Raw genomic sequence first — 57,042 nt, forward strand, 5'->3', positions numbered from 1 at the left:
GGGGTGGGGGTGCCTCAGAGGGTCGTGGTGCCGGTCGGGGCCCCGGCGCCCACCAGGGAAGGGGAAGCCGTGGGCGTCTGGGTGAGTTCGGCTCGCCCGAACAACAGGGCGTAGCCGGGCGGGAGTTGGTCGAGGATGCGGTCGAGGAGGTCGTCGCCCGCGAGTTGCGCGACGATCCGCAGGACGGTCCCGGTGTCCCAGCGGGTCGTGGCCGCCGTACCGCCGGTGCGGGACGCCAGGTCCTTGACGAAGCCCCAGCCGGTGACGGGTTCGTTGTCGGGGATCTCCGCCGTGAAGCAGAGAGCGGCCTCGTGGGGGAGCCTGGCGGCGAGTTCGACGCGCTCGTCACCGGTGAGCCGGCGACCGAAAGCGGCCAGCACGGCGCGTACGGCCTCCTCGGCCCGTGCGCGGGTGGGGTAGGCGCCTTCGTAGCGCACTCTTTCCAGCATCTGCTCGAACGTCATGCCCACGGTGTGCCGGCACGGCTCTTGCAGGGAGAACATCGTGAAGCGGTTGCCTTTCTCGTCCGAGGGGGGTCGCGAGCGAGGCGGCGGCCCGGGGGCCCCAGAGGGCTCGCCCGGCCACCGACGGGACGGGCGGAGGACGGTCGCGGAGCCGTCCTCCGTCCCGGCGCGGCCGACAGGGGGGTTCAGCCGCTGATCTCCCGGTGCGCGGTGCCGCCGCCGATGGCGACCTTGCGGGGCTTGGCGCGCTCGGCGATCGGGATCCGCAGGGTCAGCACACCCGCGTCGTAGTCCGCCTTGATGTGCTCGGTGTCCAGGGTGTCGGCCAGCACGACCTGGCGGGAGAAGACACCCAGGGGCCGCTCGGAGAGCTCCATCTGCACGTCGTCCGCCTTGGCGACCGGGCGCCGCTCGGCCTTGACCGTCAGCATGTTCCGCTCGACGTCGACATCGATCGCGTCCGGGGACACACCGGGCAGGTCGAGGGCGATCACGTACTCCTCGCCCTCCCGGTAGGCGTCCATCGGCATCGCGGACGGGCGCGACCAGGTGCCGGTCGTGTTCAGGAGCTGCTGGGTGAGGCGGTCCAGCTCACGGAACGGATCGGTGCGCATCAACATCGTCAAACACCTCCAGTGTTCGGGTCAGGCACGTTCCTGCCAATGCGTTTCACCTGCCTTCGTTGTAACATGTCATCCAAGTGATGACAAGTGGAAAGTCATCCAGATGATGACACCGAGTTGGAGGGCCCATGACCACCGCCCATCAGTCCGCCTCCGACCCCGGCGGTCTCACCCCTACGTCCTTCCTCGCGGCCGCCGCGGCGCTGGACACGATCCACGAGGCCCTGCACACCGCCCGGACCCCCCGGGACACGGAGCTTCCCGAGCCCGACGCGGCAACCAGCTCGCAGCAGGCGCTCGCCGCGCTCCTGATGCTCCGCGAAGCGCGTGACCAGCTAGCGGAGTGGGAAGCGGGGCTGATCGAAACGGCCCGGGAGGCGGGCGCCAGCTGGGCCGACCTCGCCCACCCCCTGGGCGTCTCCAGCCGCCAGGCCGCCGAGCGCCGCTATCTGCGGGTCCGCCCCGGGCGTCCCGGATCCACCGGCGAACAGCGCGTCCAGGCCACCCGTGACCGCCGTGCCGCCGACCGCACCGTCACCACCTGGGCCCGCGCCAACGCCGCGGACCTGCGCGGTCTCGCCGGTCGGATCACCGCGCTCACCGATCTGCCCGCCGCCGCCCGCGCCCCCGTCGTCGAACTCACCGCCGCCCTCGCGGACGACGACGCCGCCGCCCTCATCGCCCCCCTGGCGGACACGCACACCTACCTGACGCCCGGCCACCCCGAGATCGCGGCCCGCGTCGACGACATCACCCGCCACACCGACCGACTCCGCCGCGCCAGCAGCGACCAGCGCCAGAACAGGGCGTGACCGGGGGTGCGGGCGTAGAGGGGGCGTGAGGGGGCGCGGGGACCGACTGCCGCGAAGGCCGGTGCCGGCGGGAAGACGTCGCGGGACGGCAGGGCCGCTTCGGTTGGGCAGGCGTCGCGTGGCGGCAGGGTGTCGCGTGGCGGCAGGGTGTCGCGTGGCGGCAGGGTGTCGCGTGGCGGCAGGGTGTTGGGGGCTCGGCCGGTCCGCAGCTCGGCGGGCCGGTGATCGGCGGGCCGCAGCTCACCCGGCCCCCGGCCGGTGCCGGTGTCGTCCGTGCGCCCGGCGCGCCTCGCCGTCAGGGGCGCTCGGCGCGGACGACCACCAGTTCCTCCCGATTGTCGTCCTCGCCGATCAGGCCCTGTCGGATGAGCCAGGGGCGGCGGGCGCGCAGCACCGGACCGTACGGCACCTCGGCCCGGTCGACGACCGAGGCACGCAGTCCGTGCTCCTCGAAGCCCCGCAGCGTGGCGTCGGTGCCGCACAGGTCCGAATGGACGACCAGCAACGTCCCGCCCGGGCGGAGCATCGCGGGTGCCGCCGCGCAGAGGCGGTCCACGAACACCCGGCCGTCCCGGCCGCCCTCCCATGCCCGGGCCCGGCCTCCGCGCGGCGGCCGGTCGGCAGGTGAGGGCACATAGGGCGGATTGCTGATCACGAGGTCGTAGGTGCGCCCCGTGACCGCCGTGGTGAGGTCACCGTGCCGGACACGGACCCGCCGGCGGGCGAGCAGCGCGTTGACGCGCGCCGTGAACACGGAGAGCCAGGAGATGTCCACGGCGGTCACCCGGGCACCCAGACGCGCCGCCTGTACGGCGACGGCGCCGCTGCCGGTCCCCAGGTCGAGCACGTCGGTCGAGGAGTCGATGTCCTCTCGACGCAGGGCGCGCATCAGCAGCTCGGTGTCCCCCTGCGGGGCGTACACACCCGGCGGGGTGAGCAACAGCGTCGACGTCGACGTCGACACCAGCGTGAGCGCCGCCATCCGTCACCTCCGTTCCCTCGGGTACAGCGGCGACGCCGCCGCCGCCAGCCCTCCGGTGCCGGATCCAGACACCCGACACACCCGTATCGCGTGCCACTCGAGTGCCCAGGGATCCGGCGACCACACGGCGACCACGAACCACAAACTACGAACTACTGGCTACGCCACTACGGGTGTTCTGGCTGCTGGGCCGGCGGCACTCCTCCTCCCTTGCCTCCGCCCTTGTCGCCCTTGTCCGTGCCGTGGGCGCGGCCGCGCTTCGTCTCCGACTGCCGCGCCTTCAGTTCGGCGCTGTCCTGCGGTGTGGCACCGCCCTTGTCGCTGCGCCGCTGTTCGGGCTGCTGCGGATTGGACATCTGTGACACCTCGCTCACTTCAGGGATGGTGGAGATCGTCGGGTTCCCCCGGGGGTGGCATCCGATGCAACCGCGGTGGGTTTTGTCGCTTATGGGTACTCGGAAGGCCGAGCGGCGGTGAAGGCGCCGTCCCACTCCACGGAGGGATGGGTTTCCATGACTCAGCATGTCAGCGACCTGATGACAAGCGCCCCGGTGACCGTCGAGCCGCAGACGTCGGTGGCGACCGTGGCCCGGATGATGCGTGACGAGGACATCGGCGCCGTTCTGGTCACCGAGGGCGAGCGGCTGCGGGGGCTGGTCAGCGACCGCGACCTGGTGGTCCGCACGGTGGCCGAGGGCGGCGACCCGAACGAGACGACCGTGGCGGACGCGTGCAGCGACGACCTCGTCACGGTCGGCCCCGACGACGACGTCCGCCGCGCGGTGGAACTGATGCGTGAGCACTCGGTCCGCCGTATGCCGGTCGTCGACGAGGAGCAGCACCCGGTGGGCATCGTCTCCCTCGGGGACCTGGCCATCGAGCGCGACCCCGAGTCGGCCCTCGGTGACATCAGCTCGACGAAGCCCAACAAGTAGCGCGTCCTCGAAAGGAGCGTGCGCCATGACGACTCCTGGTCCCGGCCCCCGGCGAACGCCGGGAGTCGACGCACCCGGTGGTGTGCCACCCGGCGAGACACCACCCGGCGAAGGGGGCACCTCCGGGATCTCCCATCCGGAACCGCCCGCACCGCGCCGGGGATGGTGGTCCCTGTCCCTCGTCCTGATCATCGTGATCGTGGCGCTGATGGTGATCGGGCTCATCGGTATGGCCGTGGTCCTCTGAGCGCGCGGTGACGGGCCGCGGGCAGGGCTCAGCGCTCTGCCCGCGCGTCGCCGTGGCCCGGCGGACGCCGAGACTTTGCCGAGGACCTCCCCGGCACGGTCGTGGCATGCACCAGCGGAACATCGGAGTCCGAAACCCGACCTACGCGATCCTCACCCACGCCATGGCGGGTCAGGGCCTCCCGGCAGAGCGCCCCGTACGAACGACGCCCCGCTCGTGGCGGCCGTGATCGCAGAGCTGGCTCGCCGGCCATGACGCCGACCACCTTGACCGAGTGCGTGGGCAAGGCGGCCACCGTCATCCCTCCTGATTCACAGTGCCACGACGGCGAGTCCGATCTTCGCGTCCCTGGCCGCCCGGCCCGGCAGCATCCGTCGGCCACGGGGCGGGATCGGCCGTCGCCGGCCGGGCGCGGGTGGAGCATCAGTCCGACCGTAGGTCTGCTCGACCGCCCAGCGTTCCGTGATCACGGTGAGGCCTCTGGCCCCTGTGGGGAATCCGGACCGGCCGCAGAGCTGCGCGGCTCAGGTGGTGGGAGACCCGGGCTCAGGGGGCAGAACTCCCCCAGCGGGCCAGGGCCGCGCGCGTGGCAACAGTGTCGGGGTGGTCCGGGCCGAGGACCCGTACCCGATCAGGCAAAAGCCGTCCGAGGTCGGTCGCGGCCCCCGCCACGTCCCCTGCCTCCGCTCGCCACAGGGCGAGGCTGTGGCGAGTGATGAGGGTGTGAGGGTGGTCCGGGCCGAGGACCCGAAGCCGGTCAGTGAGGAGCTCCGCAAAGGCGGTGACGGCTCCGGCTCGGTCCCCGACCCTTCCCCGCCAGTGGGCAAGGTTGCCGCGGGTGATGAAGGTGTGGGGGTGGTCCGGGCCGAGGACCCGCATTCGGTCGGGCAGCAGCTGTTCGAGGGCTGTCGCGGCACCTGTCGCATCCCCTGCTTCTCCTCGCCAGGAGGCAAGGTCGTGGCGGGTCATGAGAGTGTGAGGGTGGTCCGGACCCAGGACTCGCACTTGGTCGGCCAACAGATCCCCGAAGGCGGAGGCCGCGCGGGCTGGATCTCCTGCTTTGCCGAGCCACCGAGCGAGATTGTGGCGGGTAGTGAGGGTGTGGGGGTGGTCCGGGCCGAGGACCCGCAGCTGGTCGGTCAACAGGTGGGAAGCCGCCGCAGCCGCGCCGGCCGGATCCCCTGCTTTGCCGAGCCACCGAGCCAGATTGTGGCGGGTAGTGAGGGTGTGGGGGTGGTCCGGGCCGAGGACCCGCAGCTGGTCGGTCAACAGGTGGGAAGCCGCCGCAGCCGCGCCGGCCGGATCCCCCGCCTCACCGAGCCACCGAGCCAGATTGTGGCGGGTGGTCAGGGTGTGGGGATGGTCTGGGCCGACAACCCGCAGCTGGTCGGTCAACAGGTCCTCCAACGCAGAGGCAGCACCTGCTGCATCCCCCGACTCCCCCCGCCATCGGGCGAGGTCCTGGCGGGTGGTGAGAGTGTGGGGGTGGTCCGGGCCGAGGACCCGCACGCGGTCTGCCAACAACTCTTGGAAGGCAACAGCAGCACCTGCTGTGTCCCCTGCCTCCCCCCGCCAAAAAGCAAGGTGGAGGCGCGCAGCCAGGGTCTTTCGGTGATCTGGGCCCAACACTCGCAACATGTCAGCAAGCAGTTGCTCGCAATCCGCCACAGCTCCCGCCGGATTTCCCGCCTCCCCTCCCCAATGGGCGACGTTGAGACGGGCGGTCAGTGTCTGGAGATGGTCGGGACCGAGCACCCGCAGCACGTCCTTCAGCACAGCTTCGGAAGTGGTGGCAGCTTCGGCCGGACTTCCCGCATGCCCCTGCCAGGTACCCAGGTCTCCGTGGGTGGCCAACGTGTCGGGGTGGTCCGGACCGAGCAGCCGCAAGCGATCGACCATCAGGTGGGCGATGGCGTCCCTGGCACCGGCGGGGTCGCCCGCTTCTCCCCGCCAATGGGCAAGGTAGTGGCGGACAGCGAAGGAATCGGGATGGTCTGCGCCGAGGTGATGGTGTGCGGCGGTGCAGACGTCCTGGAAGTGGGTGACAGCGGCGGCGATGAGGCCGGCCTCTCCGAGGCTGGTCCCGGCGCGGATGAGGACCGGGTGGCAACGTGCCCGCCACAGCGCAGCCTGGGCATGCGAAGCAAGGGAGGCAGCGTTGGCGCGCAGAGCCTGTTCGAGGGTGGTGTCGTGATCGGCCTCGGGCCACGCATCGAGAAGGGCGTCCGCGCAAGCGACGGCAAGAGCGTCGTAAGCGGCAGAGGACAGGGTCTCGCGGGCTGTGCGTTGAATGAGGTTATGGACACGGACGGCCTGATGGGGGGTATCGGCGACGTGGTCAGCCAGGCTGAGCCGGTGCAGGGAGCGCAGCGCGTCAGCCGCGTCCCTCACCCCGACCTGACACGCGCGGGCATCAGAGCCTGTACCGACTGTTCGATGCTCGGCGAGGTACGCCAGGGCACTCGGACTGGTGAGTACGGTGACGGGGATGCCGTTGGGGTCGAGCATGCTGGCGAGGTGAAGCATCGGACGGGCCAGCCCTTTCGGCCGGAGCCGATCGGCATGCTCGATCGACAGAGACCAGGTGGCGGCGACAGTGGTGCGATGAGCATCGGGCAGACCGCTGGTTTCGGGGACCAGGTCGGGCAGTGCGTTGCTGCGGTCGGCCAGCCTGGACCGGTAAGCGGCGCAGTCCAGATGAAGGTCGATGAGATAAGTGGCGGCCTGAGCCAGCGCCAGCGGCAAGTACCCCAGTTCACGGACGAGTGCTGCGATGTCTTCGGGACTGTCCCGCCGTCCTGCGGCGGCCAGTTTGGCGGTCAGATAGGCAGAGGCCTCGTCCGGGGAGAACAGACCGACATCGATGCGCTGGCCAGGCAGCGCGGCGTCTCGGCGGCGGGTAGTGACAAGTGTGCGGCCGTTCGGGCGCAGTGTCGGCCACAAATCCCTCTGGCCGTTCAGGCCGCCCAGGTCTGCGGGGTCGCTCACGTCGTCCAGGACGATCAGCCATCGTCGGCCAGTGGATTGCGTCCATGTCAGGAAGAGGGCAGCGGCCTGTTCGGGGTTAGCGAGGTCAGCCGTCTCCGGCGCGTCAGGGCCGCTCACCGTGACCGCAGCTTCAGCGTAGGCACTCAGGACCGCCTCCCTGCTGGTCGCGGTGACCCAGACAAGCAGGTCCACCGCCTCCGCTTCCCAAGCAGTTCGGGCATGGTGGGCGGCAAGTTGCGTTTTACCGACCCCACCGGTCCCGGACAAGACCTGACAGAGCACCGCAGTCCCACCCCTGGCGACCGCATGGTCCAGGGCGTCGACGGCCTCGCGGTGCTGGAAACAGTCCGCCTGCCGGGGAATCACTCCTACGCACTGTGGCCAGGAGAGCGGCTGCCGCGGCGCGGTCTGGTACGTCACCGAACCCGCGCGGCCGACCACCACAGCGCCGGAGTGGGCGTAGAGCGACGTCTGTGCGGTGATATGGAGGGCCTGGTCAGGGCCGGGAGCGGTCAGCCCTGAACCGGGCCCGGCTGCGAAGGGTTTTCCATGCGAATGCCCCCATGGATGACGCCGCCGGCCACGGATCCGCCCTCTGCCCGGATGTCGACGTCCCCGCCGGCGGTCAGCCCGCCATCCCTGGCGGAGGCCCCACCGACAGCGCCCGAGCGCAGTGTCACCAGTTCCTGCAACTGCCCCGCCACGACCACACGGTCAGCCTCGTTCAGGGACTCCAACAAGTCCTCGAACCGGGCCTGCCACGAGGCATCCAGACGGGCGCGCAACTGGTCCGCTTGCTCCGGCTCGGCCGCATCCAGCGCGGCTGCTGTTCGGTCCAACCGCACCAGGGCCACTTGAGCAGCTGATGCGTCACCACGGCCGAAAATGCGGGCAACGCGTTCCCTCACCCCTACCCAGGCATCCGTACCGGCGGCCTGCGCGACCGCCGCTCCGGCCGCCGAAGCCAGCACAATCAGGGCTTCTGCCAACATGCCGTCCCCCTCGACACATCCGACGACCCGACGAATCCACGCCGGATACGAACACAGCGTACCGACCCGGGCACACTACGAAGCCCCGTTGTAGCCGACGATTTCTTCCTCGGCATCATCACACTGCGTCGTCAGAAAGCGTGTGGCTGAAGCGAAGTACGCAGAGGTCGTCTTCAGTTACCGGTGCATGGCGACGTACGTTGGGTCGTCATACGGCAGCCCCGCGCGCTACCGACCCCTGCCCGGCGGGTCGGCCAGCGCGATACGTGCCGTGATGCGCTTGCCCACCGGTTCCCGTTCGACGAAGAGATCCTCGGTGACGGCCTTGACGATCTCCAGCCCGTGCTGTCCGATCCGGTCGGGGTCGGCGGCGCGGGCCGCGGGCACCGTGGGGTCGCTGTCCCACACGACGATGTCCACGCTGTCGGCGGTGACCCGCAGTTCCAGGAGGACGGGACCGGGGGCGTACTTGCGGGCGTTGGTGACCAGTTCGCTGACCACCAGTTGCGTGAGGTCCCGTACTCGCGCGGAGACGGGCAGGTGGTGATCGGCGTGGGCGCGGTCGAGGAAGGCCAGGGCGTGGTGGCGGGCATCGGCGATGCAGCCGTCCTCGCCCCCCAGGGCGTATCCGGCGCGCATCAGATAGGTGTCCGGCCCGCTACAGCCGTCGCCATCGGCATTCGATCCCACGTGTCCCGCCCTCATTCCCCCCTCACATACGCGCCCGTACCCGCGATCGTCCCATGCATGCCACCCGACGACCGTCGGAAGTCCGGCCCCGTCCGGATCGGACGAGCGGCGACATGGCCCGAAGTCGCCTCTCCCGCCGAGTTCGCGTCCGGACGCTCGGGGCATCCGGACGGTGCAGGCGTGCTTGTGCTCACGGAGCCTCAGGGAGGAGCGGTGTGATGTATCTGTCCCGGGCGGCGAGCGGGGACGGCGTGGGGTTGCTCTGGGCACTGGGCGCCCTGGTGCTGTACCTGCTGATCAGTTACGGCTTGCAGTACCGGGCCCGGGCCCGGCGCGGCTCCGGGCGGCCCGCCCGTGAGGCCCTGCGCGACCTGAAGGACCGGGAGGACCCCCAGCCGCAGCAGCGCTTCGTCAGCCACATGATCATACTGTGCGGCGCGGCGGCCACCGGTCTGGCCGCCTTCGCGACCAGCGGCATCGTCCGCGTCGTGGCCGTGGGGCTCACCCTCGTGGTGGGCGTGGCGGTATGGGCGTACTACGACCATCGCGTGGAGACACGCACCCCCGCGGAACGATGAGGCGCACCCCCGCGGAACGACGAGACGTTCGCCCCGGCCCGGTTCACCGGTTCACGGTCCCGGCCCCGGATCCGGCCGCACCGCCTCGGTGATTCCGGCGCGCGCCGCTTCGAGTTGGGCGGCGAACGCGATCCCCAGGAACAGCGCCACCCCCGTCAGGTTGGCCCACAGCAGCAGGGCGACGAACGCCGTCAGCGGTCCGTACACGGCACCGAACGATCCGCTCTTCGCGACGTAGAGCGCCAGCAGCCATGTGGCCGTGACCCACAGGACCAGGTGGACCGCCGAGCCGAACGCGAGCCAGGTGTAGCCCGGTTGGTCCCTGCGCGGGGCCCAGCGGAAGATCACCGCCGACGCGACCCAGGCGAGCAGGACGCCCAGCGGTACGTCGAGGGGACCCCACAGGTCGAGCCACTCCCGCGACCAGCCGAGGGCCTCCACCACCGCGTTCCCCACGGCGTCCCCGGCGACGAGCACGAGGAACCCCAGGACCATCGGCATGCCCGCCGCGAGGGCGAGGAGCAGGGCCCGCCCGTACTTGGCCGAGAAGGGCCGGTCGCGTTCGACGCCGTAGATGCGGTTGGCGCCCCGCTCCACCTGCCCCATCGCCGAGGCGAGGTTGAGCAGGGCGAAGGCCAGTCCCAGCCACATGGCGACGGCGTTCCAGACACCGGAACCGGCACTGCGCTCGGTGGCGTCCAGCGCGTCCTCGACCAGAGTCGCGCTGGCGCCCGGCACGATCCGGCCCACGGTGAGTTCGATGATCCGCCCCACGCTCTCCGTGTGCACGGTGGTCGCCACGCCGACCAGCGCGATGGTGAACGGCACCAGGCCCAGGACCACCTGGAACGCGAGCGAACGGGAGTGGCTGAAGCCGTCCGCGTAGCGGAACCGGGCGAACGCGTCGAGGAGCAGCCGGCGGCCCCCGTAGCGCCTCAGCGCGGTCAGCGCCTCGTCACCGGAGAGTTCCTCCCCGATCATGTCCCGCGTCTGCGGGACGTGGACGACGGTCCCCATCCGGGCGTCTCAGCCGCTCGCCGCGGCCGTCACCGTGTCGGGGTCCATCCCCGTCAGCTCGACGATGCGGTGCGGTGGCACGCCGGCGGCCAGCGCGCGTCCGATCAGGCCGTCCCGGCCGTCCGCGCAGTCGCGGTAGGCGAGCAGCTCCTCCTCGATCAGGGCGAGCGGTTCCGGCGCCAACCGGTGGCGGACCCGGCTCAGTTCCTCGTCGCTCAGCGGGACGGGCAGCCGCTCCGCCTCCTCGGGAATGGCTCCCGTCTCCTCCGGCGGCAGCAGGCGCAGTCGCGCGGAGGTCGGCGTGGTCCCATGAGCGTCCAGCCACGCGCGAACCGCGGGGGTCTCCATGCACGCGAGATCCTCGACGGCGGCGGGGGCCACGCCGAGCGGCACGGACTCGTCGTCGAGCAGGAACAGATAGGCGTCGTCGGTCATCCTCGATCCTTTCCCCACGGCTGCTGACCGACACCGCATACCCCCGCACGGGCGATTCACCGTCCGCCGACCGGCCCGGCCCCGCCCCGGGGCCGGGCCCGGCTCGGCGCCCGGTGTCAGGCGGTTCCGCCGCGCCGGCTCCGCAGCCACCACACTCCGCCGCCGACCGCGACGAGGACTGCCGCGCCGATGCCCAGCGGCACGGCCGGGGAGAGACCGTCGTCGCCGTCCGTGCTGTCCGCCGCGGGCTGGGCCGACGGCGTCCGCGCGTCCGACTCCGGCGTGGTCTCCGCCTCGGGGGCGGCCGTCGTGGGCTCCTCGGAGGGGGTCGGGCTGACGGGCTTCGCGCCGGGCGCGGCGGCCTTCAGGTCCAGGCGGGGCGCGGGGTGGCCGTGGTGGCCGTCCTCCTCGGACTCCTCCAGTTCGATCCAGCGGTCCACCTTGCCGTCGCTGTAGGACTGCAGGGTCTTGAAGACCAGCGACTCGGCGTCGGGCAACTGCCGTACGGTGACGACGTATTCGACGTCCTCCCCCACCGCGCGCTTCTCGCCCGAGACGGTGTAGCCCCGGCTCGTGGGGGCGAACTTCCAGCCGTCCGGGCCCTTCTCGTAGGCGATGTCGGCCGGGACGAGGCCCTCGGGGAGGATCACCTCCAGCTTGGTGATGCCGGCCGTGGTGGACTCCGACGCGGCGGAGAAGGTCAGTTCGACGTTCTGGTCGAGGGCGCGCGCGCCCTCGGCCTCGACATCCGCATGGGCGGCGGCGGGCCCCGCGACGGCGACGACGGAGGCGAGGGCGAGCGCGGTGAGCGCGCCGGATCGACGCAGGGTGCGCAGCAGGGTGGAGCGATGCACGGGGGACTCCCTTGAGTGGGTGGGCTGAAGGCTGTGGTGGGACACGAGGCAGCCCCGGCGCACGCGGATCAGCCGGGGGCTGACCGTCGGGCTCGGGGTGCGGCGCTCGCCCGGGGCCGTCCGCGGAGCCGACTGGGCGTCGTCTCCGGGGACGGCCCCGGGCAACCGGCTGTCGTCAGACGGCGACAGCGGTCCCGACCGGTGGCCCCCGGGAGGTGATCGCGTGGGTGAGGAGGTAGCGGCGCGCCAGGCCGTCCGTACGGGGGTGGCGGGCGCGGACCGGCGGACGGTACGGCGCCACCGACGGCCGAAGCGGCAGGCGGAGCGGCGCGGTCAGCCATCCGGCGAGCGCCCGCAGGATGCGGAAGGCGGCACGCTCACCGTGGGCGAGCCAGAGGCCGCACAGCAGCGCGCCCAGCAGATGGGCGGCGAGCATGCCCGTCGAGGGCAGGCCGCCCATGGCGTGGCCCAGCCCGTGCACGGCGTCCATGCCCACGTGGTCCGTCGGCGGCGAGGAGAGCGGGGCTCCCGTCGCGTGATCCGTCGACGCCGTGCCGGGCGCGGCAGCCGTGGCGTGGTCGATCGTCCCCGTCGCCCGGCCCGTGGCGCTCCGGGAGTGATGAACCGCCGTCTGGGCGAGCGAGAACATCACGTGGAGGAGGGTCTGGGCCGCGACCGTGGCGGAGCCGACCAGGAGCGGTCCGCGCTCCCGGGCACCCGACCACCAGGCCGGGCCGCCGGTCGCCACCGCACCGGCGACCATGGCCCACCAGGGCACCGCGGTCCCCGACATCATGAGGTGGCCGAGGGAGGTGAACAGCACGCACACAGCCGCGAACACGGCGGCCCTGAGCGTGCGGGAACACCCCCCAGCGGTCATCGGGCCACATCCTCGCAGTCCTGGTCCCATGCGTCACGAGAGGGTACGTGAACGCCCCTGGCCTCCCACTCAATCCGGCCGCGGTGACACACACCACACCGGCTGCCGGCACGCGCCAGGAAACGGTGCGGTGCGCTCGGTGCTGCGCTGTGCGGTGCGGCCCGGCTCGGCTCGGCGGCCTGATACGGCATCAAGCCAAAGTGATCCCGGTCGCGTCGGTCGCCTTCCGGGATCGGTGCGTCGCTCCTATCTTCGTACGCCAATGGTTACCGACGGTAAGGGGTGGGCGATGGACGCGCTGGGCGGCACCACACGCAGAAGGTTCCTGGGTACGGCGACGGCCGCCGGTGGCGCCCTAGCCCTGGGCACCACCGGGCGGGCCGCCGCCCAGGACGGTGCCGCCGCACCGACCGTGGCCGTCCTCGGCGGGGGCGTCGCCGGGCTCACGGCGGCGCACGAACTCGCCGAACGCGGTTTCCGGGTGACGGTCTACGAACGCAAGGCGCTGGGTGGCAAGGCCCGCAGCATGGACGTACCGGACAGCGGTACGGGCGGCCGTGCCCCGTTGCCCGGAGAACACGGCTTCCGCTTCATCCCGGGGATCTATCACAACCTGCCCGACACCATGCGCCGCATCCCCTTCCCGGGCAACGCCCATGGCGTGCACGACAACCTCGTGGCGCCCAAGGAGATGCTGTTCGCCCGGTCCGGCGGCCGCGAGGACATCAGGATCCCGCTGCCCTGGCCGGACAGCAGCCCCGCCGAACTCACCCCCGACGAGATCCGCCGGGCCGTCACCTCGGTGCTCGACACGGCCTTCAACCTCCCGCTCCACGAGGCCCTCTACTTCGCCAACCGCTTCCTGGTCTTCCTCACCAGTTGCGACGAACGCCGCGACGAGACCTGGGAGCGGACGCCGTGGTGGGAGTTCGTACGGGCCGGGCAGATGTCGTACGACTACCAGCGGATCCTCGCCGTCGGCATCACCCGCAACATCGTGGCCACCAAGGCGGAGGAGGCCAGTACCCGTACCGTCGCCACACTGCTGGAGGCCTTCGCCTTCAACCTGCTCGGGCGGGGCGCGGACGGACCGCTGGACCGGATCCTCGACGCGCCCACGAACGAGGCCTGGATCGATCCGTGGGTGACGCATCTGAGGTCGCTCGGGGTCGAGTTCCGGGTCGGCTGGACCGTACGGGACCTGACCCTGGAGGAGGGCCGGATCGGCGGGGCCGTCATGGAGGATCCGGCGGGCGCCCGGCGGACCGTCACCGCCGACCACTACATCTCGGCCATGCCGGTCGAGCACGCCCGTCGCACCTGGAACTCCGCCGTGCGGGCCGCCGATCCCCAACTCGCCGCGTGCGACCGGCTGCAGACGGACTGGATGACCGGCATCCAGTTCTATCTGACCGAGCGCACGCCGATCCTGCACGGCCATCTCGACCTCATCGACTCCCCCTGGTCGCTGACCGCGATCGCGCAGGCGCAGCACTGGCCGAGGCACGACTTCCCCGCCGACTTCGGTGACGGCACGGTCGCGGACTGCCTCTCCGTGGACGTCTCCGAGTGGGACCGGCCGGGCATCCTCTACGGGAAGACGGCCAAGCAGTGCACCCGCGCCGAGGTCGCCCGCGAGGTGTGGGCGCAGCTGAAGGCGGCGCTCAACGACACCGGCCGTACGGTCCTGAAGGACTCCGTGCTGCACTCCTGGTTCCTCGATCCGGCCGTGGACGGACTCGGCACTCCGAACCCGGTCAACGAGGAGCAGTTGCTCATCCATCCGACAGGGACCTTCCACCACCGTCCCCGATCGGCGACGAGGATCCCCAACCTCTTCCTGTCCGGCGACTACGTGGCCGTGCCCATCGACCTGGCGACCATGGAGGGCGCCAACACCTCGGCCCGGCAGGCCGTCAACGCCCTGCTGGACCGGACCGGTTCGTCCGCCGAACGGTGCACCGTCACCCCGCTGTACCGGGCACCCGAGTTCGATGCCCTCAAGCGCCACGACCGCACCCGGTACCTCCTGCGGCTGCCGAACCTCTTCGACCTGGGCTGACAGCGCCGTCCGGCAGGGGCGACACTGCGCCGTCCGCGCCGGGGTCCCGCCGTTCGCGTGCCACGCTTGCCCGGACGGAAGGACGGTCTGTGACAACCCAGCGCAAGAGTCGAGGGCTTCTCTCCCGGGTGCGGGCGGTTCCCGGGGTCCGTGCGGTGTCGTCCTACCGGAGCGAGTGGCTGGTGAAGGACCTGGTCGCGGGGGTCGTCCTGACGACGCTGCTGGTGCCGCAGGGCATGGCGTACGCCGAGCTGGCGGGCCTGCCGCCCATCACCGGTCTCTACACGACGGTGCTCTGCCTGCTCGGGTACGCGGTGTGCGGGCCGTCCCGGATCCTGGTGCTGGGCCCGGACTCCTCGCTCGGGCCGATGATCGCCGCCACCGTGCTGCCCCTGGTGGCGGCGGACGGGGACCCCGACCGGGCCGTGGCGCTGGCGTCGATGCTCGCGCTGATGGTGGCGGCCGTCATGATCCTGGCCTCGGTGGCGAAGCTCGGTTTCATCGCCGACCTGATCTCCAAGCCGACGATGATCGGCTATATGAACGGCCTGGCCCTGACCATCCTGATCGGTCAGCTGCCCAAGCTGCTCGGCTTCAAGGTCGAGGCGGACCATCTGATCGGCGAGTGCGTCGGGTTCGTCCGGGGGCTCGCCGACGGGGCGGCGGTGCCGGCCGCCGCCGCGGTCGGCTGCGGCGGGATCGTCGTGATCCTGGTTTTGCAGCGCTTCCTGCCGAAGGTCCCCGCGGTGCTCGTGATGGTGGTCCTGGCGATCGCCGCGGCCACGGCCTTCGACCTCGGCGCACACGGCGTCAGCCTGGTCGGCGAACTGCCCGAGGGTTTCCCGCCGTTCACGATCCCCGACATCCGGCTCTCCGACCTCGCCCCGCTGTTCGGCGGGGCCCTGGGCATCGCCCTGGTGTCCCTGGCCGACACGATCTCCAACGCGTCGGCCTTCGCGGCCCGTACGGGGCAGGAGGTCCGCGGCAACCAGGAGATGACCGGGGTCGGGGTGGCGAATCTGGCGGCCGGTCTCTTCCAGGGCTTCCCGGTCAGCACGAGCGGGTCCCGGACCGCCGTGGCGGAGCGCGCGGGGGCCAGGAGCCAGCTCACCGGGGTCGTCGGAGCGGCACTGATCGTCCTCATGCTGGTGCTGGTTCCGGGTCTGTTCCGTGATCTGCCCCAGCCGGCCCTGGCCGCCGTGGTCATCACCGCGTCGCTCTCCCTGGCGGACATCCCGGGGGCGGTACGGCTGTGGCGGCAGCGCCGGGCGGAGTTCCTGCTCTGCCTCGCGGCCTTCCTGGGCGTGGCCCTGCTGGGCGTACTGCCCGGCATCGCCGTCGCCGTGGGGCTGTCCGTCCTCAACGTCTTCCGGCGCGCCTGGTGGCCCTACAACACCGTGCTGGGGCGGGTGCGGGACCTGGAGGGCTACCACGACGTCCGCTCCTACCCCCAGGCCGGTCAGCTGCCGGGCCTGGTGATCTACCGGTTCGACGCACCGCTCTTCTTCGCCAACGCCAAGACCTTCCGCGACGAGGTCAGGCGCCTGGCCGCGGCCGAGCCGCGGCCGAGCTGGATCGTGATCGCGGCGGAGCCCATGACCGACGTCGACACCACCGCCGCCGACGTGCTGGAGGAACTCGACGAGGACCTCAACGCCCGGCAGGTGCATCTGGTGTTCGCCGAGCTCAAGGACCCCGTACGACGCAAGATCGAGCGGTACGGTCTCACCCGCACCCTCGACCCCCGGCACTTCTTCCCGACGGTGGAGTCCGCCGTCGCCGCGTACCGTCTGCGCACCGGAGCGGAATGGGGCCCACCGTCGGCCGAGGAACGGTGACGCCGGAACCACGGGCCACGAGGTCGAGGGACCGGCCCGTACGCTGTCCGCCGTTTCCTCTCCCTTCCTCTCCCTTCCTCTCCTCGACACCCCGAAGGCGGTACTGCCGTGAAGGTGCACCACCTCAACTGCGGGACCATGCTGCCGCTCACCGGCGCGCTGGTCTGCCACGTCCTGCTCGTCGAGGCACCGGGCGGACTGGTGCTGGTGGACTCCGGGTTCGGGCTGCGCGACATCGCCGAGCCCGGACGCCGGCTGGGGACGTCCCGGCATCTGGTCAGGCCCGTGCTCCGGGCCGAGGAGACGGCCGCGCGTCAGGTCGAGGCCCTCGGGTTCCGGCGGGACGACGTGCGGCACATCGTCGTCACCCACTTCGACTTCGACCACATCGGCGGCCTGTCCGACTTTCCCGACGCCCAGGTCCACACGACCGCGGCCGAGTCCCTGGGTGCCCTCGTCTCCCCGTCCCGGCGGGAACGGTCCCGGTACCGGTCGGCGCAGTGGGCCCACGGGCCGAAGCTCGTCGAGCACACTCCGGACGGCGAGGCGTGGCGCGGATTCGCCGCCGCCAAGGAACTCGACGCCGTCGCCCCGGGAATCGTCCTGGTGTCACTGCCGGGGCACACCCGCGGTCACGCCTGCGTCGCGGTCGACACCGGAAGCGGCTGGATCCTGCACGCCGGTGACGCCTTCTTCCACCGCGGAACGTTCGACGGGCGCTCCCCCGTCCCCGGTCCCCTGCGCGCCGTGGAGCACCTGCTGGCGCACGACCTGAAGCAGGTGCGCGCCAACCACGCCCGCCTCGCCGAGCTGCACCGCCGGGCCGACGCCGATCTCACGGTCGTCAACGCGCACGACCCCGTCCTGTACGAGCGCGCCCGCACCGCGCCGTAGCCACGGCGCCGCACGCGCCGCCCCTGGTGGCGAACGTCGAGCGGGCGGGTGTGCGGGCGTCAGATCCAGTCGTCGAGGGACTTCATGAAGCCGTCGAAGTCGTCCCGGTGGATGGTGTGGCCCGCCCCGGGGACCGTACGGACCACGAAGCCGTCGGCCCTGAGGCGGTCGGCGGCCTCGGGGCCGATCAGGAAGCTGGGGTCGGCGAGTTGGAGGAGGGAGGGGACGACGGGGCGGTCGGGGAGGAAGCCGGTGAGCGGGCGCCCGCCGAGGAAGTGCGCGGAGCCGGCGTCCCAGGCGGCCAGTGTGGCCATCTCGATGTCGACGTCCTCGGGGTCCCAGCGGGGGTTGAGCGCGGCAGTCCGGGCGCGGGTGGCGTGTTTGAAGGCGGCGAACACCTCGGGGCCGACATCGGGGCCGGCCGACGACCAGGCCGGGTCCGAGTAGACCGCCCTCCGGGGCCGCAGCCGTTCGACGGCGAGGGAGAGGGCGAGCCCGCCCAGGGAGTGCCCCAGCGCCAGGTCGGCCTCGCGGGGCAGGGTGTCGACGAGGTCGTCGGCGAAGAGCCGCGGGCTGTAGGCGCCGCGCGCCGAGAGCCCGTGGCCGCGCAGGTCCACGGCGATCACCCGGTAGCCGCGGTCCGCGAGCGCCGGGGCGACCCGGCGCCAGGTGCGGGAGTCGGACATGATGCCGTGGACGAGCAGGGCGGTCCGGTCCCCGGCGCCCCATTCACGGGTGTGCAGCCGCACGTGGTGCCCTTCGTCGGTGGGACGGCCGGTCGGATCCGAGGCCTCGGGGTCAGCAGTGTCCCCCCGACGGGGCGCGCGCCGTCAAGCCACGTCGGGGACGGCGGCGTCGAGGGCGGTGCGCAGGGAGGTGGCCATCAGGTCTATCGCCTCCTTGCCGGCCGGCACCGGGCCGGTGTGCGTGAAGTAGTGGTCGACGCCCTCGAAGACGCGGTGGGTGACCGGGACCCCGGCGGCCGCCAAGGCCTTGGCGTAGGCGTCGCCCTCGTCGCGCAGGCGGTCGTTCTCGGCGGTGATGACGAGGGCGGGCGGCAGTCCGGCGAGGTCGTCGGCGAGTCCGGGTGAGACCAGGGGGTCGGCGCGGTCGGCCGGATCCGGGACGTAGGCGGCGGTGAAGATCCGCATGATCCGGGGGCTGAGCAGCGGCTTGGCGATGCGGGACCGCTTGGTGGCCGGATCGGTGACCTGGTCGAGTGCCGCGGAGTCGATGATCTGGAGGCGCGGTGTGAAGATGCCCCGGGCGCGGGCCGTCCGGCAGACCCCGGCGGTCAGGTTGGCCCCCGCGCTGTGTCCGCCGACGGCGACCCGTGAGCCGTCCCAGCCATGGGCCTCGCCGTTCTCCACGACCCACTCGACGACGTCGTAGGCCTGGGTGACGGCGACGGGGAAGACGTGCTGCGGGGCGACGGAGTAGTCCACGTTGACGACGACGCAGCCGGCCGTGGCGGCGATGTAGCGGCAGATGTGGTCGTCCTGTTCGGGGCGGGCCACGATGAAGCCGCCGCCGTGGAAGTTGACGTAGACGGGAGCGGGGGTGGAGGTGGCGGCCGGCGGGCGGTAGACGGTGCAGTCGACCGGGCCGGCGCCGGTCTCCACCCGGAGGGTTTCCGTCCGCTTCGGGATGTCGGTGAAGCGCAGATCCTGGTGGACTCGGCTCATGACGCCACTGAGCAGCAGCTGAACCCCTCTGGCCTGAATTCTGGCACCGAACGACATGATCGCACCCACCCATCGCTGCAACATTGAATTAACAGGATTCCTGTTGATGGGATGATGGACGCTGATCCTGTTTTCCGCAACGGTGAGCACGCCACCGTCGCGGGAACGGTGGCGTGGGGGGTGCGAGAGAGGGGCGCGGAGGTCAGCTCTCGGCGGCGAGGAGGACGAAGTCCGCGCCCGACGGGTCGAGGCAGACGGCCAGCCGGCCGACGCCCGGCATGTCCTCGGGGCCCATCTGCACGCTGCCGCCGTTCCCGGTGACCGCCGCGACGGCCGTGTCGCAGTCGGTGACGGCGAAGACGGGGTGCCAGTACGGCCGTCCGCCGGTCAGGGTGAGGTCCTCCTCGCGGAGCTGCATGAGGCCGCCCTGCATCCGCTCCTCGGGCAGCCCGGCGGGCGTGATGAGGGTGTACGCGCCCCCGTCGCCCGGCATCGGCATGTCGCCGAACTGCCAGCCGAGGACGCCGCCGTAGAACTCCCGGGCGGCCGAGGCGTCGGTGGTGTACAGCTCGGTCCAGGACAACGAGCCCGGCTCGTCCGCGAGCTCGAAGCCCGCGTCCGTGCCCGGCTGCCAGACGGCGAACTGGCCGCCGAGCGGGTCGCTGTACTGGGCCATCCGCCCCCATTCGCCGAGGTCCCTCGGCGGCACCCGCACCGTGCCGCCGGCGCCCTCCACGGCCCGCGTCGTGGCGTCCGCGTCGGTGACGGTGTAGTAGATCATCCAGGCCGAACGCGCGCCCTGCTCGGTGAGTTCGCCGAGTCCGCCGACGACCTTTCCGTCCTTGCGGAACATGCCGCCCGAGCCCTCCGACTCCGCCCCCTCGTCCCCGCCGCCCATGGGCTCGTACTCCCAGCCCAGCACCGCCCGGTAGAAGGCCGCCGCGGCCGGGAGGTCGCGGACGCCGAGGTCCATCCAGCAGGGGGAGCCGGGCGTCAGGTCAGTGGTGATCACGGGATTCCCCTTCGCGTTCTCGGTTCTGTGCCTTCAGCCTGACACCGCCCGCGGGCACCCGCGCGCCGACCGTCAGGCGTCGAGGTCGTCGGCGAAGTGCCGGAAGCCGTGGCGGTCCCGGTGGATGCCCCAGAGGGTGTCGGCGAGGACGGCCGGGTCCTTGCGAGGATGCCCGGGGACGATCGCACCGGGCACCACGAGCTGCGCGACGTGGATGCCCTCCGCCCCGAGGGTGTCGTGCAGCAGGTGGCCGTACGCACTCTCGGCGGCGAACGCGATGGACGTCCCGGCCCGGTCGGGGTGCGGGACCACGGCCGTACCGCCGTTGACGAACAGGATCGTGCCGCGACCGAGGGCGCGCATACCGGGCAGCACCTGCCGTACGGCGGCGACCGCGCCGTAGACGGAGAACTCGATCGGCCCGACCAGGTCCGTGTGGCTCGTCTCCAGCACCGGCAGCATGAAGTCCCGGTGCGGCGAGGGGCTGTACTGCAGGACCTCGATCGGGCCCAGCGCCGAGCGTGCCGCGTCGAGCGCGGCGGTCACGGCCTCCGGGTCGCGCACGTCGGCGGTGAACCCCCGCGCGGTGACGCCCCGGTCGGCCAGGTCGGCGGCGAGCGCCTCGGTACGCTCCGGGTCGCGGGCGACGAGCGCGACGGCGAACCCCTCACGGCCGAAGCGACGGGCGACGGCCGCGCCGAGACCCGGCCCGGCTCCGATGACGGCGATGGTGGTCATGACTCGCGTGCCTCCCTGACGGAACGTGCTAGACGGTCCCCACTGTCCCGGAGGCGTCGATGTTGTGCGCTTCCTTTACGGCGATTCAAGAAGTACCTGATCCACGGTGACCTCCCCGGCGGGGTGCCGGCGGGCGGCCGTACGCTTGCCCCCGTGGAGGACCACGACATCCTGGACACCCCGGACGGCACCCCGGACAGCGACGCCTCGGACGGCCCACAGCCGCGCCCGCAGTCGCTCATGCTCGCCTTCTTCGGCAACCACGTGCTGGAGGGCGACGGCGACGTGTGCGTGTACTCGGGCAGCATCATCGACGTGCTCGGCCGGGTCGGCGTCGGCGAACAGGCCGTACGTTCCACCCTGACGCGGATGGTCAACCGCGGTCTGCTGCGGCGCCGACGCGAGGGCCGCAAGATGTACTTCGGCCTCACCCCGCAGGCGTCGCGCGTCCTGTGGGACGGCCGCACCCGCATCTGGAAACAGGGCGCGGTCAACGACGACTGGGACGGCACCTGGACCCTCCTCGGGTTCTCCCTGCCCGACTCGTGGAAACGCCAGCGGCACGACCTGCGGTCGCGGCTGACCTGGTCCGGGTTCGGCGCCCTGTACAGCGGGCTCTGGATCGCCCCGGGGAACGTCGACATCGCCGCGGCCGTCGCCGAACTGGGGCTCACCGACCACGTCAAGATCTTCCACGCCCGGGCCGACGTGGCCACCGACATCGAGCTGATGATCCGCGACACCTGGGACCTGGAGGGCATCGCCGCCCGCTACGTCACCTTCGACAAACGCTGGACGGCCGTCCTGGGCTCAGGGGTCGGCTCGGGCGACGATCCGATCGGCACTCGGTTGCGGCTGGTCAGCGAGTGGCTGTGGACCATCCGCACCGACCCCCGGCTCCCCGCCCGTCACCTTCCTCCCGAGTGGCCCGCCCGCCCGGCCGAGGAGACCTTCCGCCGCGTCGCCGAGCTGACCGCCGCCCCGGCGCGGCGCACGGCCGGCGAGCTGCTCGACACGGTGCCGCCGCTCCGCTGACCGACCGGTTCGCCGCCGGACGCCCCCGGACGCCTCCCGCCCGTCCCGGGCAAACCGTCCAGCACCCGGAGACGGTCGCGACGACGGCGAGGAAGAGCACGTCCATCGGGCCGGGGGCCATACCGTCCGGCGGTGACGAGCCGATCGACGCTGGACGCCATGGTGCCCACGGCGACGCCGATGTAGTGGTGATCGCGGGCACCGGCGGTGCCGTCGGCCTGCTGCTGGGCGGCGTCCTGAGCGAGCACCTCGACCGGCGCTGGACCCTGTACGTCAACTTCTCGGCCCCGGCACCCCGGGCAGCGACGGCAGGCTCCCCGGCGGCAGCTGCGACGTCACTCCGTCCAGCCCGTCGGTGACCGGCCGCACGACCGTTTTCGGTGACCGGCCGCACGACACCCTCGACGACCGACTCCACGGTTCGCCCGGCCGCAGAGCCCACGACCTGCCCGGTCACGGGCCTTACCGCTCGGTCGCTCAAGGGTCGTACCGCTCGGTCGGTCACGGGTCGTACGGCGTGCCCGGTGACCGGCCGCACCACGTGCTCCGTGACGGGACGCACCAGGTGCTCCGTGACGGGCCGTGAACCGGGATCGGTGACGGAGCGTGAAACGGAGTCGGTGACGGCCGGCGAATCGGGGTCGGAGGCCCGCCGCGGCAGTGAGTCGGTGACCGGCTGTACGGCGGTGTCGTCGACCGGGCCTGCGGCCTGCTCGGTGAGCGGCCGCACGACGTGCTGTGTGACGGCGGTCAGGAGGAGCCGCGCATCCTTCGCCGCCGCGGCCTTCGCCGGCGGAGTTGTCCTGCTCGGCCGGCGCGGCGCCCCCGTCCACGACCCCGGCGCCACCCCCGTGGTCCACGTCGGAGGCGACGGCTCCCGAAGCCGGGTCGGGGCGACCTCCCCCGCGCTCCGACCGCCGCGAAGCGGCCGGCCGGTCTTCCGGCGGGCCACTTCAGGTCACCGGCGCGGGCGCATCGTCCGAGACCGTCGGGCCGGCCACAGCGGGTCTAGAGGGCGGCCGGCTCGGGGAAGGTGAGCTCGGCGGAGTCGCTCAGTTCGGCCCAGACCGTCTTGCCCTGGCGGGCGCGGCGGGTGCCCCAGTCCTCGGCGAGCTGGGCGACCAGGAGGAGGCCCCGGCCGCCCTCGTCGTAACCCCGGGCGCGGCGCAGATGCGGCGTGGTGCCGCCTGAGTCGGAGACCTCGCAGATGAGGGTGCGGTCGCGGATGAGTCGCAGCCGTACGGGGGGCCGGCCGTAGCGGATGGCGTTGGTGACGAGTTCGCTGACCACCAGCTCGGCGGTGAAATCCAGCTCTCCCAGGCCCCAGTCCTCCAACTGCCGGGTGACGTGCGCCCTGGCCCGCCCGACGGCGGCGGGTTCGGCCTCCAGGTCCCAGGTGGCGACCTGTCCCGCACCGAGGGCGTGGGTCCGGGCCAGCAGCAGGGCGACGTCGTCGGGGGGCCTGGCCGGGAGCAACGCTTCGAGTACGGCGTCGCAGGTGGCCTCCAGCGAGGGGGCCGGCCGGGCGAGGGCGTCGCGGAGCCGAGCCAGGCCCGCGCCGATGTCGTGGTCCCGGGCCTCGATCAGACCGTCGGTGTAGAGCGCCAGCAGACTGCCCTCGGGCAGTTCGAACTCCGCCGCCTCGAACGGGAGCCCGCCCAGGCCGAGCGGCGGACCCGGCGGCAGCTCCAGGATGTCGACGGTGCCGTCCCGGCCGACCACGGCGGGCAGCACATGCCCCGCACGAGCGAGCGTGCAGCGGCGCGACACGGGGTCGTACACGGCGTAGAGGCAGGTGGCCCCGATGTCCCCGCCTCCTGTGACGGCGTCGGCCGCGCCGGTCCCGGCGACCGCGGCGGTCCCGGGCTCCTCGTCCGCGCCGTTCTCCTCCACCTCGGCGGCCAGGCGGAGCACGACGTCGTCCAGGTGGGTGAGGAGTTCGTCGGGCGGCAGATCGATGTCGGCCAGGGTGCGCACGGCGGTCCTCAGGCGCCCCATGGTGGCGGCGGCGTGGATGCCGTGCCCCACGACGTCCCCCACCACGAGGGCGACTCTGGCCCCGGAGAGGGGGATGACGTCGTACCAGTCGCCGCCCACGCCGCCCTGGGCGTCGGCGGGGAGGTAGCGGAGGGCGACGTCGACGGCGGACTGCCTCGGCGTGCTGCGCGGGAGCAGGCTGCGTTGCAGGGTGAGGGCGGTGGCGCGGGCGTGTGTGTAGCGACGGGCGTTGTCGACGGCGATCGCCGCCCTCGCCGCGATCTCCTGCGCGAGCAGCAGATCCTCGTCGTCGAACGCGTCGGGATTGCGGTCCCGGCAGAACTGCGCGACACCGAGGGTGGTCCCCCGCGCCCGCAACGGCACGACCAGCGTGGAGTGCACCGGGCGCCGAGCGCCGGAGCTGCCGTCCACGGCCGCGGGTCGGCCCCCGCAGGCGCCCTCGCCGCCCGCACCCCCGTCCACAGCACCCGCGCCGTCGTCGTCGCCGGGGCGCCCGCCGGTCCCGGCGCTCGCGCCGCCCTTCCCTGCCGCCCGGGCCCCGGTTTCGCCCCAGCCTCCTTCCCCGGCGCACCCGCCGCCCGCGGGCTCGGCGGCCGCGTACGGCCCCCGGTGGCCGCCGCCGAGGCGGTGCCTGGTCGGCTGGCCCGTGGCCAGGGCGCGGGACGGCGGTGAGCCGGGCGGGAAGGTGTGGGGCGGTCGAGGGGTGGGCGTGGCCGCCGGGCCCGGGTGGGCGACCGAGCGCTGGGCGACCCGGTGGAGCAGGGGCGACGCGGGCGGGTCGTCCGGCGGAGTGCCGTGGGCGCCGAGCGCGGAGTCGAGCAGGTCGACGGTGACGAGGTCGGCGAAGTGCTCGGTGGCGAAGTCGGCCAGTTCCTGCGTGGTGCGGGCGATGTCCAGCGTGGTGCCGATGCGGACGCTCGACTCGTTCACCATGGACAGCCGCCAGCGCAGTCGCCGGTCCCGCTCCTCCTCGTAGGCCACGACGCCCTGCTCGGAGGTGCGGTCCAGGTATCCGGTCGCCGACACGATCAGGCTGCGCGCGGCCTCGCTGATCAGGGCGGCGTCGTCGGTGCACCGGGGCATCTCCGCCAGCAGGTGGTCGAGGATGATGCCCTGGCCGAGCCGGAAGGCCCGCAGCACCGTGCTCACGGGGACCCCGTGCCGGGCGACACGGCGTACCCGCTCCAGTCCGGCGGACGGTGCCTCGATGCCACCCGGTTCGACGCCGTGCAGCAGTGCGGACAGTCCCGCGACGACGTGCTCGGCGACGTTGTCCACGGTCATGGCGTCGGGGTGCGCCCAGAGTTCGGGCATCTCGCGGCGCAGGCATCGCTCCACCTCGGCGATCAGCTCGTCCGCTCTGGGGACGAGCTGACGCGCGACACGGGCCACGAGACCGTCAGCCGTGGAGTCCACAGTCACGACGGTACGCCGAACAACCGCTTACGCCCCACCGCGAGCCCGCCCGCCCCGCCCGGTCCGCCCGTGCCGTTAGCGGCCCCGCCGTCCTTGGGCGGTCCTCCGCGCGGGTCGTCGCCTCGGCCCGGTTATGGTGACGAGGCGAATCGAACGTACGCAGGGCTGGCGGAGGGCACGTGGTGTCGGACGTAGGGCGGCTCGTCGCCGGGCGCTACAGGCTCACGGAGCAGATAGGCCGCGGCGGCATGGGCACGGTGTGGCGGGCCGGTGACGAGGTCCTCGACCGCCAGGTCGCCGTGAAGCGCCTGCACGTGCAGCCGCATCTGTCGCCCGACGACCTCGTCACCCTGTACGAGCGCACGCGCCGCGAGGCGCGCAGCGCGGCCAGGATCGCCCACCCGAACGTGATCGTCGTCCATGACGTCGTGGACGACCGTCTGGACGCCCCCACCGGCGGCCCCGTCGACGGTGTCCGGGCCGGCGCCGAGGGCGGTTCCGGTGACGGCCGGCCCTGCATCGTCATGGAGTACGTCCCGGCGCCCACCCTCGCCGACCTCCTCACCGACGGCCGTACCCTCCCGCCCGAGGAGGCGGCCCGTATCGGTCTGGGCATGGTCGCCGCGCTGCGCGCCGCGCACGCCGCCGGCGTACTGCACCGCGACGTCAAACCCGGCAACGTCCTGCTCGCCGCCGAGGGCCGGGTCGTTCTCACCGACTTCGGCATCGCGATGACGGCGGACGCCTCGACCCTCACCAAGACCGGCGAGATGGTCGGCTCCATCCCCTACATGGCCCCGGAACGGATCCGCGGCCACAAGCCCGGTCCGGCGTCGGACCTGTGGGCCCTCGGGGCCACGCTCTACCAGGCGGTCGAGGGCCGGCCGCCGTTCCGCCGCCTCACCGCGATGGAGACCGCGTACGCCATCGCCGTGGACCCCCTGGAACCCCTGAAGCGGGGCGGCGCCCTGGAGCCCCTCATCGAGGCCCTCCTCGCCAAGGACCCCGCCGACCGGCCCACCGCCGAGGAGACGGAACGGGCACTCCGCGCCGTGGTGTCCGGCCAGGCGACCATGGCTCTGCCGACGCAGATGCCGATGCCGATGCCAACGCCGTCGCCTTCACCCTCACCGGGGGCCGGAGGCCCGACCGAGGGAGGTACGTCCACCGGCGGCTCCCCCACCGGAGGCTCGCGCGGGGTCCGGAGGAAGCGCCGGCTCCTCGTCCCGGTCGCCGTCGCCGTGACCGTGGCCGCGACGGTCGCCGGCGCCGCGCTCTCCATGCCCTCGACTCTCTTCGGGGAATCCCCCTCCCCGGGCGGGGGCGGCTCCGCCACCCCTTCCCGCTCCCCCTCCCCCTCGCCCGTGCCCGACGGCTTCCGTCTGGTCACGGACGGGACCCTCGGGATCTCCTTCCCCGTCCCGGACGGCTGGCGGGCCGGCAAACGGACGTCCGAGTCGGTCACCTACACCGACGAGACGGAACTCGTCGGACTCACCATCGGCGTCGTGGACCCCGCCGGCTCGCACCCCATGGCCCACTTCGAGGACATCGAGGCGAACACCAAGATCAACTACCCGGGCTCGTACCGGCGGCTGCGGATGCAGCAGACCACCTTCCGCGGGGAGCCGGCGGCCGTCTGGGAGTTCACCTTCCAGGGCCGGGCCCGGGCCTTCCGCGCCATCGACCTCGGGTACGGCCGCGAGGGTGAACGGGAGTACGACATCTACCTCTCGGCCCCGGACGCCGACTGGGACACCTACCGCCCGGTCTTCGACAAGGTCAGGGACGGCTTCGCCACGGGCGTCTCCCCTACGGCCCCCTGAGCCCGGCCCCCCGTCGGCGCCACATGCAGCCGGAACCCCGCGACCCGGCGCTCCGGCCACGCCCGCGCGTACTCGGGCGGCCCGCCGCCCGGTGCGACCAGTGCCGCCACGGGCATACGGTCCGCGGTGCGCAGGATGCCGTCCCGGGTGATGTTGGCGTTGTTGCCGCTGGTGTGGGCGGAGGAGCAGCCCGCGTAGTAGGCGATGGGGATGGCGTAGTCGCCGGTCAGCAGACAGGGCGGACGCACACCCAGGCGCCGCAGTTCGGCGGCGACCCGGTCCCAGTCGCGATGGAACGCGGTGGTGCGCGAGACGGTGCGGTCCAGCACCGCGTACTGCACCGCCAGATGGCCGACGAGCCCGAACGCCACCACGGCCGCCACGACCGGCCGTCGCGCCCCGCCCGGCCCAATGACGAGGTCCAGCAGCGCGTCGGCGACCGGGATCGCCAGCAGGGCGTACGCGGGTAGCAGGAAGCGAGGGGCGGCATACCCGATCAGGAACAGGTAGGGGACGGCGGCCGTGGCGGCGCAGACCAGCGGCACCACCGTGGGCGTCGCCCGCCCGGCCCGGACCGCCACGGCCAGGCCGAGAGCGGCCAGCACCGGCAGGACGAACCACCAGGCGATGACCGCGGGATGCGGCAGGTCGCCGGTGCACGGCCGGCACAACGTACGCCCCACCAGGCTGCGCAACTGGTCGTCGACGGCGATGTTCCAGCCCAGCCCGCCCTGGATCCGTGACCCGTCGGCCAGCCGCCGGGCGGGCCCGCCGAACTGGGCGTAGGCCTCCACGACCCACGCGACCACGCCGGTGGCGAGGCCGGCCCCCATCACCCCCAGGAGCCACGGGCGCCGCCACCGCCGTACGACCACCAGCAGCGTGAACAGCGGGAGCGTCACCCACACGGTGTCGGTGGGTCGCATCCACGCCATCAGCGCCGTGGCCGCGCCCGCGCCCCACAGCGCCGCCCGGTCCCCCGGATCGTTCCGCGCCCGCAGGAAGCACCCCACACAGCCGAGCGCGCCGACGGCGACCCAGTAGTTGGGCATGGCCTGCGGCCCGTAGAAGAGGGTCACCCACAGGGACGCGAACAGCGCCCCGGCGAGCGCCAGAGTGCGTGCCGGGAAGAGTCCTCGCCAGGCGCGCAGGGCGAGGTACAGCCCCACGCCCGACAGCACCGCCAGGTACACCCGCAGCACCGCGGTGGAGGACGTCCAGACGACCACCGGTGCCACGAGCAGCGGCACCCCGCGCGTACGCGGCGCGCTGAAGAACGCCGCCGGCGCGTGCGGGCTGACCTGGCTGACGTACACGGTCTCGTCCCACCCGAGCCCCATCCCCGGTGGTACGAGCAGGAGTTGGGCCAGCGTGAAGGCTCCGGCGACCACGGCGACGGGACCGAGCCCCGGTGCCACGGCGGCCGGGACGGCGACGGGCGCGACGACCGGAGCGGCATTCGAACTCATGCGCATGGACCCATCCAGGGGCGAACCGACAGACCTCTGACCCGACAAATGCATTTAAAGGGACAAAAGGACGAGCCGCCCGCCGCAGTACGACGACCCGGCGCAGCGCCCCGCGGTCCTCCCTCACCCACCCGGCGCAGCGGGCCCGCCCCCTCGCGCAGGGGGCGGGCCCTCTTCCTCGCCGGACGCGGGTCCGCCTAGCGTGCGCCCATGGATCACCGACAGCCGCCGTCCGCGCAGCCCTTCGACGCCGCCGACCACCCCGGACACCGGGGCGGTCTCGGCCCCTCGGTCCGCTTCGACCACTGCCCCTGGCTGTTCGAGAAGGAGGCGACGGAGGAGCAACGGGCCGCGCAGCGGGAACGGCAGCGGTCGCTCGACGGAGACAGCGAGGTGGGCGAGGGCTGCTACGTGGCCGAGTCGGCGGCGGTCCTCCCCGACCTCCTCCGTCTGGGCGACGATTCGTACATCGCCGCCCACGCCTATGTCACCGGCACCCTGACCACCGGCACGGACTGCACCCTGAACCCCTTCACCGTGGTCCGCGGCACCGTCTCCCTGGGCACCGGCGTGCGCGTCGGCGCCCACACCTCCCTCCTCGCCTTCAACCACTCCACGGCCCCCGACCGCCCGATCCACCGGCAGCCCCAGACCAGCCGGGGCATCACCGTCGGCGACGACGTCTGGATCGGTTCCCATGTGGTGGTCGTGGACGGCGTGACCATCGGCGACCACTGTGTGATCGGCGCGGGCGCCGTGGTGACGAAGGACGTACCGGCGTGGACGGTGGCCGCGGGGAATCCGGCCCGCCGGATCCGGGACCGGCGGGAGCCGGCGGGCCGGAGGCGGGAGACCGGCGGCGCGGACCGGGAGGCGACCGGCCCTGACGTCCTGGCGGGGTTCGCCGACACCGCGCGCGCCCAGGCCGCCGACCTCCTCGCCCGCAGCTGGAACGGCGACCGGTACACGGACCGCCCCGGCGTCGCCCCCACCGTACGGGCCCACTGCGACGCCGTGGAGATCGCCGACCTGCTGCTGTCGAGCGCCCCCGCACAACTGGACAGGGCGGAACACATCGAGCGCCTGACGTCCCTCCAGGACCCGGAGACCGGCCTGGTACCCGAACTCGGCGAGCGACCGCCCCCCATGGACGCCGACGGCTTCACCGGCGAGGGCCCGGCGCTGTACCACGTCCTGTCGGTGGGCTACGCGCTGGACCTCCTCGGTGCCGCCTTCCCCCGACCGGTGCGCGGGGTCCGCGACATGACGGCCCCTCAACTCGTCGCCCGGCTGGAGCGACTGCCGTGGCGGGACCAGGCGTGGACAGCGGGCGCGTGGATCGACTCCTGGGCCACGGCGGCCCACTGGAACCTCCGGCATCCGGACGGCGCGGGCCTCGCCCCGGGCACCCTCGAAGCCCTCTTCGGCTGGCTCCTCACCCGCGCCGACCCCTGGACCGGCATGTGGGGCAGCCCTTCCGGCAGCGCCGGCCGCCTGCAGGTCGTGAACGGCTACTACCGGCTCACCCGGGGTTCCTTCGCACAGTTCGGGGTACCCGCCCCGCATCCGGAACGGGTCGTGGACGCGGTGCTGGACCATGCACGTGACACCCGCTACTTCGGTGCGGGCCGGGAGAACGCCTGCAACGTCCTCGACGTCGCCCATCCGTTGTGGCTGTGCGCACGGCAGTCGGGCCTCGGGGGCGGAGGCGAGGGCGGCTACCGGTCGGCCGAGATCCGCGGCTGGGCCGAACAGCGGCTCACCGCCGTCCTGGCACGCTGGCAGGACGGCAGGGGGTTCGGGTTCGGACCGGGTACGGCGGGACCGGGCCCCGAACCGGGGCTGCAGGGGACCGAGATGTGGTTGGCCATCGTCTGGCTGCTGGCCGATCTGCTGGGCCGCTCCGAGGCCCTGGGCTATCGGCCACGCGGTGTGCACCGGCCCGAACCGGCCGCCGGGGCGTGAGACACACCACTTCCCGGAACGTCAGCGTCCGTACTGCTCCTTACGGGTGGTCGCGCCTACCCCCAGGTGCCGGGCATCGCGCAGGGGCGGAAACGGCCTCGGGAGCACAGTGAGGCGGCATACCCCATGACCAACTCGGGCACCACGAATTCCGTCCTCGTCCGGCGACCCGTGTGCCGGTGCACTACCTTGGGCCGTGAACAGCCGAGCGGCCCACGTTTACCCAATTCTTGCCATATGAAGCCAGAACGGCTGAGCAGCTACTAGGAGCGGGGCTTTCCATGCGTAATGCTGGGAGGTCCCGCGCTTCACTCCACAGCCGCTGGCACGGGAGGGCATCGGGTGGTTAAGACAGTGAAGACGCCGTCCGGCGGACGGACGATCGCCTACGAGACCTGGGGCGATCCGGACGCACACCCGGTGTTTCTGCTGCACGGAACTCCCGGAAGCCGACTCGGGCCCCGACTGCGCACCTTCGACCTGCACAAGCTCGGAGTGCGCCTCATCGCCTACGACCGGCCGGGGTACGGCGGTTCCGACCGTCACGAGCGTCGCAGGGTGGTCGACGCGGCCGAGGACGTCGCCGCCATCGCCGAGGATCTGGACATCAAGAAGTACTCCGTGGTGGGCAGATCGGGCGGCGCACCGCACGCGCTGGCCTGCGCGGCACGGAACATGGGCAGCCAGGTGGCGAGTGTCGCCGCGTTGGTCTCGCTCGCTCCGCCGAAACCCGACAGCGATGACGACAGCCCCGGCGACAGCGCCGCCGACGGACTCGACTGGCCCGACTGGCACAAGGAGATGTCCGAGTCCAATGTGTCGACGTACGAGCTGCTGCGTCGCCACGCGCCCGATGTGACCGAGCTGGGCGCGCTGCTGGCCCGCAACGCCGAGACGATCCGCCGCGACCCCACCGTCTTCCTCGCGTCCCTGCGCGACGAGATGCCGAGCGTGGACCGGGTGATCGTCGAGGACGCCGGGATCCGCCAGCATCTCCTCAGGAACTACCTGTCGGCGGTGGGCGAGGGGGAGGCGGTCGACCCCCGCGCGCCGATGGGCTGGGTGGACGACCTGGTCGCGTTCCGGCGGCCCTGGGGATTCGATCTCAAGGACATCGACGGTTCCGTGCCCGTGATGCTGTGGCACGGCGAGCGGGACATCTTCGCCCCGGTCGCCCACTTCCACTGGCTGGCCAAGAAGATCCCCACGGCCAAGGCCATGCTGCAGCCCTCCGCGGCCCACTTCGCGGCGCTGCCCGCTCTGCCCCAGGTGCTGGCCTGGGCCCGGGACACGGCCGGGCCCGCCTAGGCCTGGAGCGGCTCCGGGAACCGGGAGCGGCTCCGGGAGCCGGGGGGCCGCTCCGGTCAGATCGGGTGCGGCTCCAGGTCGAGACAGCTGAGCTTCCAGTCCTTCAGGGCCACCACGCGGGGATGCTCCCTGCCGATGCGCTTGCTCAGCGCGGCCAGCGCGTCGTGGTGCGTGGTGCGGGCCTCGTCGGCCCGGCCCAGATGGCTGAGGACGACGGCGAGGTTCCCGGCACAGGTCAGTGTCGACGGGTGCAGCGGGTCGAGAACCTCCCTGAGCAGTTCGTACGACCCGGCGCTGATCCTGCGGGCCTCCTCCCAGTTGCCGAGCGCCGCCTCCGCGACGGCCAGGTTCGCGTGGCAGATCAGCGCGAACGGGTGCCTCTCGCCGTTGAGTTCGCTGAACTTGTCCTGGGCCTTGCGCAGCAACTCCTGTGCCTCGCCGGCGACTTCCGGGCGGATGGACCCGATGTCGTGCAGGAGCAGAACCGCCCGGTTGACCGAACAGGCCACCGTGTGGGAGTGCCCCTCCCCCAGCTTGTCCCTCAGGTCCTCCTGGACCCTGCGGATCAGATCGAGTCCTTCGTCGACCCGCCCCTGGGCGGCCATGTCACCGGCCAGGCTCATCTCCAGCAGCAGATCCTCCGACGTCGACTTCTCGCCGTCCGGTGTGCTTCTGAGTACGTGCCGTACGAGTTCCTCGGCCTCCGCCGCCCGGCCGGCCCTGCGCAGGGAACCGGCCAGTCCCTTGGCCGTGTTCAGCACGGTCGGTGAGCCCTGGGTGAGGCGGGGATTGCGCAGACAGCGCTCGTAGGCGCGCCGCAGCAGCGCGACGGATTCGTCGTAGTCTCCGCAGTCACGCAGGTCACGGCCCAGGTTCACCGCCGACTCGATGGTCAGGGGATGGTCGTGGAGCTGAATCGCCTCACGGAGTTCCAGTGTTCTGCGGTCGAGATCGCGGGCGCGGTAGTAGTTGCCGGAGAGCCGCAGGGCGACGGCGAGGTTGTTGGCCGCGCTGAGCGTGCGCGCGTTGTCCTCGCCGTAGTTCTGGTCGTATCTGCGGTAGGTCTCCTCGTCGTACTGCAGGGCCTCCGTCAGCCGCCCCAGGCCGCGCAGGTCGGCGGCGATGCTACTGGTGGTCATCAGGATGTGCTGGTCGTCGATGTCGTCCAGCACCTCCAGCTGCCGCTCCAGGACCTCCTGGTCCAGGGCGAGGGACTCCTCGTACTTGCCCTGGGCGCGCAGGATGTTGGCGATCTGGAAGCGCATGTGCAGCGTCCAGCGTTCGTCGGGCGACTCCTCCGCGGACCAGGCGGCCACGCGCCGCAGGCTGTAGTCCATGGCCTGGCTCAGCTCACCCCGGCGGCGCAGCTGACGGACCCGGTCCACATAGAGTTCCTTGATGCCCTCGTCAGGGGCCCTCTCCGCCCAGGGAGTACCGAGGTGCGGCCAGATGATGCGGTACTTCTCCCAGGTGTTGGGGTTCTCCGGGTCGTCTCCGCTCGGCCGGGCGGCGATCAGCGAGCGGTAGACGGCCTCTTGAGCCGCATCGCGCTCCGCGGCTGTCATCTCCTCCCGCATCGCGCTCTGCATCATGCGGTGCACCGTCACGCTACGGGCCTTGCGGTCCAGCGTGACCAGGGAGAACTTGCTGAGTTCCTTGTAGGCACGGGAGACCGTGCGCACCCCGCCCAGTGCGCGGGAGACCTCATAGCCCTCCAGGAGATCCATGGAGATCTCCTCGGGGCTGTAGTACGAGCAGATCTGCAGCAGCTTCACCGCCGGCGGGAAGCTCTCCCGCAGCTGCCGGAGGCCGAACTCCCAGGTGTTGGTACCGGACTTGACGACCGCGCCCACCGAGTTGTCGTCGGGGGCTCCGGTGGCCTGCGGCTGGAGCTTCTTGATGTAGTCGCGTACGTCGGCCCGGGTCTGCTCGATGAAGGCCGCGGCCCGTTCGATCGCGATCGGCAGGTCGCCCAGGGCCTCCGCGATCTGGTCGGCCTCCGTCCAGCCGCAGTCGGGCAGCCGGCTGTGCAGGTGGGCGATGCTCTCGTTCCGCTCGAACACCGGGATGTCCACGGTGTCCACGAAACGCCCCCAGCCCTCGGCGCGCTGGCTGGTGACCAGGATGTGGCCGCGCCGGCCGTCCATCATGTACTCGGGCAGGTGGTCCGCCTCGGGGACGTTGTCCAGGATCAGCAGCCAACTGTCGTAGCGGTCACCGTGGTTGAGCGCCTCGTACACCATCTTGGCCGTGTCGGTGGGGTTGGTACGGGCGGGCAGGCCCAGTTCCTCGGCCATGCCCGCGTACTGCTCGACGGCCAGGATCTTCTGCTCGGCCTGGATGTGCCAGACGACGTCGTAGTCGCTCTTGTAGCGGTGGGCGAACTCCTGGGCCAGCAGGGTCTTGCCCACCCCGCCCATGCCCTTCAGCACCAGGGCCCGGGTCTCGTCCTTCCAGAGCTTCTCCCGGATGCTCTCCAGGATTTCCGTACGGCCCGTGAAGGACGACGTGCGCAGCGGGACGCCGAAGACCGAGGGCTCGGTCTTCGGGAAGCGCGGCAGTTTCGGCTCGTCGCCGGTGAAGTGGCTGCGGGACAGGGAATCGGCACTCCGGCCGAACCAGGTCAGCAGGGCGTCACGGCCCGCCTCGCCGTCCTCGCAGCCCGTCATGTCGGCGAGCTGTTCCGTGAAGGGCGCCTCCAGGGACACCTGGTCGTCGACCTGCATGGAGACCAGCTGGTGCGCGCGCCGGTCGCTCTCCGCGTAGACCGCCTCCCAGGTGGTGCGGAAACGGGACGACCTGAGGTAGGCCTCGGAGAAGATGACCAGGGTGTGCGAGGCCGACTCGACGCCCCGTTCGATCTCGTCCCGCACCTGCGAGCTCTCCGTGGTGCCTTCCTGCGCCAGGTGGACCTTGAAACCTGCCTGCTCCAGCACCGCGCCCGCCCAGTTGGCCCAACTACGGTCCTGCGGGACGAAGCTGACGTACACGTCGGAGATCCGCGGCGGGCGGTGGCGGGTGTAGCGGTCGAGGGTCTTGTGACGCAGCGGCTCGTCGATCCGGGGCATCGAGTCGACCTGGCCGTCCGTGATGACCTCGGTGAGTCTCTCGTAGGCCGCGAGCAGGCTCTTGGGGTCCCCCGGCTTCTCCCTGAACGGGGCGAGCGTCTCCTCGTAGGAGTAGATGGGCCGGTAGGGGATCTCGACGCTGCCCCAGTAGCTCTCCGGGTCCCGGTCGGGGATGTGTTTGCGCACGATGCGGTCGAAGCGGTACTGGATCTGTCCCCGGGCGGCGTCGAGTCGATCGGCCTCGGCGTTCTCCACCCGCATGGGGACGGGCAGGATCCGGATGTCCCGGTTGCCGTACAGCATCCCGTCGATGCGCTCGGCGACCCCGGCGGCGCCCTCGATGCTCTGGCTGCTCGGGGTGAAGCAGGTGACCACGGTGTGCGGCAGATTGACCGTGCAGATGTCGGAGATGTCGTTGAGCCCGGTGCGGCTGTCGATGAGGACGTAGTCGAAGTTCTCGACGAACTCGCGCTTGAGCCCTTCCAGGAACCTGGTGGCCAGTGGCCCGTCCATGAAGTCCTTCCAGTCGAACTGGGAGAACGCCGAGAGATAGCCCTTGTTCTTGGTCCCCGCCGGCAGGTAGTAGAGCTGACCGCCCGAGGGGAAGTTCCAGTCGACCTGGATGAGGCAGCTGTTGAGGGTGATCCCGTCCGGCGTCTCCAGATCGGACGCCCCCGTGTAGTCGGAACCCAGTTCGAACTGGGGGAGAGTGTCGCCCCTGCTCTGGATCGACCGCGCGAACTGGGTGGACCGGCTGACCAGTTCGAGCACGCCCGGCGTGGTCCGCAGCTGACTCTCACTCAGGAAGGGGTGCAGGAAACGGTCCAGGCCGGGGGCGTCGAGGTCCCAGTCGACCACCAGGACGCGATTGCCCGCGGAGGCGAGGATCCAGGCGGTGTTGGCGAGCGCCATCGTCCGCCCCGTACCACCCTTGTACGAGTAGAACGTGATGATCCTGCGCGCGTCCTCGCCGGTCATGGCCTGCCCTCCACGCGACTGCCGTCGCTCGATGCCCCGTTGCCCCGGCCGGTGTCGGGCCGTCGGGGCAGGTCCGCACCGGATTCCGAGACGCCCCGGACACCCGTGCCGCTCCGGGGCAATTGCGAGTGAATGTACCGCAAGTAGCGGATCTTGGTTGCCTCAGCCAGTTCGCCGAACCACCGGGTGAAGACATCCGCCCCGGCCAGCCCCCGTACGGCTTCCTGCTCCCCCACCCGGCCCTCACTGAGGAACCGGGGAAAGTTCGCCGCCAGCAGTCCGCGCAGCCGTTCGGACTGCTCCTTCGTCTGCAGATCGTCCCCCGCCAGCGTACTCAGCACCGCTGTCCACGGACGCCGGGCACGGTCGAACTCCTTTGCCTCGCGCGCCATTTGGGAGTTCTCCAGCGCCCATGGGTCCACCACCAGGATCCATGGGGCGGTGGGGAGTTCGGTGTCCCTCAACTCCGTCTGGAACTTGTCGAAGGGCTTCACGGTGGGCTCGAAGCCCAGATTCCGGGCCAGCGCCTCCATCAGCTCGACCAGCGGGCCCACCGCGGTGCCGTAGGGGCGCCAGTCGTCCACCCGCGGTCCGTAGCGCGCGCTGTCCCGGCCGACCGGTAAGCCCTCCTCGGTCGGGGCGAGCACGGTGATGTGCAGCGGGGACGCGAAGGGCGGATCGGCGAAGGCGTCGTCCAGCCCCGCCAGGGTCTCCGGCTGCGGCGCCCTGCCCCCACCACCCAGCGTCCGCGCCCGCGTGGGACCCGTGGCCGCCAGGTCGACGATGCGCTGGGCCAGCCAGTCGGTCACCTGGGCGACCTGGGCGGAGAACCGGTCCGCCGCGCCCTCGTCCTCCGGGTCCGGCCTCTCGGACAGGTCGAGCACCTGGTCGAGCAGCCGGTGCAGTCCCATGGAGGCGTAGTTCTCGGCGGCCTCGCCCATGCCGTCCGGCACCTCGGGGTACTGCTCCTTGACCTTCTTCGGGAGCGAAGTGGGCGAGTACGGCGTCCACAGCACCGGGACGATGCTCGGACGGTCCTCCGGGGCGCCCTGGGTGACGGCGGTCCACTGCCGGCCGCACTGGGGGTTGCTGAAGTACCGCTTGGAGTACAGCGGAACGAAGACCCGGCAGTCGAGAAGCGCCTTGACCGACACCTCCCCCGGCGTCCCCGGGCGCTCGACGAAGCCGGCCTCCTCCTGCGTCACCCTCGCGCGCTGCGCCACCTTGGCGGACAGCTCGTCGAAGAACCGGAAGACCAGACGATTGGGATCCTGTGAGGCGTCCCGGTGTCGGGGAACAGGAACCCGCGCATAGCTCATGAAGAACATCGGCATCCTGCTACTCCCCCTCGAAGACGTTCCGGAGGTCTTTGAACAGCTCCACGTCGCACGGTTCAAGGCTGGTCTGCTGAGCCACTTTGACGATCATCTGGGCAAGCGCCCACACGGAGCTGCGGTACTTGGCGTGGCGGCCCGCCTGCTTCAGTCCGTAGAGGCCCGACTGCAGGTAGTCCTTACCCAGAACGGGGTGGGCGTACTGCACTTTCGCCGCGACGGGCGGCAGTGTCAGATGCTGCTGTCCGACCCAGAGGACGGGGATGATCGCGTTGCCCGTGTACGGCCGGGTTCGAAGCTGTTCCTCCTGCCGTCGTGCGAAGGCGTCCCATTCCTTTCCGCACCATTCCCTCTTGAAGTACCGGCTGGTGTAGATGGGCACGAAGACCCGGCAGGTGGCCAGGGCGTGTTTGAGTCTGCTCTGCCAGTCCTCGCCGAGGTCGATGCTCTGGTCGAGGAATCCGGGCGATTCCTCGCCGTCGTGATCCGTCAACTGCATGATGTCGCTGCATAAATGAGCGTGGAACTGCTCCAGCGCCACATCCGACGGGTCTTTCCTCGTCCTCGTGCCCGTCATCGGCAACCGTGCGTAACTCATGAAGAAAACGTACGGATCGGAGGAAGCCGACGCCGGTGTCTCCTGAGAATCCGGATGAATCATGGACTCGCCTTTCCCCTCCCCCGTCGCCCACCTCGGGTCTCCCCGCCCCGAGCATCACCGCTGAATCTCCTCCAGGATCCATTGGAACGCGAAACCCACCGTGGGTGCCAGGGGTCGGCCGGAGCAAGTTGTACCGGACACCCGTGCCAGAAAGGGGAGTTGGCTCGCCGTCAGACCGCGATCGGGCCGGTTTCGGCCACTCCGCCCAAGGTCTCGGCCTCGTCCCGCAGTCCACGCACGAAGCGGTGTCCCAGAGCGGTCAGGGAGCCGGTTCCGGCCACCGTGTCGAGGGCGTCCAGGACGGCCGTGCGCCACCTGTCCGCCTCGGCGCGGGAGCGTTCGTACAGGGCCGGGCCGACACCGGCCGCGCCGCGGCGGACCCTGAGCCGCCAGATGTCGGCGACCGCGAGGTGGGCGTACGCGCCCTGCACGATGGCGTCGAGAGGCCTGGCGTCGGGGCGCCACAGCACGCGGTAGCGGCGGTTGTCGAGGCCGTCGAGCAGGTCGAACATGTCGAGCATGGCGCCCAGTTTGACGTGCTGGTACTCGTGGACGATCAGCATGGCCAGATCCTCGGCCGAGCGGGGCAGCGCGATGCCGACCGCCCCGAAGGCGTGCCGGGAGGTGGCGCTGACGTCGTCGCCGGACGCGGCGGGCACGAGCGGGGTCACCGTGGTCAGGCCGGCGGCGATCCCCTGCGCGTACTCGGCGTACTCGGTCCTGATCAGCTGCCAGGCCTCCCCGAACATCGCCTCCCACCGTCGGAATTCGGCCTCGGACAGGCGGGGCAGGGGCTTGTAGCCGTAGCAGTCTCGGGAGGGGTCCAGGTCGTCCAGGGCCACGTCCAGTCCGTCGGCGGAGAGGTGGCGCAGTGGCTGCCAGCGCATGCCGTCGGGGGGCAACTCCTGGCCCAGGGTCCGCCCTTCGACGGTGAGCGCGGTGTCGGCGGCCGTCACGGTGACCGTCCCGGAGCGTCGGTCGCGGCCGTCGGCGCGCAGCGACAGCCGTCCCAGGCCGGGGAGATGGATCGCCGGCCCCTCGGGCTCGTGTCGCAGCGGGACCGACAGGGTCAGCCGGCCGCCGGCCCGTGCGACGGCCGACAGCGCGGCCTCCGCCGGGCGGCCCTCGGCCCGGCGTCGTACCGGCTGCCCGCACGCGAGGGCCCACACGCGGAGGTACGGGTCGGCCAGCAGGACGTCCAGCGCGGCGGTGGGCAGGGCCAGGATCGCGTCCCAGCCGGGTCCCGAGTCCGCCGGGCCGCCCGTTCCCGGAGCCGCCCCCGCAGCCGCGCCGGCGCTCGCGCCCGCACTCGCCCCCGCCTCCGCGTCCACCGGCGTCGGCCTCAGCCCGGGGGCCATCCCAGGCCCCTGGGTGTCCGCGCGGCGGGCCGCCGCCAGCAGCGCCCTGCGCTGGCTGTTCTGTGCCGCGGCCAGGGAGCGGACGGCCCCCGCGCCGCCGTATCCGGCGGCCAGTTCGTCGAAGTGGGTCCAGGACAGACCGTGCCAGCCGTGGCGGACGTCGGCGTCGTTGCGCTCCGTGGTCTGCACGTACTCGATGATCTTCAGCAGGTCGGCGCAGTAGACGGAGGGGTTGTCGAACCCGTTGGAGGCGCGGTGGCGGTGCCCGTAGAGGCCGCCGCCGCAGACCGAGACGACGGGGCAGGCGCGGCACTGCGCGCTCAGCCCGTCCAGTCCGGCGCGGCGGGCCTGGATGCCCCGGTGCTCGGCGGCCTCCTCCAGACGGTGGGTGGCCAGGTGCATGCCGGTCGCCGGGGCTCCCGGATAGGCCGTCTTCAGCCAGTCCGCCTGTTCGAGGGCACCGTCGGTCTCGACCACGAGCAGGTCCGAACTCCCCAGCCCCAGCGCCTCGGTGAGGCTGCCGCGGCCTCGGGTCAGCCGGCTGATGGACTCGAACATCCGGATGCGCATCGGCATGCCGTCGGCCGTCCACTGCTTGTGCACGGCGATCAGCCAGTCCGCGTAGTCGGTCTCCCCGCCGGGGCGGGGTGGCGGGAACTCCCACGTGGCGTGCGGCAGCAGGAAGTCGACCGCCGGCGGGCGGAGTTCGGCCAGCGCCCGGTACACCTCCACCGGGTCGTTCTCGACGTCGATCGTGCAGAGCAGCCCGCCGAAGGCGGCGCGGTGGGGCGGTGAGCCGAGGAGACGCACCGCGCGGACCACGTCGTGGTAGGAGCCGGAGCCGTCCCGTCTGATCCGGTGGCGGTCGTTGGACGCCGCGTCGCCGTCGAGCGAGATGCTGGTGACGATGGACTCGTCGACGAGCATCGCGCAGAACTCGTCGTCCAGGCGGAGGCCGTTGGTCTGCATGCGCAGGTCGAGTTCGGCGACGCCGCTCAGCGCCGTGCGGAGCGAGCGGGCGAAGCCTCTCAGGCGTTCCCGCCCGGCGAGCAGGGGCTCACCGCCGTGCAGCACGACGTGCGCGCGAGTGAGCCGGTGTGCGGCCGCGTGTTCGGCGATCCGCCCGGCCGCACGGCGGAACGTTTCCTCGGACATCGTCACCGGCCGCCCGCGCCAGCTCTGGTCGGCGTGCTGGTAGACGTAGCAGTGGTCACAGGCCAGATCGCACCGGCTGTGCACCTTGATCACAAACTGGCGGAAGGGCCGCGCCGCCACCGTCACCGGGACGATCCCTCGTCGTTCCGGCCAGGCCGGTCAGAGCGACGACTGGAAGGCGGCCACCGGCTCTCCGCCACCTGCGAGCATCCTTGCCATGACCGAGTCCTGAGCGGACTCGGGCACGTCATCCAGCGAGGTGTCGTGCAAATCCCTGACGACGCTCGTGGCGAAGGGCTGCTCGTACCTGTCCATAGGCGTCTCCTCGGGCGTACGGCTCCGGGCGGCACACCTCATAGTGACGGCCCGGTAACCGAACAGCAAGGCGATCGCCAGCCAAGTACGCTGACCGGCGGGAAGTCGTCCGCCGACCGGCGAGGGCCTCCGTGCGAAGCGCCCTCGCCGTGTCGTCGGCCGCCGCGGTCGCTCACGAGGAGCAGCCGGGGTCAGGCAGCCCCGTCCTTCGAGGAGACCACGGGTACGGTGAGGTCGCCCTCCTCGGGGAGTTCCTCGACGTCGACTCCGCGGACCTGGGCCAGTTCGTGCTTCAGGGCGGCGAGTTCGGTGCCGCCGGCCATGTGGTTGGTGAGTTCTTCGAGGCTGACCTGGTCGCGGGCGGCGGAGAGTTCCATCGTGCCGAGGCGCAGGACGCTGAAGTGGTCGCCGACCATGTAGGCGTGGTGGGGGTTGTGGGTGATGAAGATGACGCCCAGGCCCCGGTCGCGGGCGGCGGCGATGTACTTCAGCACCACGCCGGACTGCTTCACGCCGAGGGCGGCGGTGGGCTCGTCCAGGATCAGTACACGGGCGCCGAAGTAGACGGCGCGGGCGATGGCGACGCACTGGCGCTGGCCACCGGAGAGGGTGCCGATGGGCTGGTCGAGGTCGTCCAGGACGATGCCCATGTTCCGCAGTTCCTCGTCCGCGGTCTTCTTCATCTTCTCGATGTCGAGGCGACGCACGGGCCAGGGGCCCTTGGTCATCTCCGAGCCGAGGAAGAAGTTGCGCCACACCGGCATCAGGGGCACGGTCGCCAGGTCCTGGTAGACGGTGGCGATACCGGCGTCCAGGGCCTCGCGCGGGGTGGAGAAGCGCACCGGCTCGCCGTCGATGACGAACTCGCCCTCGGTGTGCTGGTGCAGCCCGGAGATGATTTTGATGAGAGTGGACTTGCCGGCGCCGTTGTCGCCGAGCACGCAGGTGACCTTGCCGGGGTGGACGGTGAGGTTCACCCCGTGCAGCGCGCGGATGTTGCCGTAGGACTTGCCCGCGTCGCGCAGTTCGACGATCGGCTGGTCCCGGACGGTGTCCTCCGCGGTGTCCTTCGCGGGCGCACCGCCGGCCGCTGATCCGTTGGTGTTGGTCATGGGGTGGTTCACCTCCGGGTCGCCTGGCTGCGGACCCACAAGTTGACGAGGGCGGCGATCAGGAGCATCACGCCGAGGAAGGCCTTGAACCAGTCGGGGTTCCAGTTGGCGTAGACGATGCCCTGGGAGACCATGCCGAAGATGAAGGCACCGATCACGGGTCCGACCGCCGAGCCGTAGCCACCGGTCAGCAGGCAGCCGCCGATCACCGCGGCGATGATGTACAGGAACTCGTTGCCCACGCCCTCACCGGACTGCACCGTGTTGAACGAGAACAGCAGGTGCATGCCGACGAACCAGGCGCCCGCGCCGACGCCCATGAACAGGGCGATCTTCGTGAAGTTCACGGGCACGCCGACGGCCCGCGCGCTGTCCTTGTTGCCGCCGACGGCGAAGATCCAGTTGCCGAACTTGGTGCGCAGCAGCAGCCAGGTCGCGATCGCCGCGAACGCCAGCCAGTAGAAGACCGTGATCTTGACGTCGACGCCGCCGATGCCGATCTCGGAGGCGAAGACGCTCTTGGCCTGGTCGAAGCCGTCCATGTCGCTGATGGAGTCGCTGGCGACGTTGCCGGTGAAGATCTTGGTCACGGCCAGGTTCGAGCCCTGGAGGATCAGGAACGACCCGAGCGTGACGAGGAAGCTGGGCAGCCCGGTCTTGATCAGCAGCCAGCCGTTGAACGCTCCGACCGCCAACGACATGATCAGCGCGACGAAGACACCGGTCCACACGTTCACCGTCAGCTGGAAGCTGATGATCGCGGCGGTCAGCGCGGAGGTGGTGACCGCGACACCGGCGGACAGGTCGAACTCCCCGCCGATCATCAGCAGGGCCACCGGGATCGCCATGATGCCCATGACGGAGGCCTGGTAGAGCACGGTCGCCAGCGAACTGGCCTCACGGAAGGACGGGGCCACCGAGAAGAAGAAGGCGTACACGCCGATCGCGGCTATGAGCGCGCCGACCTCGGGGCGGGCCATCAGCCGGCGCCCGAGCGAGCGCTGTACGGTGCGCCCGTCCTTCTGGGCGGCCGGCGGGGCCGGCGACGAGGGTGAGCTCGCCGCCGGTGCCGTTGCTTGGGTCATTCAGATCACCGGGTGCCCTTCGCGGCGAACTTGGCGATCGTGTCGACGTTCTTCTCGTCGACGAACGCGGGGCCGGTCAGCACCGCCTCCTCGCCGCCGCCGCTGTAGTTGCCGTTGTTCTTGTAGAGCCACAGCGAGTCCAGGGCCAAGTAGCCCTGCAGGTACGGCTGCTGGTCCACCGCGAACTCGATGTCACCGCTCTTGATCGAGTCCGTCAGCTCCTTGTTCAGGTCGAAGGTGGCGACCTTCGCCTTGCTGCCCGCGTCCGCGACCGACTGGACCGCGGTCAGGGCGTAGGGGGCGCCGAGGGCGACCACGTAGTCGATGGCGGTGTCCTGCTTGAGCTTGGCGCTGATGGTCGACTTCACGGACGGCATGTCGGTGCCCGTGACGTTGAGGATCTCGGTGTCGCCCTCGAAGGTCTTCTCGACGCCCGCGCAGCGCTGCTCCAGGCCGACGTTCCCCTGCTCCTGCACGACACAGACGGCCTTCTTGGCGCCGACGTCGTTCAGCCGCTTGCCGAACGCCTCGCCCGCCACGCTCTCGTCCTGCCCGAAGAAGGACATCAGACCGAGGTTCTGCCAGTCGCTCAGACCGGAGTTGAGGCCGACCACGGGGATGCCCGCCTTCGTCGCCTTGGCCACGACGTCCTTCATCGCGTCGGGCTTGGCGAGGGTGATGGCGATGCCGTCGACCTTCTGGTCGATCGCGTTCTGCACGAGGTTGGCCTGGGTGCCGGCGTTCGGGTCCGCCGAGTAGATGAGCTCGATGTTGTCCTTGTCGGCCGCCGCCTGGGCGCCCTTGCGGACGATGTCCCAGAAGGTGTCGCCGGGGGCCTGGTGGGTGACCAGCGCGACCTTCATCCGGGGGGTGTCGGCCTTGCCCGCGGAGGCGTCTGCCCCGCCCTCCTCGGCCTCCTTGCCGCCGGAGTCGCTGGAGCAGCCGGCGATCAGCAGCGCGGAAGCCGCGGCTATGGCGAAGAAGGGGGCCACTCTGCGTGAGCGGGAGTACGTGCGGTCCATCTTTCCTGCACCTCACTGTGCGACAGGGGGAAAGGGAACGGGACAGCGTCGGGCGGATGCCCGCGCGAGCCCGGACGTTCGAAGTCCGGATCATTGTGCCGGTAGGCCGACTGCGCTGTTTCGTTGGGACGGGATACAAACCCCTGACGGACCCCCCTGTCAAGACTTTGTTAAGACATCATTTCACGAGCAGGTCAGAATGTCAGTACAAAGCCTTGACACAGGGTCGGTTCGGGTCCTAAATCTGGGATACAGCCGGACCCGAGCGTGCGCGTCCCCGCGCGCCGCGGGTCTCCGGTGGCCCGCATCCCCCCGCCCGAGGAGCGACGCGCATGCCCGAGCCCGGCGAATCCTTCGATCTGATCACGATGGGTCGTATCGGAATCGATCTCTATCCGTTGCAGACCGGCGTCCCACTCGCGCGCGTCGAGTCGTTCGGGAAGTTCCTCGGCGGATCGGCCGCCAACGTCGCGGTGGCCGCCGCACGGCTGGGCAACTCGACCGCCGTGATCACCCGGACCGGGGACGACCCCTTCGGCACGTTTCTGCACGAGGCGCTCAAGGAGTTCGGGGTCGACGACCGCTTCGTCACGCCCGTGGCGGAGTATCCGACCCCGATCACGTTCTGTGAGATCTTCCCGCCGGACGACTTCCCGCTGTACTTCTACCGCCGCCCCAAGGCCCCCGATCTGGAGATCCGCACCGAGGAGCTGGACTGCTTCGCCATCCGCGCGGCCCGTGTCTTCTGGATCACCGGCACCGGCCTGAGCGAGGAGCCCAGCCGCTCGGCCACGCTCGCCGCGCTCAAGGCCCGGGGCCGGTCCGGCACCACCGTCTTCGACCTCGACTGGCGGCCGATGTTCTGGTCCGACCCCGAGACCGCGCGCCCGTACTACGCCGAGGCCCTGCGGCACGCCACGGTGGCCGTCGGCAACCTCGACGAGTGCGAGGTGGCGACCGGCGTACGGGAGCCGCGGGCCTGTGCGGAGGCGCTGCTGGAGGCGGGGGTGGAGCTGGCCGTCGTGAAGCAGGGCCCCAAGGGTGTCCTCGCCGTCCACCGCGACGGCACGGTCGCCGAGGTGGCCCCGGTGCCGGTGGAGGTCGTCAACGGGCTCGGCGCCGGGGACGCGTTCGGGGGTTCGCTCTGCCACGGGTTGCTGCGGGGCTGGGACCTGGAACGGATCATGCGCCACGCGAACGCGGCGGGGGCGATCGTCGCGTCGCGGCTGGCGTGTTCTTCGGCGATGCCGACGGAGGGGGAGGTGGAGGCGTTGTTGAGCGGTGGGGGGTGAGGTTTGGGGGTGAGGGGGCGGTCGGGTGCGTATTCGGGTGCGGGTGCGTGGGGGTTGCTCGCGCAGTTCCCCGCGCCCCTGAAAAGCAGGGGCTGCGCCCCGTGCTTTTCACCCTGCGACCCCGTCGCCCATGAGGCCCGCGGGGGCCTGGGCTTTCAGGGGCGCGGGGAACTGCGCGAGAAGCCCCACACACCCGCACCCGAACAACGCACCCCACCCGACCCCGACCCGAACCCCGAGCAGCCCACCAACCGGAGCCCCACTTGACCATCCGCATCCCCGACCTCCCCGGCGTACGCGCCCGGCACCCGGAGGCCGTCGCCGAGGCCGCGGCCCGTCGCGGCCGCCGCCCTCTCGTCGGCGACACCGGCCGCCTGATGATCGTCGCCGCCGACCACCCCGCCCGCGGAGCGCTCCGCGTCGGCGACCGCCCCCTCGCCATGGCCGACCGCGCCGACCTCCTGGAACGGCTCTGCGTGGCCCTGGCCCGCCCCGGCGTGGACGGCGTGCTCGCCACCGCCGACATCCTGGAGGACCTGCTGCTCCTGGGCGCCCTGGAGGGCAAGGTCGTCCTGGGCTCCCTCAACCGGGGCGGACTCGCCGGCGCCTCCTTCGAGATGGACGACCGCTTCACCGGCCACCGCCCCGAGGACATCGAGCGGCTCCGGTTCGACGCCGGCAAGCTCCTGCTGCGTATCGACCACGACGACCCCGGCTCCCTGCGCACCCTGTACTCCACGGCCCGGGCGGTCGACGACATGGCGGCGCGTCGACTGCCGCTGTTCGTCGAGCCGTTCATCTGCCGCCGGGTGGACGGCAAGGTCCGCAACGACCTGGGCGCGGAGGCCGTGACCCGTTCCATCGCCATCGCGGCCGGGCTCGGCGGCACCTCCGCGTACACCTGGCTGAAGCTGCCCGTCACCGACGACCCGGACGCCATGGGGGAGGTCCTGGAGACGTCCACCCTGCCGACCGTGCTTCTGGGCGGCGAGGTGGGCAAGGATCAGGAGGGCGCGTACGAGAAGTGGCGCAAGGCGCTGCGTCTGCCCACCGTCCAGGGCCTGGTCGTCGGCCGCTCCCTGCTCTACCCCGCCGAGGGCGACGTGGAGACCGCGGTCGACACGGCGGTCGGACTGCTCTTAGCCCCCGGCGCACAAGAACCCGCCACACCCCACCGCACCCCTCCCCTCCCCCGGAACCGGCCCGCACCAGCCCGCCGCCCCGACAACCCTTCGTCCCAGTGAGGTCCCGATGTCCCAGTCCCCCACCCGTCGTCTGACCGTCGCCCAGGCGCTGGTGCGGTTCCTGTCCGCGCAGTACACCGAGCGCGACGGTGTGCGCCACCGGCTGATCGCCGGAACCTGGGGCATCTTCGGCCACGGCAATGTGGCGGGCATCGGCCAGGCGCTCCTTGAGGCCGGTGAGGAGACGATGCCGTTCCACCAGGGCCGCAACGAGCAGTCCATGGTGCACGCCGCCGTCGGCCACGCCCGCCAGCTGAACCGGCTCTCCGCGCAGGCGGTCACCACCTCCATCGGCCCCGGCGCCACCAACCTGGTGACCGGCGCCGCCCTGGCGACCATCAACCGCCTGCCCGTACTGCTCCTGCCCGGCGACTACTTCGCGACCCGCACCGCCGACCCCCTGCTCCAGCAGCTGGAGCACCCCACCGAGGCCGACGTCTCGGTCAACGACACCCTGCGCCCCGTCTCCCGCTACTTCGACCGGATCACCCGCCCCGAGGCGCTGATCCCGGCCGCGCTGAACGCCATGCGCGTCCTCGCCGACCCGGTCGACACCGGCGCCGTCACCCTCGCCCTGCCGCAGGACGTCCAGGCGGAGGCGTACGACTGGCCGGAGGAGTTCTTCGCCGAGCGGGTGTGGCGGGTACGGCGTCCCGTGCCCGACCCGGTCGAGCTGGCGGAGGCGGTGCGGGCGATCCGTGCCGCGCGGCGGCCGCTGATCGTCGCGGGCGGCGGCGTCCACCACAGCGAGGCCGAGGCGGCGCTGAGGGCGCTGGTCGACGCCACGGGCATCCCGGTCGCGTCCACCCAGGCGGGCAAGGGCTCCCTGCGGTACGACCACCCGGCCGACCTCGGCGGCATCGGCCACACCGGCACGGCCGTCTGCGACGACATCGCCCGTACCGCCGACCTGATCGTCGGCGTCGGCACCCGCTACACCGACTTCACCACCGCCTCCAACACCCTCTTCCAGAGCCCGGACGTCCGTTTCGTCAACCTCAACGTCGCCGCCTTCGACGCCCACAAGCTGGCGGCCCGGACGGTGGTCTGCGACGCCCGGGCCGGCCTCACGGCCCTCACCGAGGCGCTGGACGGGCACCGGGTGGACGAGGCGTACGAGGCCGAGTACCGGGCCGGCAAGGAGCGCTGGGAGCAGGTCGTCGAAGCCGCCTACGGCGCCGCCGACGAGCACGCCGCGCCCACCCAGACCCAGGTGCTCGGCGCCCTGGACTCGGTCGTCGGCGACGAGGACGTCGTCATCAACGCGGCCGGGTCGCTCCCCGGCGACCTGCACAAGCTGTGGCGGGCCCGCAGCCCCCGCCAGTACCACCTGGAGTACGGCTACTCCTGCATGGGCTACGAGATCCCCGCCGGGATCGGTGTCCAGCAGGCGGCGCCCGGCACGGTCGTCTGGTCGCTGGTCGGGGACGGCACGTACCTGATGATGCCGACGGAGATCGTGACGGCCGTCCAGGAGGGGCTGCCGGTCAATCTGGTCCTCATCCAGAACCACGGCTACGCCTCCATCGGCGGCCTCTCCGAGTCGGTCGGCGGCGAGCGCTTCGGCACCGCCTACCGCTACCGCGCCGCCGACGGCACCTTCTCCGGCGCCCCGCTCCCGGTGGACCTCGCCGCCAACGCGGCCAGCCTCGGCATGGACGTCCTCCGCGCCAAGACCGTGAAGGAGCTGCGTGACGCGCTGGCGACGGCCCGCGCCTCGGACCGGCCCACCTGTGTGTACGTCGAGACCGACCCGACGCCCACCGCTCCCCCGGCGCAGGCCTGGTGGGACGTGCCGGTCGCGGAGACCGCGTCCCGGCCCGCGGCCGTCGAGGCGCGCACCGCGTACGACCGCGAGGTGGCCAACCGGCGCCGCCACCTCTGACGGCGGCCGTCGCACCCTCCCGGTCTTGTCAGGACAATGCGATGACAGGGGTTCCTGTCATCCGGACGGACGGATACCCTCATGGGCGTGACCAGCACGACTACGGGGAGTACAGGGAGTCTCGGCCTCAGAGTCGACCGGAGCAGCCCGGTGCCGCTGTACTACCAGCTGGCCCGCCAGCTGGAGTCGGCGATCGAGCACGGTGCGCTCGGTCCGGGCAGCCTCCTGGGCAACGAGATCGAGCTCGCCGGCCGTCTCGGCCTGTCCCGGCCGACCGTACGGCAGGCCATCCAGTCGCTCGTCGACAAGGGCCTGCTCGTACGCCGCCGGGGCGTCGGCACGCAGGTGGTGCACAGTCAGGTCAAACGGCCGCTGGAGCTGAGCAGCCTGTACGACGACCTGGAGGCGGCCGGTCAGCAGCCCACGACCAAGGTGCTGCTGAGCGAGTTCCGGCAGGCCTCCGCGGAGGTCGCGGCCGCCCTGGGCATCGCCGAGGGCGCCGAGGTGCACTTCTTCGAGCGGCTGCGCCTGACCCACGGGCAGCCGGTGGCGTTCCTCTCCAACTTCGTCCCGGCCGGGCTGCTGGACCTCGACACCGAGCGTCTGGAGTCGACGGGCCTGTACCGGATGATGCGCAACGCCGGCATCACCCTGCACAGCGCCCACCAGAGCGTCGGCGCCCGCATCGCCACGCCCGAGGAGGCCGACCGCCTCGGCGAGCCGGAGGGCGCCGCACTGCTCACCATGCAGCGCACGGCGTACGACGACACCGGGCGCGCGGTCGAGTACGGCACCCACATCTACCGGGCCTCGCGCTATTCGTTCGACTTCCAACTGCTCGTCCGCAACTGACGCCCGGGCAGCGGCGGTCGGGGGCCGGGAACGGCCCAGCGGCTCAGAGGTCCACCCACGCCCCCGACTCGGCGGAGCGGCTCATCGCGTCCAGCTCGGTGGCGCTGTGCACGGCGTCGGCCAGAGTGGTGCCGTGCGGGGTGCCGTCGGCGATGGAGCTCAGGAACTTGTACGCCTCGATCACCTTGAGGTCGTCGTAGCCCATGGCGTTGGCGGAGCCCGGCTGGAAGGCGCCGAACGCGCCGTGGTCGGGGCCCACGAAGACAGTGTGGACGGACTGGTCCTGGTAGGCGTCGCCCTTGCTGACGCCCAGTTCGCCCATGCGGCGGAAGTCCCAGAAGAGCGCGCCCTCGGTGCCGTGGATCTCGAAGCCGTAGTTGTTCTGCTCGCCGACGGAGACCCTGCAGGCCTCCAGGACGCCCCGGGCGCCGCCCGCGAAGCGGAGCAGGCAGCTGACGTAGTCCTCGTTCTCGACGGGGCCGAGTTCGCCGCCCGAGGCACGGGTGTGTCCTGCGGTGGCGCCGGAGGGCCGGGCCCGCTCGGGGACGAAGATCGCGGTGTCGGCGATGAGGGAGGCGATGTCGCCGAGCAGGTAGCGGGCCAGGTCCACCCCGTGCGAGGCGAGGTCGCCGAGGACCCCGCTGCCACCGCGCTGCCGCTCGTACCGCCAGGTCAGGGCCCCCTCGGGATGGGCGGCGTAGTCGCTGAAGAGGCGGATGCGGACATGGGTGACCCGGCCGATCCCACCGGCGGCGATCAGTTCGCGGGCGGCTTCCACGGCGGGCGCGTTGCGGTAGTTGAAGCCGACGGTGCCCTGGACGCCGGCCTTCTCGACCGCGTCGGCGACGGCGCGGGCATCGGCGGCGGTGAGCCCGACCGGCTTCTCGATCCAGATGTGCTTGCCGGCCTCGGCCATGGCCACCCCGATCTCCCGGTGCAGGAAGTTCGGCGCGGTGATGCTGACCGCCTGGATCCGCGGGTCGGCGACCACCTCCCGCCAGTCCCGGGCGGTGGTGGCGAACCCGAACTGCCGGGCCGCCTCCTCGGCGCGTCCGGGCACGTCCTCGACGACGGTGACCAGCTCGGGCCGCAGGCCGAGCTGAGGGAAGTGGTGCGGCACCCGCGCGTACGCCTGGGTGTGCACCCGTCCCATCCAGCCGAACCCCACGACGGCGACACCGAGCCCACTCACCATGACTGCCCTTTCCCGGGCCTTCTTCGGCCCTCACCGGAATCACCGGCCCGCCTTTTGGACCGTTCCAGAACGTATGCCGCCCACTCTGCGAGGCCGTCTTCGCCGGTGTCAACCCCTGTGGCACCCTTTGACAACCGCGCTGCGGCTATGGAACGGTCCACGCCATGAGACCCCCGACCATTCGCGATGTCGCCGAACGGGCCGGCGTGTCGAAGTCGCTGGTCTCCCTGGTGCTGCGCGGCTCCGACCAGGTGCGCCCCGAGAAGCGGGAGGCCGTGCTGACGGCCGTGGACGAGCTGGGCTACCGGCCGAACGCCGCCGCGCGCAGCCTGAGCGAGCGCCGGACCCGCACGGTCGGCGTCCTCCTCCACGACATGCGCAACCCCTGGTTCGTGGAACTGCTCGACGGCCTCAACTCCCGGCTGCACGACAACGGTCTGCGCATGCTGCTGGCCGACGGCCATCTCAACCGGCGGCTCGGCGAGGACCTCACCCGCACCTTCACCGAACTGCGGGTCGACGGGCTGATCGCGGTCGGCACCCTGCCGCCCTCCGAGGCGCTGCGCACGGCCGCCGGGCTCATCCCGACCGTCGTGGCGGGCGCCCGCGAACCCGCGCTCCCGCAGGTGGACGTCGTCGCGGGCGACGACCAGCACGGCGCCCGTCTCGCCACCGAGCACCTCATCGGGCTCGGGCACCGGCGCATCGCGCACATCGCGGGGGACGGTGTGGTCGGGGCGCTGCGCCGCCGCAGCTTCGAGACGGTGATGCGCGAGCACGGGCTGGGCGACCTGGCGACCGTCGAACGGGGCGACCTCACGGAGGAGGGCGGCTACCGCGCCACGGTCCGGCTGCTGAACCTCCCCCGACGTCCCACCGCCGTCGTGGCGTTCAACGACATGGCCTGTGTGGGCGCGCTCTCCGCCGCCGAGGAACTGGGCCTGAGGGTGCCGCGCGACCTCTCCCTGGTCGGCTACGACAACACCTACGTCTCACGGCTGCGCCACCTCTGGCTCACCACCGTGGACAACGCCAGCCACGACGTGGGCCGCACCGCCGCGCAGTGCCTGCTGGACCGCATCGCCGATCCGGCACGCCCCGCCAAGGTCGTCCTGACCACGCCGACGCTGGAGGTCCGGGGCACCACCGGCCCGCCGGGCGGGCACTGAAGGGTCGGCGCCCCGACCGGGCGCCGAGCGGCGGCAGCAGGGTCCTGACGAGGGGACGGACCGTCAGCTCGGCGGCGGGAGACAGTGGTCGTCGGGTGCGACGGTCCGCCAGATCCGTCGCCCGATGTCCCGCAACTGACGCTGCTGAGCGCCGGTGAGCGCGTCGAAGACGAAGCGGCGTACGGCGTCGGCGTGGCCCGGGGCGCTCTCGACGACCTTGGCGTGACCGGCGTCCGTGAGGACGGCCAGCGTGTAGCGCCCGTCGGTGGGGTCCGGCTCGCGGCGCACCCACGCGCTCTTCTCCAGCCGCTTCACCAGATGGGAGAGCCGGGACAGCGACGAACCGGTGTGTCCGGCGAGATCGCTCATCCGCAGCGTGCGCCCCTCGGTCTGGGACAGCATCGCCATCACCAGGTACTCGACGTGACTGACCCCCGCGTCCCTCTGCAGCTCCGCGTCCAGCGCGCCCGGCAGTCTGACCATCACGCCCGCCAGCGCGTGCCAGGTCTCCATCTCCTCGTCGGTCAGCCAACGCGGCTGCTGGGGTGTCTCCATGGCGCCCACTCTACGTGCGGTGGCCATCGACCAAGCCCGCCTCGACGTGCGGAGCCGCTTGACGTTTCAAGTCATCCGGCCCTACGTTGGGCCCCTCTTACGTTGAACATTCAAGTCATCTCGTCCTTGCGTCCCCTTAGGAAGAACCTGCCATGAACGTCACCCTCTGGATCATCGCGAGCCTGCTCGCGGCCGCCTTCCTCGCCGCCGGCCTGATGAAGACCGCCCAGTCCAAGGAGAAGCTGTCGGCCTCGGGGATGACGTGGGTCGACTCGTTCTCGCCGGGCATGGTCAAGACCATCGGCGCGCTGGAGGCCCTGGGCGCCATCGGGCTGATCCTTCCGGCCGTCCTCGACATAGCCACGGTGTTCGTGCCGCTCGCGGCGACCGGCCTCGCCGTCACGATGCTCGGCGCGGTCGTCTTCCACCTCCGCCGCGGCGAGACCAAGGAGACGGCACCGAGTCTGGTGCTGCTGATCCTGGCGGCCGTGGTGGCCTGGGGCCGGTTCGGACCGTACGCGTTCTGAGCCCCGCGCCGGTCCTCACCCTGCCTTCATCCCGCAGAGGTCCTGACCCCGCCTACGGGCCGGGCCCCCGCCGCGAGCAGGACGGCCGTCGTCTCGGGGTAGGGACCGGTGGCCGCCCACTCGAGCGGGGAGCGGCCCGTGCCATGGTCCTCGCGCAGGTCGGGGTCGGCGCCGTGGGCGAGGAGTGCGCGCACCGCTTCGGTGTGTCCCCAGCACGCGGCGCCGCACAGCGGGGTGCCCTCCGTGCCGTGTCCGCTCTCGGTGTCGGGCGAGGCCCCGGCCGCGAGCAGCCGGCGGACCGTGTCGGCCGCCCCGTGGACGGCCGCCGCGTACAGGGGCGTCGTACCCTCGGCGTCCGTCGTCTCGGCGGGGGCGCCGGCGCGCAGCAGCGCGTCGACAGCGGCGGTGTCGCCGATCGACGCGGCCGACACCAGCCGGTGCGACCGTTTCTTGCGCCGCCGTCTGTTCACCGTCGCGCTCCCTCTTCGCGGGACGTCCGAGGCGCCGCCCGTCACGCGCGCCGGCCCGTCAAGGGGGTCAGCCCATCACAGGCCCTCCCGCGGAGCGACCTCTTTTCCGCGTACGTCGACGGCCGTGAGCGCCAACGCCAGCAGCCCCGGTACGAGGAACACGAGCGGCAGCAGCATCCAGGCGCTCGCCGCCGCCGTCGCCACGGCGAGGACGACCAGGGCGCTGCCGCCCGGATCGCGCGCCGCGTCCCGGGCCGCTCCCCGCACCGCCGCCGGCCAGTCCTCGACCGACTCGGGGCGGGCGCAGGCGCGCAGACCGATCACGGCGGCGCAGGTGCCGAGGGCGGCGGCCAGGAGGGCGAAGACCCGGCCGCCGGGGAGGCCGGCACCGGCCAGGGCCAGATCGACCAGGGCGAGAGTAAGGCCGGTGAGGGCCAGGAGCCCGGCGGCCAGGTCGCCGGTTCGCAGTCGGCGGCGCAGCGCCCCGAGGAAGCGGGCGGCCGTGACCGGGCGGTCCTCCCGTACGCCCCGCAGGACGGCGCAGGCCGTGGAGAGCGCGGCGGGCACGGTGACCAGCGGAAGGCTCACCACCGCCACGGCGACACCGACGCTCAGCACATCGGCGAACAGCGTCATCCGCGGGCCGAAGATCTCGCCCGGCTCCCGGTCGGTCCGCATCGCGCTCATCCCTTGATCCCGGAGTTGGCCATGCCCTCCACCAGGAACCGCTGGAAGGCGAGGAAGAACAGCACGATCGGCAGGAGGGCGATGACGGACATGGCGAACATCGGGCCGAACGCCGAGGTGCTCGACGCGTCGACGAATGACCTGAGGGCCAGGGTCAGGGTGAACTTCTCGGGCGAGAAGAGATAGATCAGCTGGGTGAAGAAGTCGTTCCAGGTCCAGATGAAGGTGAAGATCGCGGTGGTGATGAGGGCGGGCCGGGTGAGGGGCAGGATCACCGAGAGGAAACTCCGGAACGGTCCGCATCCGTCGATACGGGCCGCCTCCTCCAGTTCCCTGGGCAGTCCGCGCATGAACTGCACGATGAGGAAGACGAAGAACGCCTCCGTGGCGAGGAACTTCGGCAGGATCAGCGGCCAGTAGGTGTTCACCATGCCGAGCTGGTTGAAGATGATGTACTGCGGGATCAGCACGGCGTGGTGCGGCAGCATGATCGTCGCGATCATGAAGGCGAACAGCGGCCCCCGGAAGCGGAAGCGCAGCCGGGCGAACGCGTACGCGGCCAGGGAGCAGGAGAGGACGTTCCCGACGACCGCGCCGCCGGCGATCAGCAGGGAGTTGCCGAGCAGCCGGCCCACCGACACGTCGTTGACGCCGTCGAGCGCGGTCTCGTAGTTGGACCACTCCAGTCGGCTCGGCAGCAGGTCGAGGCTGGCGATGACCTCGTCCGCGGGCTTCACGGAGGTCGCGAGGAGCCAGGCCAGCGGGTACAGCATCACGAGGAGCGCGGCCAGACAGCCGACGTGCAGGGCCACCCGCCGCCAGGCAACGGGCTTGCGCACTACGGGAGTTGTGGGTGTGGTGGTGGTCATCGGTCCCCCTCGGAGGCGTAGAAGACCCAGGAGCGGGAGGTGCGGAACAGGATCGCGGTGACCGCGCCGATGGCGAGCAGCAGGACCCAGGCCATGGCGGAGGCGTAGCCCATGTGGGAGGCGACGAAGCCCCGGTCGTAGAGGTAGAGGGTGTAGAAGAGGGTGGAGTCGGCGGGGCCGCCCTTGCCCGCGCTGATCGCGAAGGCCGGGGTGAAGACCTGGAAGGCCTGGATGGTCTGGAGGACCAGGTTGAAGAAGATCACGGGCGACAGCATCGGGACCGTGATCGACAGGAAGCGGCGCCAGGCGCTCGCGCCGTCCACCTCGGCCGCCTCGTACAACTCCCCCGGAATCTGCTGGAGTCCGGCGAGGAAGATGACCATCGGGGCGCCGAACTGCCACACCGTGAGCAGGGCGACCGCGAGCAGCGCCCAGCCTGGCCGGTTGACCCAGCCGCCGGCGCCGAGGAGGTTGTCGACGGTGCCGCCGTCGTTGAAGATCGCCCGCCAGACCAGGGCGATGGACATGGAGGCGCCGAGCAGGGAGGGAGCGTAGAAGGCGGAGCGGTAGAAGCCCCGGCCGCGCCTCATGTTCTTCAGGGCCAGGGCGACCAGGAGGGCGAGGGCCAGTTGGAGGGGTACGGCGATGACGACGTACAGCAGGGTCGTCATGACCGAGCGCCAGTAGCGCGGGTCCTCGGTGAACATCTGGGCGTAGTTGCGCAGGCCCACCCAGTTCGGGGCGTTGAAGAGGTCGTAGTCGGTGAAGGAGAGGTAGAGCGAGACGGCCATCGGGAGCAGGGTCAGGACGCAGGCCCCGAGCACCCAGGGGGAGAGGAACACCCAGGCGGCGCCCTCGCGCCTGCGGCGCCGCGCGGGCCGGTCCGGCTGCTGAACTCCCTTGCGGGGTACGGTCGTCGGCAGTCGCGTGGTGGTCATGACCTCAGCTCCGCCTTCGCCTCGGTGAGGTAGTTCTCGGCGGCCTCGCGGGGGGACATCCGCTCGTAGGACACCTGGTCGTAGTCGCGCTGGAACGTGGTCTGCAGGGCGCTGTCGCCCGACGGTGGCGCCTGGGGCGGCGGGTCGAGCTTTCCTTCGACGGTGGCCTGATAGTCGTAGATGGTCTTGTCGAAGTCCTTGAGGTCGGCCGCGATGTCCGCACGGATCGACTCGTTGACGGGGATGCCCCGGGTGGCGCCGAGGATCTTCGCGGCCTCGTCGTCGTTGAGGAGGAAGTCGACGAGCCGGGCGGACTCCTCGGGGTGGCCGGAGTCGGCGGCGACACCCATGAACATGGAGGGCTTGAAGTACTGGCCGGGCGTGCCGTCCTCGCCCCCCGGCATGGGGGCGAGGGAGATCCCGGTGGGGACGAGCGCGAGGTAACCGCTCGCGGGGGCGTCCCAGTTGACGTCCGAGGCGGCTTCGCCCCGCCCGAGCGGGGTGTTCTCGACCGTGCCGTCGAGCTGGGTCGTCTGCTCGGCCGGTGAGACGGCACCCTCTCTCCGGAGCCGGTCGGTGAAGGTCCACCAGCGGGTCAGGTCGTCGGCGTCGAAGCCGAGCCGGCGGTCCTCGGTGTAGAGGGCCTTGCCCTGGCCGCGCAGCCAGATCTCGAAGGCGTCCTCGCTCTGCCCGGGGTCGGTGCCGCCGGGCTCCCCGGTCTCCTCGGCCACCTTCCGCATGGCGTCGGCCCATTCGCTCCAGGTCCAGCCGACCCGGGGCGGTTCGAGACCGGCCGCCCGCCACTTCTCGGTGTCGTAGACCATGGCCTCGGTGCCGCGGCCCTGCGGCACGGCGTACTGCTTGCCGTTCACCTTGCCGGTGGCGAGCAGTCCCGGCTCGAACTCGGCGGTGTCCAGGGCCGATCGCTGTTCGGCGAGGTCGAGGAGCACACCGCCGGAGGCGTACTGGTCGATCATCCGGTAGTCGAGCTGCATCACGTCGGGCGCGTCGCCGCCGGCGGCCTGGGTGGCGAGCTTCTGCTTGTAGGCCTCGTAGCCGGCGAAGGAGGTCTGAATGTCGATCCCCGGGTTCTTCTTCTCGAAGAGCTCGACGGCCGCCTGGGTTCTGGCGGCCCGGTCGGGGTTGCCCCACCAGGTGTAGCGCAGGACGACCTCGCCGCCGACGGCGCCCGACCCGTCCGGTCCCGAGCAGCCGGTGAGCAGCGCGCAGAGCGCCAGCGCGGTGGCCGCCGCACGAGGTTTCCAGGACTCCCTCGTCCTGATTCGGGGCATGAGTGGGTCACCTCTTTCGCTAGAAAGCGCTTCCCCCCGTAGTGACCCTAGGGAAGGTCCGGATGTCACAACAAGACCCCTGCACCACCTCCCCACGACCCCGCCGCGCCGCCGTGGTGGGGCTCGGTGCCCGGGCGCGGATGTTCACCGAGGCCCTGACGGGATCCTTCGCGGAACGGGTGGAGCTGGTCGGGCTCTGCGACCTGAACACGCACCGCATGGCCGTCCACAACGCC

General features: G+C 71.6%; 49 protein-coding genes and 1 pseudogene (1 of these 50 only partly in view). 18 read left to right on the forward strand and 32 right to left on the reverse strand.

Annotated elements, in window-relative coordinates; all coding sequences use genetic code 11:
- Positions 1–14: 14 nt before the first annotated feature.
- A complete protein-coding gene (locus tag RM704_RS39285; protein ID WP_107072384.1) occupies positions 15–464 on the reverse strand; it encodes a DUF2267 domain-containing protein in 450 nt (149 codons plus the stop codon).
- Positions 465–649: 185 nt separating this feature from the next.
- Entirely contained in the window at positions 650–1,084 is a 435-nt protein-coding gene (locus RM704_RS39290) for an Hsp20/alpha crystallin family protein (protein ID WP_033529956.1), read from the reverse strand.
- A gap of 131 nt (positions 1,085–1,215) precedes the next feature.
- On the opposite strand from RM704_RS39290, the gene RM704_RS39295 reads away from it, so the two are divergent.
- Positions 1,216–1,899: a hypothetical protein gene (locus RM704_RS39295; RefSeq protein WP_033529957.1), complete on the forward strand. Its 684-nt coding sequence runs from the start codon at positions 1,216–1,218 to the stop codon at positions 1,897–1,899.
- A gap of 295 nt (positions 1,900–2,194) precedes the next feature.
- Here RM704_RS39295 and RM704_RS39300 read toward each other — a convergent pair whose 3' ends face one another.
- Both RM704_RS39300 and RM704_RS39305 read right to left on the reverse strand, forming a co-directional pair.
- Positions 2,195–2,881, reverse strand: a complete 687-nt coding sequence (locus tag RM704_RS39300; RefSeq protein ID WP_052146274.1) for a HemK2/MTQ2 family protein methyltransferase — start codon at positions 2,879–2,881, stop codon at positions 2,195–2,197.
- Positions 2,882–3,048: 167 nt separating this feature from the next.
- Positions 3,049–3,255: a hypothetical protein gene (locus RM704_RS39305; RefSeq protein WP_311592650.1), complete on the reverse strand. Its 207-nt coding sequence runs from the start codon at positions 3,253–3,255 to the stop codon at positions 3,049–3,051.
- Positions 3,256–3,393: 138 nt separating this feature from the next.
- Here RM704_RS39305 and RM704_RS39310 point away from each other — a divergent pair, with 138 nt between their 5' ends.
- Together RM704_RS39310 and RM704_RS39315 are read left to right on the forward strand one after the other, a co-directional pair.
- Positions 3,394–3,816 (forward strand): CBS domain-containing protein, encoded by a 423-nt coding sequence (locus tag RM704_RS39310; RefSeq protein WP_033529959.1) that lies wholly within the window; start codon positions 3,394–3,396, stop codon positions 3,814–3,816.
- Positions 3,817–3,841: 25 nt separating this feature from the next.
- Positions 3,842–4,063 carry a DUF6480 family protein gene (locus tag RM704_RS39315; protein WP_033529960.1) on the forward strand — a complete coding sequence of 74 codons (222 nt, stop codon included), beginning with the start codon at positions 3,842–3,844 and terminating at the stop codon, positions 4,061–4,063.
- Between the two features lie 546 nt (positions 4,064–4,609).
- Here the strand turns inward: RM704_RS39315 and RM704_RS39320 are convergent.
- The 3 genes from RM704_RS39320 to RM704_RS39330 all read right to left on the reverse strand — a co-directional run bounded on the left by RM704_RS39320 (position 4,610) and on the right by RM704_RS39330 (position 8,733).
- Positions 4,610–7,495: a tetratricopeptide repeat protein gene (locus RM704_RS39320; RefSeq protein WP_311592653.1), complete on the reverse strand. Its 2,886-nt coding sequence runs from the start codon at positions 7,493–7,495 to the stop codon at positions 4,610–4,612.
- Positions 7,496–7,563: 68 nt separating this feature from the next.
- Positions 7,564–8,043 (reverse strand): M35 family metalloendopeptidase, encoded by a 480-nt coding sequence (locus RM704_RS39325; protein WP_033531426.1) that lies wholly within the window; start codon positions 8,041–8,043, stop codon positions 7,564–7,566.
- 228 nt (positions 8,044–8,271) lie between these two features.
- Positions 8,272–8,733 (reverse strand): ATP-binding protein, encoded by a 462-nt coding sequence (locus RM704_RS39330; RefSeq protein ID WP_033531427.1) that lies wholly within the window; start codon positions 8,731–8,733, stop codon positions 8,272–8,274.
- A 218-nt stretch (positions 8,734–8,951) separates the two neighbouring features.
- Between RM704_RS39330 and RM704_RS39335 the strand changes: the two genes are divergently transcribed.
- Positions 8,952–9,311: a hypothetical protein gene (locus RM704_RS39335; protein ID WP_311592656.1), complete on the forward strand. Its 360-nt coding sequence runs from the start codon at positions 8,952–8,954 to the stop codon at positions 9,309–9,311.
- 51 nt (positions 9,312–9,362) lie between these two features.
- On the opposite strand, the gene RM704_RS39340 is transcribed toward RM704_RS39335, so the two are convergent.
- The 4 genes from RM704_RS39340 to RM704_RS39355 form a co-directional block, all read right to left on the reverse strand.
- Complete coding sequence (locus RM704_RS39340; RefSeq protein WP_033531428.1) at positions 9,363–10,328, reverse strand: YihY/virulence factor BrkB family protein; 966 nt, start codon at positions 10,326–10,328, stop codon at positions 9,363–9,365.
- Between the two features lie 9 nt (positions 10,329–10,337).
- The gene (locus tag RM704_RS39345) at positions 10,338–10,763 is read right to left on the reverse strand and encodes a DUF6003 family protein (protein WP_033531429.1); all 426 of its coding nucleotides are present in this window, start codon (positions 10,761–10,763) and stop codon (positions 10,338–10,340) included.
- A 116-nt stretch (positions 10,764–10,879) separates the two neighbouring features.
- Positions 10,880–11,617 carry a DUF1775 domain-containing protein gene (locus RM704_RS39350; RefSeq protein ID WP_033531430.1) on the reverse strand — a complete coding sequence of 246 codons (738 nt, stop codon included), beginning with the start codon at positions 11,615–11,617 and terminating at the stop codon, positions 10,880–10,882.
- A 175-nt stretch (positions 11,618–11,792) separates the two neighbouring features.
- Positions 11,793–12,497, reverse strand: a complete 705-nt coding sequence (locus tag RM704_RS39355) for a hypothetical protein (RefSeq protein WP_078937438.1) — start codon at positions 12,495–12,497, stop codon at positions 11,793–11,795.
- 262 nt (positions 12,498–12,759) lie between these two features.
- On the opposite strand from RM704_RS39355, the gene RM704_RS39360 reads away from it, so the two are divergent.
- From RM704_RS39360 to RM704_RS39370, 3 genes are all read left to right on the forward strand, one after another.
- On the forward strand, positions 12,760–14,559 hold the full coding sequence (locus RM704_RS39360) for a hydroxysqualene dehydroxylase (protein ID WP_438828980.1): 1,800 nt from the start codon (positions 12,760–12,762) through the stop codon (positions 14,557–14,559).
- 89 nt (positions 14,560–14,648) lie between these two features.
- Positions 14,649–16,397, forward strand: coding sequence for a SulP family inorganic anion transporter (locus tag RM704_RS39365; protein WP_033531432.1), 1,749 nt, complete (start codon positions 14,649–14,651; stop codon positions 16,395–16,397).
- 108 nt (positions 16,398–16,505) lie between these two features.
- Positions 16,506–17,291 carry an MBL fold metallo-hydrolase gene (locus tag RM704_RS39370; RefSeq protein ID WP_033531433.1) on the forward strand — a complete coding sequence of 262 codons (786 nt, stop codon included), beginning with the start codon at positions 16,506–16,508 and terminating at the stop codon, positions 17,289–17,291.
- A gap of 59 nt (positions 17,292–17,350) precedes the next feature.
- On the opposite strand, the gene RM704_RS39375 is transcribed toward RM704_RS39370, so the two are convergent.
- From RM704_RS39375 to RM704_RS39390, 4 genes are all read right to left on the reverse strand, one after another.
- Positions 17,351–18,040, reverse strand: a complete 690-nt coding sequence (locus RM704_RS39375; protein ID WP_033531434.1) for an alpha/beta fold hydrolase — start codon at positions 18,038–18,040, stop codon at positions 17,351–17,353.
- 81 nt (positions 18,041–18,121) lie between these two features.
- Positions 18,122–18,976: an alpha/beta hydrolase gene (locus tag RM704_RS39380; RefSeq protein WP_311592663.1), complete on the reverse strand. Its 855-nt coding sequence runs from the start codon at positions 18,974–18,976 to the stop codon at positions 18,122–18,124.
- A gap of 202 nt (positions 18,977–19,178) precedes the next feature.
- Complete coding sequence (locus RM704_RS39385; RefSeq protein WP_033531435.1) at positions 19,179–19,988, reverse strand: VOC family protein; 810 nt, start codon at positions 19,986–19,988, stop codon at positions 19,179–19,181.
- A gap of 72 nt (positions 19,989–20,060) precedes the next feature.
- Positions 20,061–20,726, reverse strand: coding sequence for an SDR family NAD(P)-dependent oxidoreductase (locus tag RM704_RS39390; RefSeq protein WP_033531436.1), 666 nt, complete (start codon positions 20,724–20,726; stop codon positions 20,061–20,063).
- 153 nt (positions 20,727–20,879) lie between these two features.
- On the opposite strand from RM704_RS39390, the gene RM704_RS39395 reads away from it, so the two are divergent.
- Positions 20,880–21,761: a PaaX family transcriptional regulator gene (locus RM704_RS39395; RefSeq protein ID WP_033531437.1), complete on the forward strand. Its 882-nt coding sequence runs from the start codon at positions 20,880–20,882 to the stop codon at positions 21,759–21,761.
- 1,008 nt (positions 21,762–22,769) lie between these two features.
- Here the strand turns inward: RM704_RS39395 and RM704_RS39400 are convergent.
- The gene (locus RM704_RS39400) at positions 22,770–25,175 is read right to left on the reverse strand and encodes a SpoIIE family protein phosphatase (RefSeq protein ID WP_033531438.1); all 2,406 of its coding nucleotides are present in this window, start codon (positions 25,173–25,175) and stop codon (positions 22,770–22,772) included.
- A gap of 179 nt (positions 25,176–25,354) precedes the next feature.
- Here RM704_RS39400 and RM704_RS39405 point away from each other — a divergent pair, with 179 nt between their 5' ends.
- Entirely contained in the window at positions 25,355–27,001 is a 1,647-nt protein-coding gene (locus tag RM704_RS39405; protein WP_033531439.1) for a serine/threonine-protein kinase, read from the forward strand.
- Here the strand turns inward: RM704_RS39405 and RM704_RS39410 are convergent.
- Positions 26,935–28,476 carry a glycosyltransferase family protein gene (locus RM704_RS39410; protein ID WP_052146466.1) on the reverse strand — a complete coding sequence of 514 codons (1,542 nt, stop codon included), beginning with the start codon at positions 28,474–28,476 and terminating at the stop codon, positions 26,935–26,937. The genes RM704_RS39405 and RM704_RS39410 overlap by 67 nt on opposite strands.
- 204 nt (positions 28,477–28,680) lie before the next feature.
- On the opposite strand from RM704_RS39410, the gene RM704_RS39415 reads away from it, so the two are divergent.
- Entirely contained in the window at positions 28,681–30,435 is a 1,755-nt protein-coding gene (locus RM704_RS39415; RefSeq protein WP_078937439.1) for an acyltransferase, read from the forward strand.
- Positions 30,436–30,777: 342 nt separating this feature from the next.
- Positions 30,778–31,743 (forward strand): alpha/beta hydrolase, encoded by a 966-nt coding sequence (locus RM704_RS39420; protein ID WP_033531440.1) that lies wholly within the window; start codon positions 30,778–30,780, stop codon positions 31,741–31,743.
- A gap of 56 nt (positions 31,744–31,799) precedes the next feature.
- On the opposite strand, the gene fxsT is transcribed toward RM704_RS39420, so the two are convergent.
- From fxsT to RM704_RS39460, 8 genes are all read right to left on the reverse strand, one after another.
- The gene (fxsT, locus tag RM704_RS39425) at positions 31,800–35,789 is read right to left on the reverse strand and encodes an FxSxx-COOH system tetratricopeptide repeat protein (protein ID WP_033531441.1); all 3,990 of its coding nucleotides are present in this window, start codon (positions 35,787–35,789) and stop codon (positions 31,800–31,802) included.
- Positions 35,786–37,123: an FxsC protein gene (fsxC, locus tag RM704_RS39430; protein WP_033531442.1), complete on the reverse strand. Its 1,338-nt coding sequence runs from the start codon at positions 37,121–37,123 to the stop codon at positions 35,786–35,788. Before fsxC ends, fxsT begins: the two co-directional genes overlap by 4 nt.
- A 4-nt stretch (positions 37,124–37,127) precedes the next feature.
- Complete coding sequence (locus RM704_RS39435) at positions 37,128–37,721, reverse strand: TIR-like protein FxsC (RefSeq protein ID WP_311592669.1); 594 nt, start codon at positions 37,719–37,721, stop codon at positions 37,128–37,130.
- 233 nt (positions 37,722–37,954) lie between these two features.
- Positions 37,955–40,423, reverse strand: a complete 2,469-nt coding sequence (locus RM704_RS39440; protein ID WP_033531444.1) for an FxsB family cyclophane-forming radical SAM/SPASM peptide maturase — start codon at positions 40,421–40,423, stop codon at positions 37,955–37,957.
- A gap of 33 nt (positions 40,424–40,456) precedes the next feature.
- Positions 40,457–40,612, reverse strand: a complete 156-nt coding sequence (gene fxsA / locus RM704_RS39445) for an FxSxx-COOH cyclophane-containing RiPP peptide (RefSeq protein WP_063774535.1) — start codon at positions 40,610–40,612, stop codon at positions 40,457–40,459.
- Positions 40,613–40,803: 191 nt separating this feature from the next.
- Positions 40,804–41,724, reverse strand: a complete 921-nt coding sequence (locus RM704_RS39450; RefSeq protein WP_033531445.1) for an ATP-binding cassette domain-containing protein — start codon at positions 41,722–41,724, stop codon at positions 40,804–40,806.
- An 8-nt stretch (positions 41,725–41,732) separates the two neighbouring features.
- Positions 41,733–42,809 (reverse strand): ABC transporter permease, encoded by a 1,077-nt coding sequence (locus RM704_RS39455; RefSeq protein WP_033531446.1) that lies wholly within the window; start codon positions 42,807–42,809, stop codon positions 41,733–41,735.
- A 5-nt stretch (positions 42,810–42,814) separates the two neighbouring features.
- A complete protein-coding gene (locus RM704_RS39460) occupies positions 42,815–43,831 on the reverse strand; it encodes a sugar ABC transporter substrate-binding protein (protein WP_033531447.1) in 1,017 nt (338 codons plus the stop codon).
- A 332-nt stretch (positions 43,832–44,163) separates the two neighbouring features.
- Here RM704_RS39460 and iolC point away from each other — a divergent pair, with 332 nt between their 5' ends.
- The 4 genes and pseudogenes from iolC (at position 44,164) to RM704_RS39480 (ending at position 49,104) form a co-directional block, all read left to right on the forward strand.
- Complete coding sequence (iolC, locus tag RM704_RS39465) at positions 44,164–45,123, forward strand: 5-dehydro-2-deoxygluconokinase (RefSeq protein ID WP_033531448.1); 960 nt, start codon at positions 44,164–44,166, stop codon at positions 45,121–45,123.
- Between the two features lie 263 nt (positions 45,124–45,386).
- Positions 45,387–46,262, forward strand: a pseudogene (locus RM704_RS39470) (Cgl0159 family (beta/alpha)8-fold protein); the annotation flags it as partial.
- Positions 46,263–46,374: 112 nt separating this feature from the next.
- Positions 46,375–48,252 (forward strand): 3D-(3,5/4)-trihydroxycyclohexane-1,2-dione acylhydrolase (decyclizing), encoded by a 1,878-nt coding sequence (iolD, locus tag RM704_RS39475; protein WP_033531449.1) that lies wholly within the window; start codon positions 46,375–46,377, stop codon positions 48,250–48,252.
- Positions 48,253–48,333: 81 nt separating this feature from the next.
- Positions 48,334–49,104: a GntR family transcriptional regulator gene (locus RM704_RS39480; protein ID WP_052146467.1), complete on the forward strand. Its 771-nt coding sequence runs from the start codon at positions 48,334–48,336 to the stop codon at positions 49,102–49,104.
- Positions 49,105–49,147: 43 nt separating this feature from the next.
- On the opposite strand, the gene RM704_RS39485 is transcribed toward RM704_RS39480, so the two are convergent.
- Positions 49,148–50,299, reverse strand: coding sequence for a Gfo/Idh/MocA family protein (locus RM704_RS39485; RefSeq protein ID WP_033531450.1), 1,152 nt, complete (start codon positions 50,297–50,299; stop codon positions 49,148–49,150).
- A 164-nt stretch (positions 50,300–50,463) separates the two neighbouring features.
- On the opposite strand from RM704_RS39485, the gene RM704_RS39490 reads away from it, so the two are divergent.
- Positions 50,464–51,468: a LacI family DNA-binding transcriptional regulator gene (locus RM704_RS39490; RefSeq protein WP_033531451.1), complete on the forward strand. Its 1,005-nt coding sequence runs from the start codon at positions 50,464–50,466 to the stop codon at positions 51,466–51,468.
- 63 nt (positions 51,469–51,531) lie between these two features.
- Here the strand turns inward: RM704_RS39490 and RM704_RS39495 are convergent, their stop codons facing one another.
- Positions 51,532–52,023, reverse strand: coding sequence for a MarR family winged helix-turn-helix transcriptional regulator (locus RM704_RS39495; RefSeq protein ID WP_033531452.1), 492 nt, complete (start codon positions 52,021–52,023; stop codon positions 51,532–51,534).
- Between the two features lie 152 nt (positions 52,024–52,175).
- Between RM704_RS39495 and RM704_RS39500 the strand changes: the two genes are divergently transcribed.
- Positions 52,176–52,550, forward strand: a complete 375-nt coding sequence (locus tag RM704_RS39500; protein ID WP_033531453.1) for a DoxX family protein — start codon at positions 52,176–52,178, stop codon at positions 52,548–52,550.
- Between the two features lie 26 nt (positions 52,551–52,576).
- On the opposite strand, the gene RM704_RS39505 is transcribed toward RM704_RS39500, so the two are convergent.
- The 5 genes from RM704_RS39505 to RM704_RS39525 all read right to left on the reverse strand — a co-directional run bounded on the left by RM704_RS39505 (position 52,577) and on the right by RM704_RS39525 (position 56,806).
- Complete coding sequence (locus RM704_RS39505) at positions 52,577–53,020, reverse strand: ankyrin repeat domain-containing protein (protein WP_033531454.1); 444 nt, start codon at positions 53,018–53,020, stop codon at positions 52,577–52,579.
- A 75-nt stretch (positions 53,021–53,095) separates the two neighbouring features.
- The gene (locus RM704_RS39510; protein WP_033531455.1) at positions 53,096–53,707 is read right to left on the reverse strand and encodes a hypothetical protein; all 612 of its coding nucleotides are present in this window, start codon (positions 53,705–53,707) and stop codon (positions 53,096–53,098) included.
- Entirely contained in the window at positions 53,704–54,576 is an 873-nt protein-coding gene (locus RM704_RS39515) for a carbohydrate ABC transporter permease (RefSeq protein ID WP_033531456.1), read from the reverse strand. Before RM704_RS39515 ends, RM704_RS39510 begins: the two co-directional genes overlap by 4 nt.
- Complete coding sequence (locus tag RM704_RS39520) at positions 54,573–55,514, reverse strand: carbohydrate ABC transporter permease (protein ID WP_033531457.1); 942 nt, start codon at positions 55,512–55,514, stop codon at positions 54,573–54,575. Before RM704_RS39520 ends, RM704_RS39515 begins: the two co-directional genes overlap by 4 nt.
- Positions 55,511–56,806 (reverse strand): ABC transporter substrate-binding protein, encoded by a 1,296-nt coding sequence (locus RM704_RS39525; RefSeq protein ID WP_033531458.1) that lies wholly within the window; start codon positions 56,804–56,806, stop codon positions 55,511–55,513. Before RM704_RS39525 ends, RM704_RS39520 begins: the two co-directional genes overlap by 4 nt.
- A gap of 62 nt (positions 56,807–56,868) precedes the next feature.
- Here RM704_RS39525 and RM704_RS39530 point away from each other — a divergent pair, with 62 nt between their 5' ends.
- On the forward strand, positions 56,869–57,042 hold the start of the coding sequence (locus RM704_RS39530; protein WP_033531459.1) for a Gfo/Idh/MocA family protein. It continues 1,176 nt past the right edge of the window; only the first 174 of its 1,350 coding nucleotides appear in the window; its start codon is at positions 56,869–56,871; its stop codon lies beyond the right edge, outside the window.

The sequence above is a fragment of the Streptomyces gottesmaniae genome (assembly GCF_031845845.1).
In the GTDB taxonomy this organism is placed as follows: Bacteria; Actinomycetota; Actinomycetes; order Streptomycetales; family Streptomycetaceae; genus Streptomyces; species Streptomyces akebiae.

Excerpts from the sequence above, each read along its gene's own strand:
- RM704_RS39510 (WP_033531455.1), bottom strand. The coding sequence starts at position 53,707 with ATGAGCGCGATGCGGACCGACCGGGAGCCGGGCGAGATCTTCGGCCCG.
- RM704_RS39520 (WP_033531457.1), bottom strand. The coding sequence starts at position 55,514 with ATGACCACCACGCGACTGCCGACGACCGTACCCCGCAAGGGAGTTCAG.
- RM704_RS39525 (WP_033531458.1), bottom strand. The coding sequence starts at position 56,806 with ATGCCCCGAATCAGGACGAGGGAGTCCTGGAAACCTCGTGCGGCGGCC.
- RM704_RS39285 (WP_107072384.1), bottom strand. The coding sequence starts at position 464 with ATGACGTTCGAGCAGATGCTGGAAAGAGTGCGCTACGAAGGCGCCTAC.
- RM704_RS39515 (WP_033531456.1), bottom strand. The coding sequence starts at position 54,576 with ATGACCACCACCACACCCACAACTCCCGTAGTGCGCAAGCCCGTTGCC.
- RM704_RS39450 (WP_033531445.1), bottom strand. The coding sequence starts at position 41,724 with ATGACCAACACCAACGGATCAGCGGCCGGCGGTGCGCCCGCGAAGGAC.
- RM704_RS39410 (WP_052146466.1), bottom strand. The coding sequence starts at position 28,476 with ATGCGCATGAGTTCGAATGCCGCTCCGGTCGTCGCGCCCGTCGCCGTC.
- fsxC (WP_033531442.1), bottom strand. The coding sequence starts at position 37,123 with ATGCCGATGTTCTTCATGAGCTATGCGCGGGTTCCTGTTCCCCGACAC.
- RM704_RS39460 (WP_033531447.1), bottom strand. The coding sequence starts at position 43,831 with ATGGACCGCACGTACTCCCGCTCACGCAGAGTGGCCCCCTTCTTCGCC.
- iolD (WP_033531449.1), top strand. The coding sequence starts at position 46,375 with ATGTCCCAGTCCCCCACCCGTCGTCTGACCGTCGCCCAGGCGCTGGTG.
- RM704_RS39455 (WP_033531446.1), bottom strand. The coding sequence starts at position 42,809 with ATGACCCAAGCAACGGCACCGGCGGCGAGCTCACCCTCGTCGCCGGCC.
- RM704_RS39335 (WP_311592656.1), top strand. The coding sequence starts at position 8,952 with ATGTATCTGTCCCGGGCGGCGAGCGGGGACGGCGTGGGGTTGCTCTGG.
- RM704_RS39485 (WP_033531450.1), bottom strand. The coding sequence starts at position 50,299 with ATGGTGAGTGGGCTCGGTGTCGCCGTCGTGGGGTTCGGCTGGATGGGA.
- RM704_RS39390 (WP_033531436.1), bottom strand. The coding sequence starts at position 20,726 with ATGACCACCATCGCCGTCATCGGAGCCGGGCCGGGTCTCGGCGCGGCC.
- RM704_RS39380 (WP_311592663.1), bottom strand. The coding sequence starts at position 18,976 with ATGAGCCGAGTCCACCAGGATCTGCGCTTCACCGACATCCCGAAGCGG.
- RM704_RS39290 (WP_033529956.1), bottom strand. The coding sequence starts at position 1,084 with ATGTTGATGCGCACCGATCCGTTCCGTGAGCTGGACCGCCTCACCCAG.
- RM704_RS39345 (WP_033531429.1), bottom strand. The coding sequence starts at position 10,763 with ATGACCGACGACGCCTATCTGTTCCTGCTCGACGACGAGTCCGTGCCG.
- fxsA (WP_063774535.1), bottom strand. The coding sequence starts at position 40,612 with ATGGACAGGTACGAGCAGCCCTTCGCCACGAGCGTCGTCAGGGATTTG.
- RM704_RS39355 (WP_078937438.1), bottom strand. The coding sequence starts at position 12,497 with ATGACCGCTGGGGGGTGTTCCCGCACGCTCAGGGCCGCCGTGTTCGCG.
- RM704_RS39500 (WP_033531453.1), top strand. The coding sequence starts at position 52,176 with ATGAACGTCACCCTCTGGATCATCGCGAGCCTGCTCGCGGCCGCCTTC.
- RM704_RS39310 (WP_033529959.1), top strand. The coding sequence starts at position 3,394 with ATGACTCAGCATGTCAGCGACCTGATGACAAGCGCCCCGGTGACCGTC.
- RM704_RS39490 (WP_033531451.1), top strand. The coding sequence starts at position 50,464 with ATGAGACCCCCGACCATTCGCGATGTCGCCGAACGGGCCGGCGTGTCG.
- RM704_RS39495 (WP_033531452.1), bottom strand. The coding sequence starts at position 52,023 with ATGGAGACACCCCAGCAGCCGCGTTGGCTGACCGACGAGGAGATGGAG.
- RM704_RS39360 (WP_438828980.1), top strand. The coding sequence starts at position 12,760 with ATGGTTACCGACGGTAAGGGGTGGGCGATGGACGCGCTGGGCGGCACC.
- RM704_RS39415 (WP_078937439.1), top strand. The coding sequence starts at position 28,681 with ATGGATCACCGACAGCCGCCGTCCGCGCAGCCCTTCGACGCCGCCGAC.
- RM704_RS39300 (WP_052146274.1), bottom strand. The coding sequence starts at position 2,881 with ATGGCGGCGCTCACGCTGGTGTCGACGTCGACGTCGACGCTGTTGCTC.
- iolC (WP_033531448.1), top strand. The coding sequence starts at position 44,164 with ATGCCCGAGCCCGGCGAATCCTTCGATCTGATCACGATGGGTCGTATC.
- RM704_RS39340 (WP_033531428.1), bottom strand. The coding sequence starts at position 10,328 with ATGGGGACCGTCGTCCACGTCCCGCAGACGCGGGACATGATCGGGGAG.
- fxsT (WP_033531441.1), bottom strand. The coding sequence starts at position 35,789 with ATGACCGGCGAGGACGCGCGCAGGATCATCACGTTCTACTCGTACAAG.
- RM704_RS39480 (WP_052146467.1), top strand. The coding sequence starts at position 48,334 with ATGGGCGTGACCAGCACGACTACGGGGAGTACAGGGAGTCTCGGCCTC.
- RM704_RS39435 (WP_311592669.1), bottom strand. The coding sequence starts at position 37,721 with ATGAGTTACGCACGGTTGCCGATGACGGGCACGAGGACGAGGAAAGAC.
- RM704_RS39325 (WP_033531426.1), bottom strand. The coding sequence starts at position 8,043 with ATGTTGGCAGAAGCCCTGATTGTGCTGGCTTCGGCGGCCGGAGCGGCG.
- RM704_RS39295 (WP_033529957.1), top strand. The coding sequence starts at position 1,216 with ATGACCACCGCCCATCAGTCCGCCTCCGACCCCGGCGGTCTCACCCCT.
- RM704_RS39315 (WP_033529960.1), top strand. The coding sequence starts at position 3,842 with ATGACGACTCCTGGTCCCGGCCCCCGGCGAACGCCGGGAGTCGACGCA.